The 57,671-nt window shown below is 69.5% G+C and carries 48 protein-coding genes and 4 tRNA genes (1 of these 52 running past the window's edge); 28 read left to right on the top strand and 24 right to left on the bottom strand.

Annotated elements, in window-relative coordinates; translation table 11 throughout:
* Positions 1-169: the beginning of a hypothetical protein gene (locus tag AB0B68_RS04360; protein WP_357193708.1), read on the bottom strand. It extends 770 nt beyond the left edge of the window; 169 of the gene's 939 nt are visible here — the first part of the coding sequence; it begins with the start codon at positions 167-169; its stop codon lies beyond the left edge, outside the window.
* A gap of 181 nt (positions 170-350) precedes the next feature.
* On the opposite strand from AB0B68_RS04360, the gene AB0B68_RS04355 reads away from it, so the two are divergent.
* The 5 genes from AB0B68_RS04355 (at position 351) to AB0B68_RS04335 (ending at position 4,858) form a co-directional block, all read left to right on the top strand.
* Positions 351-1,364, top strand: a complete 1,014-nt coding sequence (locus AB0B68_RS04355) for an aminoglycoside phosphotransferase family protein (protein ID WP_357257819.1) — start codon at positions 351-353, stop codon at positions 1,362-1,364.
* A gap of 111 nt (positions 1,365-1,475) precedes the next feature.
* The gene (locus AB0B68_RS04350; RefSeq protein ID WP_357257817.1) at positions 1,476-1,979 is read left to right on the top strand and encodes a hypothetical protein; all 504 of its coding nucleotides are present in this window, start codon (positions 1,476-1,478) and stop codon (positions 1,977-1,979) included.
* A gap of 73 nt (positions 1,980-2,052) precedes the next feature.
* A complete protein-coding gene (locus AB0B68_RS04345) occupies positions 2,053-2,745 on the top strand; it encodes a response regulator transcription factor (RefSeq protein WP_357257815.1) in 693 nt (230 codons plus the stop codon).
* Between the two features lie 28 nt (positions 2,746-2,773).
* Positions 2,774-4,201, top strand: coding sequence for a HAMP domain-containing sensor histidine kinase (locus tag AB0B68_RS04340; protein WP_357258031.1), 1,428 nt, complete (start codon positions 2,774-2,776; stop codon positions 4,199-4,201).
* 57 nt (positions 4,202-4,258) lie between these two features.
* Entirely contained in the window at positions 4,259-4,858 is a 600-nt protein-coding gene (locus AB0B68_RS04335) for a hypothetical protein (protein WP_357193720.1), read from the top strand.
* A 44-nt stretch (positions 4,859-4,902) separates the two neighbouring features.
* Here the strand turns inward: AB0B68_RS04335 and AB0B68_RS04330 are convergent, their stop codons facing one another.
* Both AB0B68_RS04330 and AB0B68_RS04325 read right to left on the bottom strand, forming a co-directional pair.
* A complete protein-coding gene (locus AB0B68_RS04330) occupies positions 4,903-6,507 on the bottom strand; it encodes a ricin-type beta-trefoil lectin domain protein (protein WP_357257813.1) in 1,605 nt (534 codons plus the stop codon).
* Positions 6,508-6,654: 147 nt separating this feature from the next.
* Positions 6,655-8,874, bottom strand: a complete 2,220-nt coding sequence (locus AB0B68_RS04325; RefSeq protein ID WP_357257811.1) for a glycosyltransferase family 39 protein — start codon at positions 8,872-8,874, stop codon at positions 6,655-6,657.
* A gap of 123 nt (positions 8,875-8,997) precedes the next feature.
* Between AB0B68_RS04325 and AB0B68_RS04320 the strand changes: the two genes are divergently transcribed.
* Positions 8,998-9,705 (top strand): glycosyltransferase family 2 protein, encoded by a 708-nt coding sequence (locus AB0B68_RS04320; protein ID WP_091397575.1) that lies wholly within the window; start codon positions 8,998-9,000, stop codon positions 9,703-9,705.
* On the opposite strand, the gene AB0B68_RS04315 is transcribed toward AB0B68_RS04320, so the two are convergent.
* Entirely contained in the window at positions 9,691-10,584 is an 894-nt protein-coding gene (locus AB0B68_RS04315; RefSeq protein ID WP_357258029.1) for a transketolase, read from the bottom strand. The genes AB0B68_RS04320 and AB0B68_RS04315 overlap by 15 nt on opposite strands.
* 5 nt (positions 10,585-10,589) lie before the next feature.
* Positions 10,590-11,285, bottom strand: coding sequence for a transketolase (locus tag AB0B68_RS04310; protein WP_357257809.1), 696 nt, complete (start codon positions 11,283-11,285; stop codon positions 10,590-10,592).
* A 47-nt stretch (positions 11,286-11,332) separates the two neighbouring features.
* On the opposite strand from AB0B68_RS04310, the gene soxR reads away from it, so the two are divergent.
* Positions 11,333-11,806 carry a redox-sensitive transcriptional activator SoxR gene (gene soxR, locus AB0B68_RS04305; protein WP_357257807.1) on the top strand — a complete coding sequence of 158 codons (474 nt, stop codon included), beginning with the start codon at positions 11,333-11,335 and terminating at the stop codon, positions 11,804-11,806.
* Here the strand turns inward: soxR and AB0B68_RS04300 are convergent.
* On the bottom strand, positions 11,799-12,797 hold the full coding sequence (locus tag AB0B68_RS04300; RefSeq protein ID WP_357257805.1) for an NAD(P)H-quinone oxidoreductase: 999 nt from the start codon (positions 12,795-12,797) through the stop codon (positions 11,799-11,801). The two genes, soxR and AB0B68_RS04300, sit on opposite strands and share 8 nt — an antisense overlap.
* Positions 12,798-12,958: 161 nt before the next feature.
* Between AB0B68_RS04300 and AB0B68_RS04295 the strand changes: the two genes are divergently transcribed.
* Positions 12,959-13,045 (top strand) — tRNA-Ser (locus tag AB0B68_RS04295).
* A gap of 107 nt (positions 13,046-13,152) precedes the next feature.
* On the opposite strand, the gene AB0B68_RS04290 is transcribed toward AB0B68_RS04295, so the two are convergent.
* Complete coding sequence (locus AB0B68_RS04290; protein WP_357257803.1) at positions 13,153-14,112, bottom strand: hypothetical protein; 960 nt, start codon at positions 14,110-14,112, stop codon at positions 13,153-13,155.
* 71 nt (positions 14,113-14,183) lie between these two features.
* Between AB0B68_RS04290 and AB0B68_RS04285 the strand changes: the two genes are divergently transcribed.
* Positions 14,184-14,263, top strand: a tRNA-Arg gene (locus AB0B68_RS04285).
* Positions 14,264-14,290: 27 nt separating this feature from the next.
* On the opposite strand, the gene AB0B68_RS04280 is transcribed toward AB0B68_RS04285, so the two are convergent.
* Positions 14,291-15,985, bottom strand: a complete 1,695-nt coding sequence (locus AB0B68_RS04280; protein WP_357257801.1) for a hypothetical protein — start codon at positions 15,983-15,985, stop codon at positions 14,291-14,293.
* A 587-nt stretch (positions 15,986-16,572) separates the two neighbouring features.
* On the opposite strand from AB0B68_RS04280, the gene AB0B68_RS04275 reads away from it, so the two are divergent.
* Positions 16,573-17,784, top strand: coding sequence for a helix-turn-helix transcriptional regulator (locus AB0B68_RS04275; RefSeq protein WP_357257799.1), 1,212 nt, complete (start codon positions 16,573-16,575; stop codon positions 17,782-17,784).
* A 491-nt stretch (positions 17,785-18,275) separates the two neighbouring features.
* Complete coding sequence (locus AB0B68_RS04270; RefSeq protein ID WP_355004431.1) at positions 18,276-18,416, top strand: hypothetical protein; 141 nt, start codon at positions 18,276-18,278, stop codon at positions 18,414-18,416.
* Between the two features lie 9 nt (positions 18,417-18,425).
* Here AB0B68_RS04270 and AB0B68_RS04265 read toward each other — a convergent pair whose 3' ends face one another.
* Both AB0B68_RS04265 and AB0B68_RS04260 read right to left on the bottom strand, forming a co-directional pair.
* Positions 18,426-19,610 (bottom strand): low temperature requirement protein A, encoded by a 1,185-nt coding sequence (locus AB0B68_RS04265; RefSeq protein WP_357257797.1) that lies wholly within the window; start codon positions 19,608-19,610, stop codon positions 18,426-18,428.
* Positions 19,611-19,661: 51 nt separating this feature from the next.
* Complete coding sequence (locus AB0B68_RS04260; RefSeq protein ID WP_357257795.1) at positions 19,662-19,850, bottom strand: hypothetical protein; 189 nt, start codon at positions 19,848-19,850, stop codon at positions 19,662-19,664.
* A gap of 110 nt (positions 19,851-19,960) precedes the next feature.
* Here AB0B68_RS04260 and AB0B68_RS04255 point away from each other — a divergent pair, with 110 nt between their 5' ends.
* Positions 19,961-20,503, top strand: coding sequence for a YbhB/YbcL family Raf kinase inhibitor-like protein (locus tag AB0B68_RS04255; RefSeq protein WP_357193753.1), 543 nt, complete (start codon positions 19,961-19,963; stop codon positions 20,501-20,503).
* Positions 20,504-20,642: 139 nt separating this feature from the next.
* Here AB0B68_RS04255 and AB0B68_RS04250 read toward each other — a convergent pair whose 3' ends face one another.
* The gene (locus AB0B68_RS04250) at positions 20,643-21,353 is read right to left on the bottom strand and encodes a class I SAM-dependent methyltransferase (protein ID WP_355004428.1); all 711 of its coding nucleotides are present in this window, start codon (positions 21,351-21,353) and stop codon (positions 20,643-20,645) included.
* Positions 21,354-21,667: 314 nt separating this feature from the next.
* Between AB0B68_RS04250 and AB0B68_RS04245 the strand changes: the two genes are divergently transcribed.
* A complete protein-coding gene (locus tag AB0B68_RS04245; RefSeq protein WP_357257793.1) occupies positions 21,668-23,401 on the top strand; it encodes a hypothetical protein in 1,734 nt (577 codons plus the stop codon).
* 21 nt (positions 23,402-23,422) lie between these two features.
* Here AB0B68_RS04245 and AB0B68_RS04240 read toward each other — a convergent pair whose 3' ends face one another.
* A complete protein-coding gene (locus AB0B68_RS04240) occupies positions 23,423-24,199 on the bottom strand; it encodes a hypothetical protein (RefSeq protein WP_357193762.1) in 777 nt (258 codons plus the stop codon).
* A gap of 327 nt (positions 24,200-24,526) precedes the next feature.
* On the opposite strand from AB0B68_RS04240, the gene AB0B68_RS04235 reads away from it, so the two are divergent.
* Positions 24,527-26,056, top strand: coding sequence for a peptide deformylase (locus AB0B68_RS04235; RefSeq protein ID WP_357257791.1), 1,530 nt, complete (start codon positions 24,527-24,529; stop codon positions 26,054-26,056).
* Positions 26,057-26,124: 68 nt separating this feature from the next.
* Here the strand turns inward: AB0B68_RS04235 and AB0B68_RS04230 are convergent, their stop codons facing one another.
* Complete coding sequence (locus tag AB0B68_RS04230; RefSeq protein ID WP_357193768.1) at positions 26,125-27,240, bottom strand: globin domain-containing protein; 1,116 nt, start codon at positions 27,238-27,240, stop codon at positions 26,125-26,127.
* Between the two features lie 144 nt (positions 27,241-27,384).
* Between AB0B68_RS04230 and AB0B68_RS04225 the strand changes: the two genes are divergently transcribed.
* Complete coding sequence (locus tag AB0B68_RS04225) at positions 27,385-28,155, top strand: CPBP family intramembrane glutamic endopeptidase (protein WP_357257788.1); 771 nt, start codon at positions 27,385-27,387, stop codon at positions 28,153-28,155.
* A gap of 4 nt (positions 28,156-28,159) precedes the next feature.
* On the opposite strand, the gene AB0B68_RS04220 is transcribed toward AB0B68_RS04225, so the two are convergent.
* The gene (locus tag AB0B68_RS04220; RefSeq protein WP_357257786.1) at positions 28,160-29,512 is read right to left on the bottom strand and encodes a hypothetical protein; all 1,353 of its coding nucleotides are present in this window, start codon (positions 29,510-29,512) and stop codon (positions 28,160-28,162) included.
* 239 nt (positions 29,513-29,751) lie between these two features.
* Between AB0B68_RS04220 and AB0B68_RS04215 the strand changes: the two genes are divergently transcribed.
* From AB0B68_RS04215 to AB0B68_RS04190, 6 genes are all read left to right on the top strand, one after another.
* Positions 29,752-29,842, top strand: a tRNA-Ser gene (locus tag AB0B68_RS04215).
* Between the two features lie 35 nt (positions 29,843-29,877).
* Positions 29,878-29,953 (top strand) — tRNA-Arg (locus AB0B68_RS04210).
* Positions 29,954-30,078: 125 nt separating this feature from the next.
* Positions 30,079-30,360 (top strand): hypothetical protein, encoded by a 282-nt coding sequence (locus tag AB0B68_RS04205; RefSeq protein WP_357229083.1) that lies wholly within the window; start codon positions 30,079-30,081, stop codon positions 30,358-30,360.
* A 602-nt stretch (positions 30,361-30,962) separates the two neighbouring features.
* Positions 30,963-32,078, top strand: coding sequence for a ricin-type beta-trefoil lectin domain protein (locus tag AB0B68_RS04200; protein ID WP_357193779.1), 1,116 nt, complete (start codon positions 30,963-30,965; stop codon positions 32,076-32,078).
* Positions 32,079-32,740: 662 nt separating this feature from the next.
* Positions 32,741-34,357, top strand: coding sequence for a serine/threonine-protein kinase (locus AB0B68_RS04195; protein WP_357193782.1), 1,617 nt, complete (start codon positions 32,741-32,743; stop codon positions 34,355-34,357).
* Positions 34,358-34,884: 527 nt separating this feature from the next.
* The gene (locus AB0B68_RS04190; RefSeq protein ID WP_357193785.1) at positions 34,885-36,429 is read left to right on the top strand and encodes a non-reducing end alpha-L-arabinofuranosidase family hydrolase; all 1,545 of its coding nucleotides are present in this window, start codon (positions 34,885-34,887) and stop codon (positions 36,427-36,429) included.
* A gap of 92 nt (positions 36,430-36,521) precedes the next feature.
* Here AB0B68_RS04190 and AB0B68_RS04185 read toward each other — a convergent pair whose 3' ends face one another.
* Positions 36,522-37,004 (bottom strand): class I SAM-dependent methyltransferase, encoded by a 483-nt coding sequence (locus AB0B68_RS04185; protein WP_357206628.1) that lies wholly within the window; start codon positions 37,002-37,004, stop codon positions 36,522-36,524.
* Positions 37,005-37,296: 292 nt separating this feature from the next.
* Positions 37,297-40,527, bottom strand: a complete 3,231-nt coding sequence (locus AB0B68_RS04180; RefSeq protein ID WP_357257783.1) for a S8 family serine peptidase — start codon at positions 40,525-40,527, stop codon at positions 37,297-37,299.
* A 181-nt stretch (positions 40,528-40,708) separates the two neighbouring features.
* Here AB0B68_RS04180 and AB0B68_RS04175 point away from each other — a divergent pair, with 181 nt between their 5' ends.
* Together AB0B68_RS04175 and AB0B68_RS04170 are read left to right on the top strand one after the other, a co-directional pair.
* A complete protein-coding gene (locus AB0B68_RS04175) occupies positions 40,709-41,209 on the top strand; it encodes a sigma-70 family RNA polymerase sigma factor (RefSeq protein WP_091396991.1) in 501 nt (166 codons plus the stop codon).
* A complete protein-coding gene (locus tag AB0B68_RS04170; RefSeq protein ID WP_357206632.1) occupies positions 41,202-41,897 on the top strand; it encodes a hypothetical protein in 696 nt (231 codons plus the stop codon). The genes AB0B68_RS04175 and AB0B68_RS04170 overlap by 8 nt, the downstream gene beginning before the upstream one ends.
* 32 nt (positions 41,898-41,929) lie before the next feature.
* Here AB0B68_RS04170 and AB0B68_RS04165 read toward each other — a convergent pair whose 3' ends face one another.
* Positions 41,930-44,464: a hypothetical protein gene (locus AB0B68_RS04165; RefSeq protein ID WP_357257781.1), complete on the bottom strand. Its 2,535-nt coding sequence runs from the start codon at positions 44,462-44,464 to the stop codon at positions 41,930-41,932.
* Between the two features lie 176 nt (positions 44,465-44,640).
* Entirely contained in the window at positions 44,641-45,303 is a 663-nt protein-coding gene (locus AB0B68_RS04160; RefSeq protein ID WP_357206636.1) for a hypothetical protein, read from the bottom strand.
* Positions 45,304-45,643: 340 nt separating this feature from the next.
* Between AB0B68_RS04160 and AB0B68_RS04155 the strand changes: the two genes are divergently transcribed.
* The 4 genes from AB0B68_RS04155 to AB0B68_RS04140 all read left to right on the top strand — a co-directional run bounded on the left by AB0B68_RS04155 (position 45,644) and on the right by AB0B68_RS04140 (position 51,119).
* Positions 45,644-46,702: a HupE/UreJ family protein gene (locus tag AB0B68_RS04155; protein WP_357257779.1), complete on the top strand. Its 1,059-nt coding sequence runs from the start codon at positions 45,644-45,646 to the stop codon at positions 46,700-46,702.
* Positions 46,703-46,846: 144 nt separating this feature from the next.
* Positions 46,847-48,826: a metallophosphoesterase family protein gene (locus AB0B68_RS04150; RefSeq protein WP_357206640.1), complete on the top strand. Its 1,980-nt coding sequence runs from the start codon at positions 46,847-46,849 to the stop codon at positions 48,824-48,826.
* An 89-nt stretch (positions 48,827-48,915) separates the two neighbouring features.
* Complete coding sequence (locus tag AB0B68_RS04145; protein ID WP_357207280.1) at positions 48,916-49,983, top strand: DUF916 domain-containing protein; 1,068 nt, start codon at positions 48,916-48,918, stop codon at positions 49,981-49,983.
* A gap of 164 nt (positions 49,984-50,147) precedes the next feature.
* Positions 50,148-51,119 (top strand): NADP-dependent oxidoreductase, encoded by a 972-nt coding sequence (locus tag AB0B68_RS04140; RefSeq protein WP_357257777.1) that lies wholly within the window; start codon positions 50,148-50,150, stop codon positions 51,117-51,119.
* Positions 51,120-51,123: 4 nt separating this feature from the next.
* On the opposite strand, the gene AB0B68_RS04135 is transcribed toward AB0B68_RS04140, so the two are convergent.
* The 6 genes from AB0B68_RS04135 to AB0B68_RS04110 all read right to left on the bottom strand — a co-directional run bounded on the left by AB0B68_RS04135 (position 51,124) and on the right by AB0B68_RS04110 (position 56,531).
* Positions 51,124-51,714 (bottom strand): HAD-IA family hydrolase, encoded by a 591-nt coding sequence (locus tag AB0B68_RS04135; protein WP_357207284.1) that lies wholly within the window; start codon positions 51,712-51,714, stop codon positions 51,124-51,126.
* 16 nt (positions 51,715-51,730) lie between these two features.
* On the bottom strand, positions 51,731-52,987 hold the full coding sequence (locus AB0B68_RS04130; protein WP_357207286.1) for a sigma-70 family RNA polymerase sigma factor: 1,257 nt from the start codon (positions 52,985-52,987) through the stop codon (positions 51,731-51,733).
* Between the two features lie 2 nt (positions 52,988-52,989).
* Entirely contained in the window at positions 52,990-53,337 is a 348-nt protein-coding gene (locus AB0B68_RS04125; protein ID WP_357207299.1) for a YciI family protein, read from the bottom strand.
* 86 nt (positions 53,338-53,423) lie between these two features.
* Entirely contained in the window at positions 53,424-54,620 is a 1,197-nt protein-coding gene (locus AB0B68_RS04120) for a low temperature requirement protein A (RefSeq protein ID WP_357207288.1), read from the bottom strand.
* Between the two features lie 110 nt (positions 54,621-54,730).
* Positions 54,731-55,789 (bottom strand): tryptophan--tRNA ligase, encoded by a 1,059-nt coding sequence (trpS, locus tag AB0B68_RS04115; protein WP_357257775.1) that lies wholly within the window; start codon positions 55,787-55,789, stop codon positions 54,731-54,733.
* 274 nt (positions 55,790-56,063) lie between these two features.
* Positions 56,064-56,531, bottom strand: coding sequence for a PRC-barrel domain-containing protein (locus tag AB0B68_RS04110; RefSeq protein ID WP_357207294.1), 468 nt, complete (start codon positions 56,529-56,531; stop codon positions 56,064-56,066).
* A gap of 175 nt (positions 56,532-56,706) precedes the next feature.
* Here AB0B68_RS04110 and AB0B68_RS04105 point away from each other — a divergent pair, with 175 nt between their 5' ends.
* Entirely contained in the window at positions 56,707-56,961 is a 255-nt protein-coding gene (locus AB0B68_RS04105; protein ID WP_357257773.1) for a hypothetical protein, read from the top strand.
* The last annotated feature ends 710 nt before the right edge of the window (positions 56,962-57,671 follow it).

The raw sequence follows: 57,671 nt of genomic DNA, 5'->3' as shown, positions 1-57,671 counted from the left end.
TGGCGACACTGTCACCGATGACCGAGTCGACGAACTCGTAGGACCAGAGCACGGCAAGCAGGACTCCGGCCGCCACGCTCACCGCGATGATGAGCCCGTTGCGGTGTGGACGCTCCGCGACGAAGGGTCTCGCGAAGTCTCGGGTGCCTGTGGTCGGCGTTTCCGTCATAGCTCTACTCCCCGGGCCGATTCGCGCGTGACTATGCGCAGCGATGATGTCGCTCAGGGTTGTCTCGGCGCATCTCGCAGAGTGCGCAATCGGCAGAGGTGCGGGCCTTCGGTGGGACGCCGCGACGTGCCGGCCGGAAAAGCGGTCCCCAACGTCGGGCAGACGGCCTAGGGTGCCCAGCGTGACGACGATCGCCGGTGAGCGTGCCCCCGACTGGTCCAGCGAGCAGTGGCAGGTGCGGGCCCGGTCCTGGGTCGACGCGCAGCTCAGCCGAGCCGGCCGACGGGTGACCGGGCCGGTGGAGCCGAGGCTGCGGCCGTGGTCGCTGGTGTGGCGGGTGCCCACCGACGACGGCCCGGTCTGGTTCAAGGCCAACAACCCGGGCACCGTGCACGAGGCGGTCCTGATCGCGGCGCTCGCCGAGTTGACGCCCGACCGGGTGCTCACGCCGATCGCGGTCGACCCGGCGCAGGGCTGGTCGCTGCTGCCCGACGGCGGCGAGTCGTTGCGCGACGTGCTGGCGCGCGACCCCGACCTGGCGCACTGGGAGCGGGCGCTGCCCGGGTACGCGGCGCTGCAACTGGCGAGCGCGTTGCACGCCGACGAGCTGGTCGCCTCGGGCGTGCCGGATCAGCGTCCGGAGGTGCTGGCCGGTCTCTTCGCCGAGCTGCTCGATGATCACGAGGCGCTGCTGATCGGCGCCGAGGGTGGGCTCCGTCCGGAAATGCACGAGCGGTTGCGGGCCGAGCTGCCGGCGTACGCGCAGCGGTGCCGTCGGCTCGCCGACCTCGGCATTCCGGCGACCGTGCAACACGACGACCTGCACGACGGCAACGTCTTCGCCGGCGCGGCTGGGTACCGGTACTTCGACTGGGGCGACGCCTCCGTGGCGCACCCGTTCGGCACGCTGCTGGTGACCCTGCGCACCGTCGGGCACGCCGGGAAGCTTGCCCCCGACGACGCCCAGCTGGTGCGGTTGCGCGACGCGTACCTGGAGGTGTGGACCGACCGGTACGACCGGCGGACCCTCGTGGAGGCCGCCGACCTCGCTATCGGCCTGGGTCCGGTGAGCCGGTCGCTGTCCTGGCGTCGGGCGCTGGACACCGCCGAGGAGTCCCGCGCCGAGTACGCCGACGCGGTCCCGGGGTGGCTGGAGGAGCTGTTCGCCGCCAGTCCACTTCAGCCGAACTCCTGACCATGATCCGTCCGAGTCGGAAGTCGGACAGGCAGTGCGACAGGCGGCGTGGAACTTCCAAAAATTCCGCGTGACCCACGTCACCCTGCTGGGGACGTCGTTGGGCAGGTCATGGACGTCTTCTCCCGAACGTTCCTTCCGGCCGCCGCTGAGGCTGGCCTGGCCGTGCAGACGGTGAGCCGGCACATGCCGGTCTTCCGGCGCTGCGTCGGCTCCGGTGACGCCACCATCCTGGTCACCCGTTGCAGCCGCCCCGACCGCCCGGTCACCGGCGACTACCTGTTGCTACTCACGCACCGCCGCCTGGTGGTGACCCAGCAGACCCGCCTCCTGCACCGACTGCGCCTGCACCTCAACACCGAGTTGCGCGAGCTGAGCAACGTCACCTGGAGCCCGGACCCGCGGCTGCAGTCGGTCGAGATGGCGGCCACCGCGATCGACGGGATCCGTGAGCGGTTCCTGATCCGGACCAGCCACCCGAAGCAGGTCTGGCAGCTCGACGCGTTGCTCAACCAGGCGTTCCGGACCCGCCTGCGGCCGCCCGGCGCGCGGGTCGTCGCCAGCATCGGTGACGCGCCGGCCGCCCGACCCGGGCTGTTCGCTCCATCCTGGTGAGCTGACCCCGCCTTTACCGAACTCGAACACACACCGATCGCGCCGAGCCTCCGCGGTCGGCAATCATGGGCCGGTGACCGTCGAACCACCGCATCGCGGGCTCGTCCTCGTCGTGGAGGACGAGCCGGCCATCGCCGACCTGGTCCGGCTCTACCTGACCCGGGACGGGTTCGGCGTCCACCTGGAACGTGACGGCGAGGCCGGTCTGACCGCGGCCCGCCGGATGCGCCCGGTGGCCTGCGTCCTGGACATCGCGCTGCCGGGTCTGCCCGGCACCGAGATCTGCCGCCGGCTGCGCGAGGCCGGCGACTGGACCCCTGTCATCTTCCTCACCGCCCGCGACGACGAGGTGGACCGGATCGTCGGCCTGGAGTTGGGTGCCGACGACTACGTCACCAAGCCGTTCAGCCCTCGGGAACTGGTTGCCCGCGTCCGCGCGGTGCTGCGCCGATCCGCCGGCGGCCCGGAGGGCGCGGACCGCCCACGTGTCGTCGGCCCGGTGACCCTCGACCCGGCCCGCCGCACTGTCACCGCCGCCGGTGCCCCGGTGCAGCTCACCTCCACCGAGTTCGACCTGCTGGCCCACCTGATGGCCCGGCCCGGCCGGGTCTTCACCCGGGAGGAGCTGCTGGCCGGAGTCTGGGGCTACGCGGCGCACGCCGGCACCCGGACGGTGGACGTGCACGTCGCCCAGGTGCGGGCGAAGCTCGGCCCGGCGAGCGTGATCCGGACCCATCGCGGCGTCGGGTACGCGGTAGATGCCTGACCGACCCCGGCACGTCGAGTCGCCGACCATGGCCCTGCCGGTGGTCGGCGCCCCACCCAACGCACCCCGACGAGGCCGACCCGGCCGTACGCTGACTGCCCGCGCGGTGCTCGTCACCTGCGCGGTGGCGCTGGTGTCGGTGCTGGTCACCGCCATCGTCGCGGTGCCGCTGGCGATCCGTGGCGCGGAGCGCAGCGAGCAGGAGGCGCTCGCCGCCCAGGCCCGACTCGCCGCCGAGGTGCTGCGGACCCGCCTCGACCGGGGGCGCAGCGCCGACGAGGAACGGCTCATCCAACAACTGCGCGACCAGGGCATCGATGCGTACCTGATCCGGCGTGGGGCGGTCGACCGGGCGGGTCTGCCACCCCGGGTGGTGCAGCGGATCGGGCAGGGCCGCAACGTGTCGGCCCGCCGCTCCGTCAACAATGAGCGGGCCCTGGTCGAGGGTCGGGCCCTGCCCGGCGGCAACGGGGTGGTGCTCTCCCGTCCGCTGGCCAACGGGCTGTGGGCCCGGGTGCTGCTCAGTCTCTGGTTGCCGCTGCTGGCCGGGTTGACCGCCGGTGTGGTGGCAGGGCTGCTGCTGGCCCGTCGGCTGGCCCGGCCGATCCGGGTCGCGGCCACCGCCGCCGCCCGGCTGCGCGCCGGTGACCGGGCCGTCCGGGTGCCGGTCGAGTCGCCGGACGAGGTAGCCGACCTGGCCGAGGCGTTGAACGGTCTGGCTGCCGCTCTGGCCACCAGCGAGGGCCGACAGCGGGAGTTCCTGCTCTCCGTCTCGCACGAGCTACGCACCCCGCTGACCGCGATCCGGGGGTACGCCGAGGCGCTCGCCGACGGGGTGCTCGGCGCCGACGACACGGTGGACACCGGTCGGACGATGCTGGCCGAGGCCCAGCACCTGGACCGGCTGATCGGCGACCTGTTGGCACTGGCCCGGCTGGAGGCCGCCGACTTTCCCCTGGAGCCGGTGCCGGTGGACCTGACTCAACTGGCAGTGGACGCGCAGCCGACCTGGGCCGGTCGGTGCGCGGCGGTGGGCGTGCCGTTCCGGGTGGAGACGCCCGGTCAGCCGGTGCCCGCGTACACCGATCCGGGGAGGATCCGGCAGGTCCTGGACGGGCTGCTGGAGAACGCGCTGCGGGTCGTACCCCCGGGGTCGCCGGTGGTGCTCGCGGTCCGGCCGGCCGGCGCGGACCCGGCGCACGGCGGCGTGTTCGAGGTCCGCGACGGCGGGCCCGGCTTCACCGACGACGACCTGGCGGTGGCCTTCGAACGCGGTGCGCTGCACGAGCGGTACCGGGGGGTGCGCAAGGTGGGCAGCGGGCTGGGGTTGGCGCTGGCCGCCGGGCTGGTCCGCCGGTTGGGCGGGGAGATCGCCGCCGGGCACGCGCCGGAGGGCGGTGCCGCCTTCACCGTCCGGCTGCCCGGTGATCCTTACCTGACTCGAACATCGTCCTGACGCTCCGCTCGTCGTTCCCGGCAAGGCTGAGGGCTCCACTGACCGAGAGGGAGAGTCATGCCACGTTGGGGTATCGCCACCGGCACCACGGCACTGCTCGCGGCGGTCGCGCTCGGCGTCAGCGGCTGCGGGGCGGCCGAGGTGGCCAGCCAGCCCGCCCGGGATGTCGCCGTCGAGGTCGCCGCCGCCATGGGAGTCGAGGGTCAGGCGCTGGCCGCGATGGGCTTCGACGCCGACGACCTGGACGTGCTGACCGTCGCCGCACCGGCCACGCCGACGCCGGGTTCGTCCCCCAGCGCGAAGGAGAAGGCCCGGGAGAAGCGCGGTGAGGAGTGGCGCAAGCGCCGCCAGGCCCGCGTGCTGCTGCGCAAGAACACCCTGCACGGTGAGGCGGTGGTGAAGACGAAGGACGGCGGTACGCAGACCGTCGCCGTGCAGCGCGGCGAGGTGACAGCGATCGACGGCGACTCGATGACCGTCAAGTCCACCGACGGCTTCACGATGACCTGGACCTTCGGCGACGACCTGCGGGTGGTCGAGCGGCGGGCCACGGTGCAGCCGAGCGAGGTGAAGGTCGGCGCGACGCTCGGCGTCGCCGGCGCGAAGGACGGCGACAAGGGCGTGGCCCGGCTCATCCTCATCCCCCGAGCCAAGTGAGCGAAAGGGGGCCCTGGCCGACGCCAGGGCCCCCTTTCCCGGTGTCAGTAGACGCGGGAGCCGATGAAGTCGTCGTGACCGTAGCCGACCGGGTTGGCGGCGGTACGTGCCTCGAACGACCACTGCTGCCTGGTGCTGGTGGAGCAGGTGGCCAACCGCAGCCGGGGAGCGCCCGACGACGGGCTGTCGAACGCCACGCAGAGGTTGCTCGCGGCGGCCGGCTTGATCTGGTTGCCGACGAAGGCGAACTGCTGGGCGGCAGTGCCGTTGCAGTCGTAGATGTTGACCGCGGTGCCGGCCGTCATCGACCCGCCGGCGACATCGAGGCAACGGTCGTGGGAAAGTTCCGAGTGCAGCGACCGCTTGGCCGAGTCGTACCAGAAGCCCTGGTTGCGCCCGCCGTGGCAGCCGTACGACTGTTGGGCGGTGCCGTTGCGGGAGTCGTACCCCTTACCGTCGACGCAGGTGCTGGTCCCCAGGTTGCGCAACTGCTTGAATTGCATCAGGCCGGAGTAGAGCACGCCGCTGCCGGTGCTGGCCGGGTCGACGCAGGTGGCCTGGTTCTGCCCGGAGTTCCAGAACTGGGTGATGCACTGGGCGAACATGCCGTGCCCGCGCGCGTTGGGGTGGAACGACTGCCGGGCGGCGTTCTCGTTCCAGATGCCGACCTCGATGAAGAGGCCGCGTACCGAGGTGTTGTCGGTGCACACCTCGTGGCCGTGGAAGAGCCGGCTGGCGTCCAGATAACGGGTGCCGGTCTGCGCGGCCGCCGCCCGCAGCGCCGACTCGAACAGCGGCACCGCCTTGTTCCGGGCGAACGCGGCGTCGGCCAGGTAGAGCAGGCAGCCGCCGGAGTACCAGCCGGGGAAGTTCGGGTTGTCCTCCACGTCCGGGCTGGCCGGGCTCGGGTACGACATGAGCACCAGTTCGTAGTCCGTGCGCAGGTAGCCGGCCCTGGTCATGGTCTGCCGGATGTCGGTGAGGGCGTCCGCAACCGCCCGGCGGCTGCCGTCGGTGCGGATCGTCCACTGGTCGGTGTAGTCGGGGTAGCAGTTGCCCTGGAGGAAGACCCGGCTGACAGCGCAGTCGGTGGCGACCGGGCCGAACTGGATGGTGCCGTCGCCGTTCGCGCCGACCACCACCCAGATCAGCTTCACGTGCGTGTTGCGCGCTTTGATCCCCAGGTAGTCGCCCTGGTTGAGCTCGTTGTGCTGGGTGGGGCCGCCGGCGATGAGGTTCCACGGGGTGGCACCGGAGCAGGCGATGTTGTAGCGCGCGTCCGACGGGATGCCGGTGCGGAACACCGCCTGGTCGTACGAGCGGTCGCACCAGTTGCCGTCCTGGTGGGTGCCGGGGACGTAGTTGCCGACGCCCTCACCGGAGATCTGACTGTCGCCCATGGTGATCAGCGCGGTACGCCGTTGTTCGATCGGACGGATCGCCGGGCTGCCGTAGAGGGCGGTCGCCTCGGCGGCCCGGATGGCTTCGAGGTTGGCGGGGAGTGGTTGGACGGTTGGTCGGTCGGCGGCGGTGGCGGGGGTGGCCGGTCCGGCGAGCATCGGTAGGACGAGAGCGGCGACGGCGACGGCGACGGTGATGGCCCGTCGTCGGGTCGCGCGTTCGGGCGGCCTGGCGGGGATTGCAGGCATCGACGCACTCCTTTCGGCTCAATCGCGGGACGTCGATTGAGTTACCAGACGGTAACGTGCGAATCAGCAGATGTGAATGCGCCTCAGATCCTTGCGCGCGGAATGCAGAACCGCTCGGATCGGACTATCCGACCCCCCACGGCGGCCTTAGCGGCCCGGCGGCAGGGCGTAGCCGACATAGCTGCGGAACTCCAGCCGCCAGCCGACCGGGACGAGTTTGGCGCAGGCGGCCTTGTTGCCGGTGCAGACGATCGCGTCGACCGAGGCGGGATCGGCCGGCGGTCGTTCCGGCAACACCGACTGCAACGCCACCAGGTCCGGTGAGCCGCCGTCGGGCTGCCGCAGCAGCAGCCACCACGGGTACTCCCAGTTGTCGTTCTGCTGCACCAGCCCGATCCGTCGCGCACCGCTGTCCTGGACCGATGTCGCCGCCCAGCGGAACTCGTCGGCCCACTGGGGGCGGCGCAGGAACCGGGTGTCCCAGTCCGAGGTGGTGAACACCGAGCCGGAACCGACCAGCCGGCGCGGGAAGCCGTACGACAGTGCGAGCACTCCGGCCAGCGCCGAGGTGGCCAGCACGGTGACGGCCGCCACGGTGGCAACAGTTCGACGCCCACCCGCGCGGTTGCGCAGGAGAGCGTCCAGCCAGAGGCCGGCGAGGGGCGTGGCGAGCACGACGGCGTAGAGCAGCAGCCGGTTGCCCCACGGCTGCCACTTGATCATCGCGGTGTGCAGCAGCACGGCGGTCAGCACCACCACGGCGTACGTCCGCAGCGACCCCGCCCGCTCGGAAGTGATCCGCCGTGGTCGGGCGAGCGCGATCACCGCACCGATCACCGCCAACGCCCCGGCCAGCGGGAACGCCACCCGGTCCTCGTCCGGATACCAGGCCGGCTCCGGGAACAGCTCCCGCCCGAAGGTGATCGCGCGGTCCTGCGGGTCGACCCCGATCGCCTCGGCGCCGCTGATGATCACCTCGGCTCCGGCCCAACGCAGCGGTGCAAGCGGCGTGTCGAATGCGGTGTGCCCGATCCGCAGCGCGTTGACCACTATCGACGCCGGGTCGTGCCGCTCCATGGGGATGGACTCGCGCAGCCGGGGCGGCCCCAGCGGGTGCCCGAACTCGGCGGTCACCCGGGCCAGGAAGGGGCCGACCACCACGGCAGCGACCACCAGGATCAGCACCGAACCGCCGACAGTGCGGGCCAACCCGCCGATCGGCCAGGCCCGCCGACCCCCGGCGGGCGCTGTCGGGCCTGCCAGCGCCGATCGATCGGCCCGGGCCAGCCTCAACTGGGCCAGGCCCCAGAGCACCAGCAGCGGGCCGACCGCGATCAGGCCGCTGGTCTTGGTCACCGCGGTCAACCCGGTGGCCGCCCCCAGCCCGAGCAGCGTGCCCCAGCCGGTCCGCCGACTCAGCCCGTCCAGCGTCAGGGTCGCCGCGCAGGCCACCCACGCCGCGCAGATCAGGTCGGTCTGCGTGCTGGTCGCCTGGAGCACGACCATCGGCGTGGTCGCCAGCACGAACGCGGTGAGCAACTGGGCCCGCCGGCCGCCGCCGAGCTGCGCGGTGATCCGTGCGGCCACCAGGAGGCAGACCACTCCGGCCGCCCACTGCACCAGGTTGTGCAGGTGGTCCCCGCCGGTGAGCAGGCGCAGGTGCAGCAGCAGGTACTCGGCTCCGGGCGGAATGGTCACCTGCCGGTGGATGGCGGTGGGCCAGAAGTCCAGGTCGCCCTGGGCCACCCAGTGCTCCACCTTCGGCAGGTGGTACGTCTGCGAGTCGAAGTTGTTCGGCTCGGCCAGCAGCGCGACCAGCAACTCCACCAGGACCAGCCCGCCGACCGTGCCGGCGAGGAGCCGCTCACCCGGCCGGGCCGTACGCCACGCCTCGACCGCTGCGGCACGAAGGTCAGCGAACCCCCGTGCGGCCCGGATCGGCGCGGGGCCGGGCTCACCGCGTTCGGCGGCCGGGACGGACACGTCGGGTCCGCCACCGGACACCACAGCGCCGACCGGGACCGGCTGCGGTGCGGTGCTGACTGCCGGCGCAGCGCTGACCGGCACCGGTGCGGCGGCGCTCGGCTGCCCGGGGCGGGTCGCCCGTCGCCAGCGCAGACCGACCGCCGCCGCGGCTGCGACCAGCAGAAGCAGCCAGGCGACTGTGAACGCGCCTCGGCTCAGCGCATGCGACGCGCCGAGCACCTCGACGACGAGCACCGCGTACGCCCCGCTGAGCAGAACGGCGCGCACCACGGCGAGCCGCAGCGGTGCCACCGCGCCAGCCTCTCGTGGCATCGCCGCGACGATGAGCAAAAGCACCGCGGCGGCAGGAATCACCGCGAGCAGGGAGCCGGCAGCCGACATGGCGGAAGTAAACACCATTGATCTGAGGCCGCCGCGTCGACTGCCCAGCGGTAGCGGTACGCGGTAAACAAACCAACCAGGTTAGGCTATGGCCGACGTGTTGCCGCCACCGTGGAGATCCCCGTGAAGCTCTCGATCCTCATGCCGGTCTACAACGAGGAAGAACGCATCGCGGATGCCCTCAAGCAGGCATTGGCGGTTGACTATCCGTGTGAGATCGAGTTGGTCGTCGTCGACGACGGCAGCCGCGACGGCACCGGCGAGGTCCTCGGTCGCGCCGACGACGCGCGCCTTCGGGTCATCACCCACCAGCGCAACGCCGGCAAGGGTGCCGCCATCAAGACGGCGGTCGACAGCGCGGAGGGTGACTACATGGTCATCCTCGACGCCGACCTGGAGTACGACCCGCAGGACATCCCCAAGCTGCTCGACCCGGTGCTCGACGGCCGGGCCACTGTGGTCTACGGCAATCGCACCTTCGGCAGCCACAGCGCCTACAGCTTCTGGTACGTGATGGGCAACAAGGGCGTCACGATGGCGGCCAACGTGCTGTTCAACTCGTACATCGGCGACCTGGAAACCTGCTTCAAGCTGATGCCGGTGGCGCTCTACCGGTCGCTCGGGGTGCGCTCGCGCGGCTTCGGCATGGAGGCCGAGGTGACCGGCAAGCTGCTGCGTCGCCGGATCCGGCCGTACGAGGTGCCGATCAGCTACCGGGCACGCGGCCGGGAAGAGGGCAAGAAGATCACCTGGAAGGACGGCGTCGAGGCGATCTGGATCCTCGGGCGCGAGCGCGCTCGCCGCCGCCCCGCCGTCTCAGCCGCCAACTGACCCCAGGAACGCGCTGATCGACCGCCGCAGGCCGTCGGCGTCCAGCCCGTGCCACCGGGCGTGGTCGGCCGGATCGCCGTACCGTCGCAGGTCGGTCTGACCCACCCCGAGGGCGAGCAGCCGGTGCGGCACGTCCGCCAGGGCCCGGCTGACGAGCGCGCTCGACGTTCCCGCCAGGTACGGCTCGACCAACACCACGTCGGTGTTGGCGAGCGCCCGCAGCCCGGGCGTGTCGAGCGGCCGGGGTGTGTGGGTGTACGCCACTGTCACGTCCATTCCCTCGGTCGCCGCCAGGGTGGGGTCGAGCATCGGTCCGACCGCCACCACGAGGGGCGCATTCGTCGGGCCCCGCCGGAGCACCCGTAGCCGGGTGGCGTCCGGGTACGCCTCGGCGTTGCGCTGCTCGCAGAGCCGCAGGTAGATCGGGTCGTCGGTGGTCGCGGCGTTGCGCAGCAGCGGCCCCACCTCGTCCGGGTGGCCGGGCACCCGGACGGTCCAGCCGTCACCGAGGGAGTCGAAGAGCGCCACGTCTCCGGGCGACTGATGGGTGCGACCCTCAGCCGACCCGTCGTACGACGCGCCGATGCTGACCAGGACGGCGCCCACGCCCTGGTGGTCCAGATCCAACTTGATCTGCTCGTACGCCCGGTCCACCAGGAACGTCGCGTACGAGTGCGCGATCGGACGCAGCCCGGTCAGGGCGAGCCCGCCGGCCACCCCGATCATCAGTTGCTCCCGGATCCCGACGTTGAGCACCCGGTCCGGGTGGCGGTGGCCGGCCGAGGCGAACTGGCTCGCCGAGATGTCGGCCAGCACCAGCGCGGTACGCGGGTCCTCGTCGAGAATCGCTGTGGCGGTGTCGATGAAGGCGGTACGCATGTCGGTCATCCCTTGCTCCCGATGCGGGCGACCACCAGGTGCGGGTGTCGTGGTCGGTGCCCGGTCAGTGCCGTATACAGGGCTTCGTGGTTCCGGCCGTCGACGGTGTCGGCGGTCCAACCGTTGACGGTGAACCGGCCGGCGATGCCACCGGCCCATCCGTGGCTGGCCGACGCGTTGTCGACCACGACAGCGGTGAGGCTGTCCAGGCCGGTCGCTCCGGCGTACGCGATCGCCTCGTGGTTGGACCCCTCGTCCAGTTCGGCGTCGCCGAGCAGCACGTACACCCGGGGTTTGCGTAGCCCCTGGGCGCGCAGGCCGAGCGCGGTGCCGACGGCCAGCCCGAGGCCGTGCCCGAGGGAGCCGGAGCCGATCTCGACCCCGGGCACCAGGAGTCGGTCCGGGTGGTGGCCGAGCCGGCTCTCCGGTCCGGCCAGGTCGTCGAGCCAGGCGTCCGGGATGAAGCCGTGCGCGGCGAGCACCGCGTAGTAGGCGGCCGGTCCGTGGCCCTTGGAGAGCAGGAACCGGTCCCGTTCCGGGTCGTCGGCGGTGTCGGGGGTGACCCGCAGCACCCGGTCGTAGAGCACTTGGAGCACGTCGACGGTGGAGTGCGCGCTCGGCGCGTGTTTCTCGTCGCCGGTCAGTCGTCGGATCAGCCCGGGCAGTCGGGCGCTGCTGTCGGTGGTCAGTGTGGTGGCCATGCCACTACTGTGTTAGTTGAAGTGGACTTCAACTCAAGGACCTGGGGATGCCGGATTCATTGACGATCGGTGAGCTGTCCGCCCGCTCCGGGGTGGCACCGTCGGCGCTGCGCTACTACGAGCGACTCGGGCTGATCCGCGCCGACCGCACCGGCGGCAACCAGCGCCGGTACGCCCGCGCCGAGCTGCGGCGGGTCGCCTTCATCCGGATCTCCCAGCAGGTCGGCGTCTCGCTCGACGAGATCCGGGAGGCACTCGACTCGCTCCCCGAGGCCCGCACGCCGAGCCCGCAGGACTGGGCGCGGCTGTCGGCGAGCTGGCGCAGCCGGCTGGACGAGCGGATCCGGCTGCTCACCAGGCTTCGCGACGACCTGGACGGCTGCATCGGCTGCGGCTGCCTGTCCCTGCAGCGCTGCACGTTGAACAACCCGGAGGACGCGCTGGCCGGCGAGGGCCCGGGCGCCCGACTGGTGCTGCCCCGACCGATCGTCGACCCGACGCCGGCCGGCTCGCTCAACTGACGGCCGACCCTCCGCCCGGCGGGCGGGTGAGCAGCACCTTGCCGAAGTGGTCGTTCGACTCGACGAGCCGGTGCGCCTGCGCCGCCTCGGTCATCGGCAGCCGCCGGTCCACGATCGGCCGGATCCGGCCCGCCTCGACCAACGGCCACACCTCGTCCCGTACGCCCTGGACGATCTCCGCCTTCTCAACGAGCGGACGGGACCGTAGCGACGTCGCGGTGACGCTGGCCCGCCTGGTCATCAGCGCGCCGAGATCCAACTCGGCCTTGCGCCCGCCCTGCATCCCGATCACCACGAGCCGACCGCCAGTGGCCAGCGTGGAGACGTTCCGCCCCAGGTAGGACCCACCCATGATGTCGAGGATGACGTCGACACCGCGTCCGTCGGTGATCCGCCGGACCTCCTCGACGAAGTCCTGCTCCCGGTAGTCGATGACGTGCGCCGCGCCCAGCTCACGCAGCCGGGTGTGCTTGGCCTCCCGCGCGGTGGTCAGCACTGTCACGCCGAGGGCCGCCCCGAACTGGATGGCGAAGGTGCCGATCCCGCTGCCGCCACCGTGCACCAGCAGCGTGTCGCCCCCGCCGAGCCGCGCCATCTGGACCAGGTTCGACCAGACCGTGCAGGCCACCTCGGGCAGCGCCGCCGCGTCGACCGGGTCGCAGGCCGGCACCGGCAGCAACTGCCCGGCGGGGACCGCGACCCGCTCCGCGTACCCGCCGCCGGCCAGCAGCGCGCAGACCTGCTGCCCGACCGCCCACCCGGCGACGTCCGCGCCAACCTCCGTGATCACCCCAGAGCATTCCAACCCGGGGTACGCGGGCACGCCGGGCGGCGGCGGGTAGTGCCCCTGCCGTTGCAGCAGGTCAGCCCTGTTCACCCCGCTGGCCCGCACATCCACGATCACCTCGTCCGGGCCCGGCTCCGGGTCGGGCACCTCGGCCCACACCAGCGCGTCAGGTCCACCGGGCTCCGGAATCGTGATGGCTCGCATGGGCCCAGTCTTCCCGATCTTCCCGGGTGCCGCAGGCGCACCGCTCAGCCCACAGTGGACACGGCAGACCGCCTGGCCGGCGTACCGGGGAGGGACGCCGGGCCGCCCGGAGCGAGCCGTGGCAGACTATGCGTGGCCGTACGCCCACGGGTGGCGGCCAAGGAGGGTTCGCCTAGTGGCCGATGGCGCTGGTCTTGAAAACCGGTAAGGCAGCGATGTCTTCGTGGGTTCGAATCCCACACCCTCCGCACCTCTGGACACCAAAACGCCCCCTGACCAGCGCGAACGCTGGCCGGGGGGCGCTTCTGTGGATGGCGAGTCAGTCTCACTTCGTCCCGTTCGGGGCCGCCGCGTCTCACTCGTCGCGGCAAATGGGCGGCAAAGTTTCGTCGGCCGGTCGCGCGCTCTCGTGCTGGTCAGGAGTGGCTAGGGCAGCCTCGATCCGCTTCCGTGCGGCCTCGTCCTGACCGTCGATGCATGAGGCGTAGACCTTGAGCAGGACGTGCACGCTGTGCCCTGCCCACTCGGCGACCTGGGTAGCCGGCACACCGGCGTTGAGCCAGAGCGACACGGCAGCGTGCCGCAGGTGGTAGGGCACCCGTGCCAGGACAGAGCGCTGCTGGACGGGGCTGAGCGCCGTCTCTCGTGCCTGTCGCCAGGCTCCCAGATAGGTGCCCTTCGTGACGGGGCCGGGCCATGATCCTGGCGCGTTGAACATCCGCCCACCCGGGTTGCCGTAGTGCTGCCGGTGGTGCCGCAGAATGCGGACAAGTTCCGGGCAGGCTGGCACGTCGCGCGTCGTCTTCTTCGCTCGGTGCTTCAACTCCCGGTCCTCGCGCATTTCGCCGCTGTCGCTCCAGTCCTCGCCGACGTCTTGCGTTGAGCCGCTGAGGTGAAGCCATCCCCAGCCCTCTTCGGGAAGGTCGCACTCATCGTCGCGCAGGTGCATCACTTCTGAGGGCCGGAGCGCCGCGAAGTACATGCACGCGAAGGATCCGTTTAGGGACGGATCTCGGCCACTCACTGTGGCCAGCAATAAACGCGCTTGCTGCGGATTCGCGACTACCTTTCGGTCAACCTTCTCCTCGTTCCTTGGTGCTCGCCACTGGACGAAGTCCATCGGGTGGGCGTCGAGGTATCGCAGCTCAACGGCGTATTTGAGCGCCCCATAGAGCACGGCTCGCTTACGGGCAACCGTGTTCGCAGCGGCCTTGCCGCCGTCCAGACGGGTCGCCAGCGTGTCGAGCGCCTTCCGAATAGTGGCCGCGTTCGCTAGTTCGGTCAGCGGCAGCGTATTGGCCTTACTGCGTCTCATGTTCGTGTCGGAACACTCCGTGCCACATCTGTGCCAAAGTTGCCCGCACCGCCGTCTGTTTGCCAGCGCCCGCCCAGGTCGGGCATGGGTCCGCCCGTTGCTTGCACCGCCCTCCGCAGGCGGGGGCGCAGGTTCGAATCCTGCCAGGGCACGGCCTAAGAGCCCCACCCCAACAGGACTATCCCCGCCGGGGGGAGGTGATTGACCTTCTACCCCGCCGCTCGGCGGCGTTCGAGACGCTAAGCGCCGCCCAAAAAGCGGGATGGATCATGAACCCGGTGGCTCGACGAAGATTCTCAATTGCGTCTGCGATGTCGGGATCATCTTGGCTAAAAACAGCTTCTTTCTGATTCGCAATGAAAGTCCCCAGAAATCCAATGTCATAGAGGAGCTTTACAAGGGGCTGATAGAGCTCCGCCCACTCATCCGAATCTCCAGAGTTCCAAAGCGGCGAAGTCAGTTCGGTCAACCATTTTATGCCGGTGAAGCTCACGTCTGCCATCAGGAAGGCCGAGTCGTCAAGGTACTTAGTCAGCATTTCAGGCGAGAGTGTGCCTGGAGCCTCATTGAAACAATGAAGCATTTTCTCTATCCCGGGATATGTGGGTTCCCACTCATCCCGCAAGGCCAGAAGCCGCCCGCGCGAATAGCGGACCTCAGCACGGTTAAGGACCTCCCAGGTAAGGCGCTCCTTGCCTTCCGCAAGCGACAGGCATTCATTGACATATGCGATCGCATCCCTGGGTCGCATTAGCGTTCTCCTTAGGATGTGAGCAAGAGGTTTGACCCGTGCGGTGTTGTTGGAGCCGGGCAAGATGTCCCTTACACTGTTTATATCTGGAAGGTTGTGCAGAGTGCCTGCCACACGCGCACGTTCATCGAGCAACGATTCAATCTCTCCCGGCGTCCATCGAACCCTCATCGTTAGCGCGCGGAACTTTTCACCCTGCCCACCTGACGTACTGAAGTCAAGAGCCTCGAATATGTTCGTGCGGAGAGCCACGATAACCTTTAGGTTCTGCACTCGCTTGAGATCGAAGACGACTTGAAAGAGGTTCCTGATCAGGTCATTTTTGACGCGATCCGAGGCCCAGTTCTTATCCAGATCATCGATCACTATATACGTGAAGTTCTGCGGTGAGTCCAGAATCTCATCGTTCAAAACCTGCATCATCGTGTTCAGCTTCGGTAGTTGAGTCTCGTTGACCACCCGCTGAAACCGCTGCGCTAGCTCGACTCTCTCTTCGCGGCTACTTATGCTCACATCCCCTGTACTAAAGTTAACATCGGCGGGTTTGACGCCGAACTTCGCCGCAGCTTCGCTTTTGAACTGATCCTCGATTTTATGCGTGATATCCCGCACTCTTTCGTCGGTCTCACACCAAAACTTTCCCTCGAATTCTTCGAGGTAGGCGAGGGCTGCCTTTTTCTTGGAGTCACCTCTGATCTTGTCTATTACAGAGCTCAAAAAACGCTGCTTAGCATCGGGGGAGTTTATGCTATAGCGGTGCTTCACGATTTCAATGAGGAGAACATGCTTCCACAGTGCGTTGTAGAGCGAGTCTAGATGCACCTCTAATGCACTGAGATACTGCACAACCCCTAAATCGGTAATATATGGAAGGGACAGGTCAATGGGATTTATCTCGATGACATGCGCCGGGTTCTCCTCTTTCAACCGAAGCAGCGTCGCAGACTTCCCACTACCGGTGCGTCCCACGACGAAGCAGCGACGATCGTCCTTCGAGCGCAACGCGCGGTAGAGCGAAGAATCGAAGAAGGCGTCGTTGAGCAAACCGTCTGCCTCGGCGATCTCACCTCCCAGGCTAAATTCGCCACGGAGCCTGCGAACGATCCCCTTTGCTTTCGCCACTATGCCTCCCGGTATGCGCTCGGTTTCATGCCCCCTAAGGAAGGGGCATTGAAGCTACCGATCCAACCTGTTAGTGCTCCTCCGCTGCGTCTGCTGTCGTACTTCCGACTCAAGAAGCCCGGGGGTAATGCCTTACGGCGGCGGAGGCAGGGCTGGCCGCTCTTGCGGGCTGGTGGTGTCCGATGGCGTGAGCGCCCGACGAGGGGATGTGAGGCGCGTCCCGATCACCGGCAGCGGTAAATGCCCGGCAAGGCAAGCCTGCGGTTTAGTGTGTTGCCAGGTCATGCGCTTGCAGCGGTTGGTCTTGAAAGGTAAGGCAGCGATGTCTTCGTGGGTTCGGATCCCACACCCTCCGCCACCCTTGATCCACTCGGCTTTCTGGTAGTCGGGGCGTCTTAGGCCCAGCGATGCCCCGTCATCACTGATCACGAGTTGATCATTTGAATCGAGGCTTGGTCGCCGCGAGTTGCCGACTTTGACCGGGCGAGACGTGCAACGTTGCTCGACGGACGGCACGGGCATCGACGAGCGCCTCGTTGCGGCGTACGGTCGGGGTACGCGATGTACCCAATACGGCGAGGTGCCTCATGGCGGATCAGCAACCCACCCCTGGCCAACGCGTCGAGCGGCTTCGTCGAGCCGCCGGCCTCTCCCGAGAACAACTCGCCGGCCTTGCCGGACTCTCGCCAACCACCATCAAGTTCGTAGAGAACGGACGTCGGAGCCTGACGTTGCGGGCTGCTCAGCAGGTCGCTCCACACCTCGGCGTACGTGATCTCGGTGATCTGTTCGGGCCGCAGGTGACCCTGTCTCTGGATGGGCGTCCCAGTCACCCCGCCATCGGCGACGTCCGTCGTGCGCTGACCGCCTGGCATATCTCCGTGTCTGGCGAAGCGGAGTCCCCCGACTACCTGCGCGGCGCTGTTGATTCCGCGTGGCAGACCTGGCACACCTCCCGGCATCAACGCACTGAGGTGAGCGTCATCCTTCCCGGGCTACTCGAAGCCACTCAGCGAGCTGCCCGACTGCACACCGGGGAGGACCGGCGTGCCAGCCTCGCTCTGCTCGCCCAGGCCCATCACCTCGCGCAGGCTTACCTTGCCTGGCACGGTGACCGCGAACTGTGTTGGCTGACCGTCGACCGCGGCATGGCCGCGGCCCTCGATGCCGACGACCCTCTCGCCATCGCCCAGTCCACCTGGTACGCGGCGCACCTGCTGCGAGCGGTCGGTCGCGGCGACGAAGCGTTGGAGCGGTTACAGGAGGCTCGCGGTCTGATCGAGCCCCGAGTCGCCGATGGTGGGAGTGAGTGGGCCGAGATGCTGGCCGACCTGCACCTGTGCACCGCGCTTACCCGGGCCCGTACCGGTGACCAGGGCGCGTGGTCGGACTGGGACGCCGCTCGCCGGGTGGTCGAGCGGGCCCTGCCGGCTGGTTTCGTCGGTGTCCGCACCCGGGTTTCGCGGCCCTTGGTCGACGTGTATGCGGTGATGTGCGCCGTCGACCTGGGAGATCCTGACGAGGCGCAGCGGCGAGCGCATTCGCTCGACCCGGCGTCGATCCCGTCGACCGAACGTCGGGGTCGGCACTACGTCGAGCTTGCCCGCTCTGCCGACCTGGAAGGGGCGAGGGAGGCGACGCTTCACCTGTTGGGCCTGGCGGAATCCACCTCTCCCGAGACGGTCCGATACTCACCAGCGGCTCAGGAGTTGGCAGGCCGGCTGGCCCGGGAGGCTCCGGCGGCCATCCGAGCCGAGGCGATCCAGTTGGAGAGCCGGATCGCGGTGCCAGAGCTGTAGGGGTACCTCCTGTCGCTGGGTACGTCGCGTACCCCTTGCTCCCATCGTTGCTGCATAGCGTGTTCTCACCACTGCATTCAGTGCGCGGGGTCGTCCGGATTGACGCGACGGCCGCCGCACCTGAGACGGGAGAGCACCGCGATGATGTGGCCGTTCAACCTGCTCCGTCGGCAAGCTAGGCGACTGGCGGTTTCTGCACCGCCGGGTGCCACCGGTCCGGCAATCCAACGAGCGGAGCAGGAAGCTGCCAGGGCCCGGCTGTTGGCTCAAGCCCGTTGCCGATCAACCGAGTATCGCAACGGCAGTGTTGGCCGGTGATGGGTGAAGTCCCCACCACCGCCAGGGCGGCTGTGCAAGCCCGAGCGACACAGGGTCAACGGGCAGCCGCTGTCTTGCCGAGCCGCCTCGCTGACCAGCACATCCCGCGACGACCCGAATGGGTCTGCGGTAGTTGCGAGCAAGACACTCCGTGGCCCTGCGCTCCAGCCCGGGTGCGCCTGTCCGAGGCGTACGGCCGGGATCGGATCGGGCTGTCCATGTACCTGGGCAGTCTGCACGCGGTCGTCGTCATGGAGTTGCCCGCCATCCCCGCTGGTGAACTGTTCGAGCGTTTCGTGAGCTGGGCGCGTTGAACAGCACCGTCAGGCGCTGGTAGATGCGGATCGCCTGGTCCATGCCTCGTAGCTGAGCAGGATGACGAGGAACCCGGTGAGCAGGCCCAGAGCGGCCAGGCCGGGCAGGTAGCGGCCGACGGGAAGTAGCAGCAGCGCCACAGCGGGGGCGAGGAACTGCTCGGGTCGTACGCACCGGACGCTGAGTGCCAGGAACGTCGCCCGGCCCGCAAGGTACAGGGCGGCCCCGCCGAACAGCGCGACAGCCGGGATCCAGTGCAGGGTTTCGTGCGACTTCCCGTGCGCCATGCCGGCGAGCACCTCTTCGACTCCCAGCGCCACGTAGATGGTTCCGGCGAGCAGCGGGAGGTGGGCGACGCTGTAGGCGTTGCCGGCCACGAAGCCCCGGTGCAGTCCGGAGTCGGTCGTCAGTGCGTTGCCGGCGCTTGACGCACTGGGGAAGTACAGCCAGTACAGGCAACCAGTGACGGTGAGCGTGAGCAGCGCCGCCAGCAGCGTCGGCCAGTGGATCATCTGAGTTCCGACGCCGGCGCCGACCGAGATCAGGGACTCTCCGAGCGCGATGATCACCACCAGGCCGTGCCGCTCCGCGAAGTGGCCGGGGCTGCGTACCGGCCACCCGCCCACCAGCAGGGCGAGCACCCCACCGCCCATGTCGATGATGAGCGCCGCCGCCCAGAGCAGGATCTGTGCGGTGCCACCGAACACCGCGCCGAGGACGAGCGGGATCCAGGACAACGCTGTGGTGAGGGCGTAGAGCCGAACGGTTTTGAGTCGCCGGGGGTCGTCCACCGACACCCAGTAGAAGAGAACGAACTGGGTCGACCGCACCACCAGGTACGCCAGCACCAGGATCAGCCGGGGTGTCCTCGTACCCCTGCCGGTTTCCCAGGCTTCGGGGAGGACCAACGCGATGAGGAAGACCGCTGCCATCGCCACGGCGATGCCGACCCGGATCAACCCGACGTCGAGCCGGACGTAGTTGCCCAGCCAGGCGTAGACGAGCCAGGAGTTCCACAGCAGCATGAGGACGAGCAGGCCCTGCACCAGGGTCACCGACGACTGTCGCTCGCTCATGAACGTGGTGACCCGGATGAGCCCGAAGACGAGCACCAGGTCGAAGAAGACCTCGAACAGCGTCGGTCGGTGATTCTCCGCGGTGACCACCGGCCGGGACCGGAAGATCCGCCACATCAGATCATCGTGTCTGTTCGTCCCGGAGGGTTCCGGCGTCCGGCCTCCCGGTCACTCCGGCGGGTCGACGGTTCGCCGCTCCCGGCGGATCGTCTCCTCGGCCAGTCGCTCGACAGCGCGTCGGCGGTCGTCGGCGATGGCTCGTTCGTCCCGGCGGCGGAACGCGGTGAGGACGGCTACCGCGAAGTCCCGCCAGATGCCGGCCACGATGTCCCCCTGCGGAACGTTGCCCGAACTCAACCGTAGCTCTGCGAAACCACAGTCGGTCAGCGCGTGCTTCCGGTCGTCGGAAGGGTCGCGGCGGGGTAAGAAGGGGCTGGTATCTCCGCACATCGGAAGGACGCGTCCCCATGACCCTGGAACGACCGATCGCCCCGGACCCGTACGAGCTGCTGCCGACGCTGCCCTCGTTCACGCTGACGAGCGACGACGTGCAGAACGGCGAGCCGATGGACGCCCGGCACGCGCATGGCAGCACCGGGGGTGAGAACGTCTCGCCGCAGCTGGCCTGGTCGGACTTTCCCGCCGAGACGAAGAGCTTCACGGTGACCTGCTACGACCCGGATGCGCCGACGGGCAGCGGTTTCTGGCACTGGGTGCTGGTGAACGTGCCGGTCAACGTCACCCAGTTGCCCACCGGGGCTGGAGGCGCGGCGGGTACCGACCTCGGCGGGGCGTTCTCGGTCCGCAACGACTACGGCGAGCAGGGGTACGGCGGGGCGGCTCCGCCGGCCGGCGACCGCCCGCACCGGTACGTCTTCGCGGTGCACGCCCTGGACGTCGACCGCCTGGACCTGACCCCGGACGCCACCCCCGCCTACGTCGGCTTCAACCTGACGTTCCACACCCTGGCCCGAGCGGTGATCCGCCCGACGTACCAGATCAAGGACTGACCCGGCCCCTCCCAGCTCCCGCGATCTTGCACTTTCTGTCCCGTCATTCCTGACATACCAGGCACAACGACGACAGGAAGTGCAAGATCGCCGGGGCCGGGGCCGGGGCCGGGGCCGGGGCCGGGGCCGGGGGTGTGGGTCAGGCTGGGACGCGGGCTACGGCGAAGACGGACTGGCCGAACGGCGGGAGGACGAGCTGCTCGGCGGCCTTGGTGGCGGGCAGGACGAGGGTGTCGTACACCTTGACCATCGGGCCCTCCTTCGGCATCAGCCGGAAGACCTTGGTGGCCATGAAGTAGCCGATCAGCCCGAGCGCGTTGGCGTAGTGCATCTTCTCGATGGTCAGACCGGCCTCGGTCATCGCCGCCCCGAGCGTCTTCTTCGTGTAGCGGCGGACGTGCCCGGTGGCGATGTCGGCCGGGCCCATAGCGAACTGGAACGCGGGCACGATGATGATCACGGCACCGCCGGGTCGGACCAGGTCGCGCATGCTCTGTAGCGCGCCCACGTGGTCCTCGATGTGCTCCAGGACGTTGTACGAGACGGCCGCGCTGTAGTCGCCCCGGTCGTTGTGCGGCAGCAGCATCTGCCGGACGTCGACGTTCGGACGGTCGGCGAGGCGCTCCTTGAGCTGCAGCAGCCGGTCCGGGTCGGCCTCGGTGGCGGTGAACCGTGGCAGCCGCTCGGACCATTCCAGCGCGTAGTCACCGAGACCGCTGCCGATCTCGATCGGGTCGTCGCCGAGGTACGGCACGGCCAGTTCGATGAACCAGCGACGGTGGTTGACAGCGGTTGCCAGGCCTTCCAGCACCTCGGACTGCACGCGCTGGTCCCCAGTGATTTCTGCCATGCGTCGATTCCTCACGGTATGAACTCGACCCGTGCCTGGACCGACAGAGTGAATCATCCGCTGGGACGGCGAAAGAATCGGGGCATCGGGGTGGCCGAATTGTGGTCGGGGGGTGGGTTCGTGATCGGCGGTCGGCGAACCCGGCACATAGTACGGCAGTACCCCGAAACATGTCACGGCGCTGCCAGGCGCTGACTACCCTATGAATTGTCATGACTACTCCTGAACCGGACGTGCCCAGCGGCAACCGCAGCCCGGCCGCCGCGCCGTCGGCGGAGGGGGCTTCCGGTGCCGATCGGCCTTCCCGTAGGGGGATGTGGGCCGATCTGACCGCCGTGCTGAGCTTCGTGGTGCTCGGCTTCTGGGTCACCTGTCGACTCTGGCTGGACCCGGACAGCGATGTGCGGGACAACCAGTCGGATCAGTCGCAGTTTGAATGGATGATGGCGCACGGTGCGCGAGTAGTCACGCACTTTGCGTATCCGTTCCATTCCAATCAGATGAACGTGCCCGACGGCGTCAATCTGATGGCCAATACGTCCGTATTATCCATTTCATTGCCAATGACGCCGATCACCCTGCTGTTCGGGCCGCGAGCGTCATTTCTGATCTTTCTGACCGCCGGCATGATTGCCACCGCCACGGCCTGGTATTTCCTGCTCTCCCGGGTCCTGATCGGCAGCCGGGGGCCGGCGTGGCTTGCCGCCGGCTTCTGCGCGTTCGCGCCGGCCATGGTGTCCCACGCCAATGGGCACCCGAACATCGTGTCGCAGTTCGTCGTCCCGTTGATCATTTGGCGCACGCTACGACTCGGTGAACCGGGCCGCTGGCTGCGCAACGGGATCCTTCTCGCGCTGGTCATCGTCTGGCAGGCGTTCCTCAACCTGGAAATCCTGCTGATGACCGCGATCGGGCTCGGCGTGGTCATCGGCGTGCTCGCCCTCGGCCGCGCGGATCTACGGCCTCGGGCCCGATCCTTCCTCGCCGGGCTGGCCGTCGCCGCCGGGGTCGCCGGGCTCCTGCTCGCGTACCCCCTGTATGTCCAGTTCTTCGGGCCGGGCGCGTACTCCGGGCTGTCCCGCCTGATCCGCGGCTACTCCAGCGACGTGGCCTCGTTCCTCGCGTACTCCCGGGAGTCGCTGGCCGGTAGCGCGCGCACCGCTGCGGGCCTGGCCAAGAACCCGACCGAGGAGAACAGCTTCTTCGGGTGGGGCCTTGTGGTGCTGGTGATCGCCCTGGTCTGGTGGCTGCGCCGGTCGATCGTGGTGCTCGCGCTGGCCGCGCTCGGGTTGCTCTTCGCGGTGCTGTCGCTGGGGCGGGAGGTCCGCTTCGACAACCGGGGTACGGGTGTGCCCGGCCCCTGGGCGGCGCTGGAGAACCTGCCCATCCTGCACTCGGTGGTGCCGACACGCTGGGCGTTGGCGATCACCCCGATCATCGGGCTGCTGCTCGCCTACGGCGCCGAACGTGCCCGCGAGTTGGCCCACGCGCACCCGGCCGCTCGGGGGCAGATCCGCTTCGTCACCGCCACAGTGCTCACGATGGCCCTGTTGCCGATCGTCCCCACCCCGCTGCCCGTGGCCCGCCCCGATCCGGTCCCCAGCTTCGTGACCAGTGGGGCGTGGCGGCCGTACGTGGCCGGTGGGCGCAGTGTGGTGACCCTGCCGCTGCCGGACACCACCTACGCCGAGCCGCTGCGCTGGTCCGCGACGACCCGGCTGGACATGCCGTTGGCCCGTGGTTACTTCCTCGGCCCGGACACCCGTCCGGACGCCGATCCGCCGAAGGTCGCGTTGTTCGGTGCGACCCCCCGCCCCACCAGCAGCTTCTTCACCACCATCCGGCGCACCGGGGCGGTGCCGCCGATCACGCCGCAGAGCCGGGTCCGAGCGGTCGACGACCTGCGCTACTGGCGGGCCGGGGTGGTCATCCTCGGGCCACACGAGCACGAGACCGCGCTGCGCCGGGGCATGACCGAGTTGACTGGGATCGAACCGGTCTTTACCGGCGGCGTGTGGGTGTGGGATGTCCGGCCGTTGACCGACTGAGCGATACCGCCCCGGTCTGGCCTAGCGGACGCAGCAGCCCTGGCAGACCTTCGGGCGGGGCAGGGTGAAGGCGAGGCAGCAGGTGCGGCGCTGCACTGTCGGCTCACCGGTCGGCCCCGGCACCAGCTCGATCAGGTCGGCCAGGTCGAGTGCGCCGAGCAGGGTGTCGATGCTCTGGACCGTGGAGCCGGGCAGGGCGTCCGCAGCCCGCAGGATGCCGTGCGCGATGCCGGAGGCGACCGAGCCGAGCAGCGTCCGGGTGCCCACCCGGACCTCGGACTGGATCGCCGTGATGAGCGGTGCCAGGTGAGCGTCGAGCAGGGACGCGCGCAGCGCGGCCAGCAGCTCCGCCTCGTCGGCGACGACCCGCACCTCCGGCAGGCCGGTCAGCGCCAGCGGGTCGTTCGGCAGCACCGCCACCGTGGTGCCCCGGCGCAGGCCCATGGTGAGCAGCTGCCGATGGTCCTCGAAATGGATCAGCAGGTCGGCCGGGTCGAGCAGTGGCACCCGCCGGGCGGAGGCCCAGCCGAGCACGACCGGCAGGGCCGCCCAGTAGCTGTAGGACTTCCAGGCGAGCGCCGCGCAGGCGTGCGGGGTGCCCCCCCAGCGGACGGCCGCGCCGTTCAGCAACTCCGGCAGTCGGCTGCCATCGATCAGGGTGGTGGCGGGCGCCCAGCCGAGCTCGTCGTCGACCAGCAGGCCCCGGGCGAGGCCGGGGAGGTCGTCGGTGCCGAACATGGCCCGGAGCGCAGCGGTGACGGGGGCGAGCGGCGTGGTGGCGGCCTCGCGCCGTGGCATCACCGCTGTCACCTGAGTCGTCCCCTGTCTGTCTGACCGAGGAGTGCGCCCCGGCGGACGAACCAGTGCCGTCCTGAGCTAAGGCTAGCCTAACCAGGCCCGTGGCCGTAAGGGAAGCCTCACCTTGGTCACATCCCGGACGCCCAGGTCACCCCCGCATTCGGCGGAGTAGTGCTCCGCCTACTACCCGGAGTCGGTGCTGGGAAACGCCGTCGCACAATCGACGGCCATCGGTGAATTGTCAAGCAGTGTGTCGAAAACATGCCACTTGCGTGTGTGCTCGCGCACGGAACGTGAAAACTTATAGCCCCGGCCACGAGGAAGCTGATGACTACCTCACCCCTCGAACGGGCTGCCGACTCCTTCGCGGCCGAACTCGCCCGGCAACGGACCGGGCGCGGGCTGTCCAAGAAGCAACTGGCCGTCCTGATGGGGTTCGACCCGTCCTACGTGAGCCACGTCGAGGGGCGCCGGCACCGCCCGACCGAGGACTTCGCCCGCCGCGCGGAGGCCGTCCTGGAGGCGAGCGGCGCGATCTGGCAGCGCTTCCGGGAGTACGACGACCTTCGGCACGCCCGGGCGGGTCATCCGCACCGCGAGTCGTACCTGCCAGGCCAGTGGCTGCCACCGGGCACCGGGCTGGTCGTGGAACGGGAGCTGGCCACCCTCACCCACACCGACGACGGCTACCGGTGCGTCATCCACCGTGAGCTCTACAACGCCGGCACCGAGCCGGTCACCCGCTACCTGGTCCGGGTCGCCGTCGACCGCTACCCGAACGACCCCGGCCGCTCCAATCGGCACCACCGGGAGCACCCCCTCACCTTCGCCGAGCTGCAGATACAGGCCCGTCGAGACGACGGCGGCGGAGACCCGGAGCCGATGCACTGGCGAGCCAAGCACGATCGGGACGCGTTCAAGGAGATCTGGCTGCTCTTCGAGAACGGGGAGCGACGCTTCCCCCTCTACCCGGGCGACCGGGCCACCATCGAGTACGCGTACAGCGTCGGCCACGAGAAGTGGGGCCCCTGGTTCCAGCGGGCCGTCCGACTGCCCACCCGGCAACTCGCCGTACGCCTGGATCTGCCCGCCGCCCTCGACCCGCAGGTCTGGGGCGTGGAAACCTCGCTCAGCGCGGAGGAAGGCCCGCTGCGGACGGCACCGCATCGTCACGACGAGGGCGACCGGGTGATCTACGACTGGCAGACCGACGACCCCCCGTTGAACGCCCGCTACCGGATGCAGTGGCGGTTCCGTGCCCGCCCGGACACCGAACCGGACATCGGCCCCGGCGCCGCCCGGGTCCGACCCAGCGACCGGATGCGCGGCCTCGGCATCGTGCAACGCGGAGACGACCTGCTCCGCCAGCGGGCCCGCCCGTTCGACCTGCCCGCTGAGGAACATGTCGCCCGGGACGTGGTCGACCGGCTCGTCATGGCCCTGGCCCGGCTCGACGAGCTGCACCCGTTCAGCAAGGGCGTTGGTGTCGCCGCTCCGCAGTTCGGCATCGGCCGCGCGGCGGCCGTGGTGCGGCCGCCCGACCGGTCGGCGGAGCCGGTCGTGCTGCTCAACCCGCGGGTGGTCGACGCCGACCCGGAGACCGACGAGCAGTACGAGGGCTGCCTATCCTTCTTCGACCACCGAGGTCTGGTGCCCCGGCCGCTACGCCTGGACGTGGAACACGCCCAGTGGGACGGCAGCCGGATCATCACGTCGTTCGAATTCGGCATGGCCCGTCTGGTCGCACACGAGATCGACCACCTGGAAGGCCGGCTCTACGTCGACCGGATGGCGCCGGGCGTGCCCCTGGTGCCGGTGGAGGAGTACCGCGAGGCCGGGCGCCCCTGGCGCTACTGACCAGGAAGGGACCGGGGCGCGTGCCCCAGGGGGCAGGGGCACGCGCCCCGGTGTGGGGGGAGGAACGTCTAGAGGTCACCGAAGGTGTCGTAGCGGATGTTTGGCGGCGGCACGTTGTCGGCGGCCAGCACCCGCAGGGTGGACCGGACCATCCGGGCGGCACCGGAGACGAAGCAGTCGTGCGTGGTCCACGGGCCGTACCGGGCCACCACCTCCGGGATCTCACCCTGCTCGCCGTCGAAGTCCGGATCCTCACTGCACGCCGCGGTGACCGACAACCACGGGTGGGCGGCCACCAACTCCTGCAACCCGTCCAGGCCGTACAGGTCGGCCGCCTGCCGGGCACCGTAAAAGACATGCACCCAGCGGGTCCGGTTGAAGGTGGCCAACTCCTCCACCAGCGCCTTGATCGGCGCCAGCCCGACGCCGCCGGCCACGCAGAGAATGTCCCGTTCCGAGGCGCGGTCCAGTGTCATCGACCCCATCGGTGCCGCCAGGCGGAGCAGGTCACCCGGCCGCACCCGCCGCACCAGGGCACCGGACACCCAGCCGGCCCCCGGAGACCGCACGTGGAACTCCAGCACGTTGTCGTCGTTCGGGGCGTTCGCCACCGAGTAGTTGCGCCACACCCGGGGGTGGTAGCGCGGCACCTCCAGGCTCACGTACTGCCCCGCCTGCCAGCGCAGCGGATGCTGCAACGCCCGGCAGGTCAGCACGGCGGTGTCTGGGCCGTACCGCTCGTGGGTCAGCACCTCGGCGTGCCAGAACGGCGGGTCGTCGTCGGAGGCGGCACCGGCCACCATCAGGGCGGCGATCGCCGCGTACGCCTCCCGCCACGCCTGGTCGTACTCCAGGTTCCAGCCGTCGCCGGCGGTGCTGCGCAGCGCGTCCAGCAGCGCGACCCCCATCGTGGCGTAGTGCCGCTCGTCGACGTGGTACTTGCGGTGGTCGCGGCCCAGCGCCCGGAGGAACTCATCGAAGCTCTCCGGGTCGTCCACAGTGTGGATCGCCGTGATGATCGCTTCGAGCAGGCGGTCGCCCTGGCCGGTCATCTGCACCGGGAAGAGTTGCCGCAGGGCGGGGTCGAGCAGGAACAGCCGAGCGTAGAAGTGACCGCTCAGCCGGACCCGGTCGTCCTCGACCAGGGCCCAGCTCTCCTTCAGCAACCGCGCGAGGTTGTCCACTGACGCTCCTTCTCCAGACGGCAACGGATCGGGCGCTCATAGAATCTCCACGGAGCGTGTCGACTGGTCGCACAGAATGTGCGATCGGCTCACGGTGGCCGGTCGGCCATGTCACCTGTGCCGTACGTCGGGCAGAGTGGTGCGGTGACCGTTGAGTTGACCCGCCCGGTGTCCCGCCGACTGCTGGGCACCGAGACGCTGCTGGTCCTCGGCCTTTCCCTCGGCCAGTCCGCGATCTACGCGGTGGTCTCGATCATCGCGAAGTTGACCGCCGACGGTCCGCTCTCCAAGCAGACCGCGTCGCTGAACACCTCGGCGTCGGCCCGCCCCTGGCTGGACCTCACCTACCAGCTGCTCGGCATCGTGTTCGCGCTGCTGCCGGTGCTTCTCGCCGTACACCTGCTCGCCCGTGACCCCGGCGACCCGGCGCGGACCCTCGGCCTGGACGCCCGGCGGCCCGGCCAGGACGTGGCGCGCGGCGCCGGCCTGGCGGCGCTCATCGGCCTACCCGGGTTGGCGCTGTTCTGGGTGGCGGCCCACCTGGGTCTCAACGCCACGCTGGTGCCGGCCGCGCTGCCGGACATCTGGTGGACGGTTCCGGTGCTGATCCTCGCCGCCGTGCAGAACGCCGTGCTGGAAGAGGTGATCGTGGTCGGTTACCTGGTCACCCGGCTGCGTCAGCTCCAGTGGCGGCTGGCCGCGATCATCGCGGCCAGCGCGCTGCTGCGCGGCTCCTACCACCTCTACCAGGGCTTCGGCGCGTTCGTCGGCAACGCGATCATGGGCGTCGTGTTCAGCCTCTTCTACCTGCGCACCCGGCGGGTGATGCCGCTGATCATCGCGCACACACTGCTCGACGTGTTCGCCTTCGTCGGCTACGCGCTGCTGCCCCGGGAGTGGTTCGACTGGCTCTGACCCGTCAGCGCCGGTCGGGTCGGTAGACGGCCACCGTCCGGGCCGCGAGCCGGTCGGCCGCCGCCGCGTCACCCAAGGCCGCCGCGAGCACCGCAGCGCCCGGCAGCAACCGGGCCACCAGCCGCAACGCCACCCAACCACCGGCCTGCGCCGTGAGCGGCGCGGCCAACCGCCAGGCCGCCTCCGCCGCCCTCGGCCACGCCCCCTCGACCGGGTCACCAGCGCTCTCGGCGGCGGCCAGAGCTGCCGCCGCGCTCGCCCGATCCGGGTGCACCTGGGTCAGCACCAGCAGGTCGACCGCCCGGTCGGGATGCGTCGGATCCTTGCCGTACGCCGCGGCCAGGTGCAGCACCAGCTCCGAGTGCGTCCACAGCACCGCCGCCAATTCGGCCAGCGGCGCGAAGAAGCCGGCCAGCGCGGCGGTCGCCCCACCGGCACCCGCCGAGCGGACGAACCGCCGGGTCGCCAACCGGGCCAGGCCGTCCGCCGAGGCGTCCGGGTACCTGTCGCGCAACCCAGCGGCCCACCCGGCCGCGCCGGGCCCGAACGTCCGCACCGCGGCAAGAGCCAACAGCTCCGGTGCGAAGCCGGGGTGGTCGAGCACGCGCGCGGCGACCGCGCGCAGCTCCGATTCCGGGGTACGCCCCAGAGCCGGCTCAACCTGCCGCACGGCGGGGTCTGCCGGGGTCAGCTGCTGCTCGGCGGGTGCCGTCCGCGGCCTGACCACGGGTTCGGGGACGGGCTTTGTCGGCGGGGTGCTCTTGGTCGGCGGGGTGCTCTTTCGTGGGGTGGCCGCGCGCCTGGTGGTCTTTGCGGTTTTGGCCGGGGCCGCTGGCGTGATGGTGCTCGCCTCGCCGGTGGTGCTCGCGGCCGTGCTGGTCTGCGCATCGGTGGAGGTCTGCGGTTCGGTGGTGCTCGCGGTCTTGATGGTGCTCGCGGTCTTGGTGGTGCTCGCAGCCTTGGTGGGTTTTGCGGTGCGCTTGCGGGGCGTCGGCGTGGCCGGGGTCACCTCGGCGGGCGTGTCGGCTGCCTGCCGATGGTCAGCCCTGCGAACAGGGGCGGTCCGAGCCTTCGGCGGTGTCGATGCGAGGCCGGTTGCTGGGCTCGGTTGGTCGCCGGTCGGCTGCTCCGAGTGCTCCGAGTGCTCCGAGTGCTCCGGCTGCTCCGGCTGCTCGGCGTTGGTGGTCAGTTCGGCCGGCGCTCGCCGAGGCTGTCGAGGCAGGGGGCGATCCGGCTCTGGTGGTTGGAAGAGCACCGCCGGGGCGGCCTTGGCCCGTCGAGGACGCTGGCTCGCCGGAGTCGCGGCCGGCGGCGCCGCCGACTCGGGCCCCACCGTCTCGGTGGGCTCCTCTGCCACGACCGGCGGCGTGAACGTGGCCCGTGGAGAGCGCCGACGCGCTCGTTCAGCAGGCTCTCGACGGGTCGACTCGCTGGGCGGCTGCTCCTGCATATCGATGGAGCGTAGTCCCGATCACGCCCGCGCACAGCGTGGAAACACGGGGGCAGACGGACCCCGGTGGGCATACCCCGGAAGTCGTTTTGCTCCCGGTGGGTGGTGACCTGTATCCTCGGGCGCGGTGGTCTGAGGATCACCGGGGAGACTTCGCCTAGTCTGGTCTATGGCGCCGCACTGCTAATGCGGTTGGGGTCTTAAAGCCCCTCCCGGGTTCGAATCCCGGAGTCTCCGCGCGAAAGCCAGGTGTGTATGCTGGCTGAGCACGAGCGCCCGTAGCTCAATGGATAGAGCATCTGACTACGGATCAGAAGGTTAGGGGTTCGAGTCCCTTCGGGCGCACCACTTGAGCAGGGAATATAGCCAACAGGCTATATTCCCTGCTTTCGTATGGGCGAATCGTGACGCCCGGCGCGAGATGAGTACGCGTGCGCATGGCAGGCGCTGCCGCAGCGACCAGAATTCCCTCCATGCGAACGCGAATCATGATCGCTCTGGCCGCAGTCGGCCTGGGTGGGCTGATGGCCACCACCGGTTGCTCGTTCCGGGAGGACATCTGCGCTGGTGGCGAGTATCCGGCGATCGCGGTGGGCGGGCAGGGCGGCAGCGCCTGCTTCCCGGATGGGCAGGAGCCGACCCCGCCGTACGTCCGCTATCCGGAGGGCAAGATCCCGCAGCACGTCGACGACGAGTGGGACGTCTATTGGCGCAGCCACGGCATCGACGAGAACAACAACATCATCGATACCTGAACCGGGCACGCGGAGGGTCGTCGCCCGACAGGGGAGCGCCGGTGCGAGTCCCCGCGGACGGCACCGGTCCCGCAGCAGGTCCGATCTTCCTGATCGAACCTGTGCGGGACCGGATTGCCCATCTCGTACTACCCGACTGCCGGGGTGATCGGATGATCAGCCGAAGCAGTTGGGCACCGGCGGTGAGCTGGGGGTGCAGTTCGTGGGCCGGTTGCCGCTGATGGCGGATCTTCTGGTCCACGGTGACCTGGCCGCCGTCGTTGAAGATGCCGCCGCCCCCGTTGGCCGGCTTCGTCGTGGTGGACCTTGCCGTGCCTGAGGTCCCCGACCCGATCAGTCGCTTGGTTCTTCGCGACCAGGGCGGCAAGCGGCGCGACAGCGAGTGGCAGCCGGCGACGCAGGGCGCAGGCCGCCGTCGCGCCGGCCAGGGCGCGCGGTTTTCTGACGCTTGACGTGGGCCGGATCAGCGACAAGAATTTACATGAATCGCTGTTAGCGTTAACAAACCGTCCCAGTGCTGCGGCGGCATCGTCATGTCGATGCGGCGACTGTCGCGACGGCTTGACCCCTCGGTCAGCACTGCCAGTGCAGGGGAGAAATCTATGCGAACCAGGGCAAGATGGCTCGCGGCGACCGCGGCGCTCGGTGTCGTCCTCGCCGGGGTGCTGACCTCGACCGGCCCGGCCAACGCCGAATCCAACGGCGGGGTGCGGGTGATGCCTCTCGGCGACTCCATCACCGAGGGCACGCAGGTGCCGGGCGGGTACCGCATCGGGCTCTGGCAGCGACTCGCCAACGGGCGTTACACAGTGGACTTCGTCGGGTCGCAGTTCAACGGGCCTGCCAGCCTGGGTGACCACGACCACCAAGGGCATCCCGGCTGGCGCATCGACCAGATCGACGCGAACATCGTCGGCTGGCTGAACACCCAGCGGCCGCAGACAGTTCTGCTGCACATCGGCACCAACGACATCCTCCAGAACTACAACGTGAGCACCGCGCCGAACCGGCTCTCCACCCTGATCGACCGGATCACCAGCACAGCTCCCAACGCGGAAGTGTTCGTCGCGCAGATCATTCCGCTCTCCAACAGCAACCAGAATGCGGCTGCCCGCACCTTCAACGCGGCGATCCCGGGCATCGTGCAGAGCAAGGTGAACGCCGGCAAGCGGGTACGCCTGGTCGACATGTACAGCGCACTCACCACCGCCGACCTGATCGACGGCGTCCACCCCACGGCCGGCGGTTACGACAAGATGGCCGCCCGCTGGTACAGCGCGCTTCAGGCGGTGCCCGGCAGCATCGGCGACCCGGGAAGCGGCGGCGGGCAGCAGACCACTGCGATCGTGGGTGCCCTGTCCGGCCGCTGCGTCGACGTCCCCGGCTCTTCCACCACCAACGGCACCCAGGTGCAGTTGTGGGACTGTCACGGCCGCACCAACCAGCAGTGGACCTACACGAGCAGCAAGACGCTGACCGTGTACGGCAACAAGTGCCTCGACGCCGCCGGCTACGGCACCTCGCCGGGCACCCTGGTCACCATCTACGACTGCCATGGCGGAACGAACCAGCAGTGGAACGTCAACGCCAACGGCACCATCACCGGGGTGCAGTCCGGCCTCTGCCTCGACCCGTACAACGTGGGTACGGGCAACGGCACCAAGCTCGTCCTCTGGACCTGCACCGGCCAGGCCAACCAGCAGTGGAGCCGCCGATAGCTCGTACGGTCGCAGCGGATGGTGGTCGGATCGCGGGTGATCCGACCACCGTCGCCTGCGCTGCCTCCTGGCCGTGCGGAGGGCAGCGCCCGAACGACCGTGATGTCCGTGAGTCATATTGATGACTCACAGACATCACGCTCGCCGTCGAGGGTCGTAGTACTCGGTGTCGATGGCGGTGCCCGCCCAGGTCCACCACGCGGCCAGCAGCAGGATGACGCTCTGTCCCAGTCCGCCCCAGGGGAATTCGTGGCCAACTGCATCGACAGTTGCGCGAACACGGCGACGTAGAAGACGTCGAAGAACAGCTCCAGTAGCGTCGCCCGAGCCGACGAGTCGGGGTTGCGTCGTGGGGCATCGGTGCCGGAGGCCCAGTTGTTCGGTACCGGCGGCAGCGTCCATCACTTCAAGGGCCCGAGCTGGCAGTCCGAGCGTGACGGCTCACTGATCACGGCGAAGAAGACTGCGGAGAGCCCAGGGCCTCGAAGCGGTAGGGGGCCCAGCCGCGACGAGGCGGCAGCCCCGGTGGTGGCCGACTGATGGACAGCATCGACGGGATTCGGTGGGCGGACGATAGGCTGCGGCCGGCGTCGGAGTGACCTAGGGGGACGGGTGATGGGCGGATCGGTTCGCGCTGTGGTCGCGGTCTGCGGGCATCCGGCGTGAGCGGCGGGCTCCGTCCCGGTGACCCGGCACGCCTCGGTGGGTACGAGGTGCTCGACCGGCTCGGTGACGGGGGCATGGGCAGTGTCTTCCTGGCCCGGTCGCCGCAAGGACGGCGGGTGGCGGTCAAGGTCGTCCGTGCGGACCTCTCGCACGACGAGGAGTTCCGGGGTCGGTTCCGTAGTGAGGTGAACCGCGCCCGCCAGGTTCCACCGTTCTGCACGGCCGAGGTTCTGGACGCCGACCCGGACCATGACCCGCCCTACCTGGTGGTGGAGTACGTCGAGGGCCCCAGTCTGGCCCAGGTGGTCCGGGAGCAGGGCCCGCTGGGAGGGGCGCACCTGCACGGCATCGCGGTCGGGGTGGCCACCGCGCTCACCGCCATCCACGGCGCCGGGGTGATCCATCGCGACCTCAAGCCGGCGAACGTCCTGGTCGCACCGGGTGGGATCAAGGTCATCGACTTCGGCATCGCCCGAGCCTTCGAGGCGACGAGCCAGCACACCCGGACCAACCAGATGGTCGGGACCGTCTCGTACATGGCTCCGGAGCGGTTCGACACGGCTTCCGGCCGTCCGGCCGGCCCGGCCGCGGACATCTTCGCCTGGGGGGCCCTGGTCGCCTACGCCGCAACCGGCCGCAGCCCGTTCGGGGGCGACTCCCCTACCGCGACCGCAATGCGGATCCTCACTCAACCACCGGACCTGACCGGGCTCGGTGGGCCGCTGCGGGACCTGGTCTCCCGCGCATTGGAGAAGGACCCAGCTGCCCGGCCCACGTCCCGGGAGTTGCTCGACGGGCTGTTGACCGCCGCGTCTCCGGTGGGTGCCGGCGATCCGGCCCAACTCCTGGGCGCGACGCCGCCACGTGTGTCGCCCGCTGCCGGTGGTGGTGATCAAGGCGCGCGGTCGACGCCATCTGGTCTGGCCAAGGCCGGCCGCGCGGACCCACGCCGGCGTGGCTGGCTCACCGCGTTGGGGGCGACCGCCGCGGTGGTCGCGGTGCTGGTGCCCGCTTTCCTGTTCGGTCCGCAACTGTTGAGTTGGCAGTCCAAACAGGACCGGAGCGGCTCGTCGCCGAACGGTAGCCCGGCGACGACCGGGCCGGCGGCGACGACGTCCACGCCCGCGTCGGGCAAGCCGTCCGCCTCACCGTCGGCCAGCGTGGACCCGGCCCAGGCCATGCTGGCTGGTCAGCGGCGAGTCCTGCTGCACGTGGTGGAGATCGACCGTGACCTGTCGCTGCCGTCCCACGGCGAGGTCGAGGTCGGCAACGGAACCGGCAAGGATGCGCTCTTCGTACTCGAACCAGTCGGTGTCGACTACATGATCAAATCGGTCAACCCGGAGATCGCCCACCGACCGTGCCTCGGGGTCAAGGTCGATTCGGAGGGGTACTCGGCGCTGGTCGGGGCCGACTGTCGGCCGAGCAAGGCAACGTTGTTCACGTTGTACCGTGACGGCAAGGACGACAAGGGGCGCCCCGCCTACGGCATCATCAACGACGAGTACGGCCCGGTGCAGTGGAGCCCGACCAAGAGCGAGATCTTCGTCGAGTTTCTCGGCGACGCCCCGCTGAACACGACGTTCAGCCTGGTCGATCGAGGCGCGGTCTGACTCGGGGGTGTTCCCGGCCCCCGCGGACCGGCCCACCCGGTGGGCTTTGGCTCGCATGGCGATCGGTCCTTACCGTCGCCGCGCCATCGCTCCTGCCGGCCGACCCGTCAGGCTGCATTCACCGGCACCGTCAGTGAGCCATCAGCAATGGGCAGCCGTCGATGTTAACGCGCTCGCAGGGCCTCCTCAAGGGCCTGGCGGTGGTCCTGGCCGGGGATCTGGGGCGATGCCTGCGGGAATGGGGTTCAAGTCGTCTCACCTCAAGATCCGCAGGTCGACAACGGTAGATGTTCCCAGCACGTTACGTCTTGACGAACGGCATGTTATCGCTCACAGTCGATGCCTAAGGACGACGACACCTCGGCTTTCCGGGCAAGCCTTGCTTCGTCGACCTCGAATCAGGCGTGCGCTACTGCTTGCCGGCGTCTTGTTAACGCTAACTCTCTGACGCCTGCGTGCTCGGCCACGCGTCGCGGTACGCCCACCCTCGGGCAGGCCGTTCGGCTCTTGGTCACTGGAGGAGGATCATGTCTGCCCTCGATAGGTCTCCATCGATCGCAACGCCTTCGCGGCGGCGACGTTGGTGGTTGCCCCGCATCCTCGCCGCCAGCGCGGCGGCGTTGATGGTCGGTGGTGCCGCCGTAACGGTGGTGTCGTCACCCGCCGCTGCGGCGACTGTCGACACGAACGCGTGGTACGTGTTGGTCAACCGCAACAGCGGCAAGGCCTTGGACGTCTACAACCTGGCCACGAACGACGGGGCCCGGATCACCCAGTGGACCCGCAACAACGGCAACCAGCAGCAGTGGCAGTTCGTCGACTCCGGTGGTGGGTACTACCGGGTGAAGTCGCGGCTGTCCAACAAGGTGCTGGATGTCTCGGGCTTCTCGACCGCCAACGGCGGCAGCATCGTGCAGTGGAGCGACAACAACAGCACCAACCAGCAGTTCCGGCTTGCCGACTCGGACAGCGGCTACGTCCGGTTGATCAACCGGAACAGCAACAAGGTGATGGAGGTGCAGGGCGCCTCGACCGCCGACGGTGGCAACATCGTGCAGTACGACGACTGGAACGGCACCAACCAGCAGTGGCAGTTCGTCCGCGTCGGCGGTGGGACCGACCCCACCACGCCGCCGCCGACGACCCCGCCGCCGGGCGGCACCTGCGACCTTCCCTCGACGTACCGCTGGTCCTCCACCGGAGTGTTGGCGAACCCGAGGTCGGGTTGGGTGTCGCTGAAGGACTTCACCGTCGCCCCCTACAACGGCCAGCAACTGGTCTACGCCACCACGCACGACTTCGGGTCCAGCTGGGGTTCGATGAACTTCAGCCTGTTCTCGAACTACTCGCAGATGGGCTCGGCCAGCCAGAACGCGATGAACTCCGGCACTGTCGCGCCGTCGCTGTTCTACTTCGCGCCGCGCAACATCTGGGTGCTCGCCTACCAGTGGGGTGGGGCGGCGTTCTCGTACCGGACCTCGACCGACCCGACCAACCCGAACGGTTGGTCGGCGGCGCAGACGCTGTTCAGCGGCAGCATCACCGGCTCCGGCACCGGCCCGATCGACCAGGCGGTCATCGGTGACGGCACGAACATGTACCTGTTCTTCGCCGGTGACAACGGCAAGATCTACCGGGCCAGCATGCCGATCGGGAACTTCCCGGGCAGCTTCGGCTCGAACTACACGACCATCATGAGTGACACCACGAACAACCTGTTCGAGGCCGTGCAGGTCTACAAGCTCCAGGGCCTGAACAAGTACCTCATGATCGTCGAGGCGATCGGCTCGACGGGCCGCTACTTCCGCTCGTTCACGGCCACCAGCCTGGGTGGTACGTGGACGCCGCAGGCCGCGTCCCAGAGCAACCCGTTCGCCGGCAAGGTCAACAGCGGTGCCACCTGGACCAACGACATCAGCCACGGTGAGCTGCTGCGCACCAACGCCGACCAGACGATGACCGTTGACGCCTGCAACCTGCAACTGCTCTACCAGGGTCGTTCCCCCAGCTCCGACGGCGTCGACTACGGCCTCCTGCCGTACCGGCCGGGTCTGCTGACCCTGCAGCGCTGACCAGTCTGATCAAGCTCGACTGACCGGAACGGGCGGGCTCGGCGTCACGCCGAGCCCGCCCGGCTCATGTCAACGCTGCGATCAGCCCAGGCTCACCGGATCGGTGTGCCGGTGACACAGGTGAGCACCTGACCCTGACCACGGGTGGCGCTCGACGTGGTCGTGGCGAAACCGTGGGCTTGGAGCAGTGCTTCGGTCGCGGTGACGTTCGCGGTGGCGTGCGCTTCGGTGGGTCGCTCGCCGAAGACGTAGAGCCGTCCTCCCGACGCCAGCAGGCTGCGTATCCGAGCGATCTGCTGCGCCGCGTCGCCCAACCAGAAAAGGCTGACGTTCACCGCGAAGATCTTGGTGAAGTGGCCGGTTGGTAGGTCGGCCGACTCGAACCCTGCTCGCCGGATCTCGGCCCTACCAGCGTCGATGTGGCCCAAGTTCCGTTCGGTAGCGAGCCGCACCATCGTCGCGGCGCGGTCGATGGCGACGATCCGGCCGGTGGTGAGTTGGCCGGCGACCAGGGAGACGGCTGCTCCCCGACCGCAACCGATCTCCAGCACCTGGTCGTCGGGCGTGACGGCCATTGTCTGCACCGCCCAGCGCTGCCGATGGGCGGGCGTCACCCGACTCGGTTCGTCCGCCGCGGGCGTCGTGCCGCCGCTGGACGAACCCGGATCGCGGGTCGAAAGAGTGGACCTCACGACGTCACTCGCCGGTGCCTTCTGCTCACACCTCTGATTCCACCCTGTCAGCGGAGTCGGTGCACCGTGTCCTCTGTCACCGCAGCGGAACGACAGCCGCGACAAGCGATCAGTGCAGGTGATGAAGGTCCGGGGCGGCGGCTCCAGGTGCCGCCACCCCGGACGGGGCAATGCGTCAGGCGATCCGGTAGGCCCGCTGGATCGTCTGGGTGACCGTGTTGCCGGCGGTGTCGGTGGCGGTCAGCCGCAGCGAGACGAAACCGGCCCGTCGTGGGTGACTGATCAGCGCGACGTTCCGGATCACCGGGAGGGCGACCCACGTCCGGCCGTCGTCGAACGACGCGGACACGCCGAGCGTGCGGTTCGGCGCCGCCTTCGAACCGGCTTGCCGGTCCAGCGCCACCGGGATCGGCATGATCCGGCCGGTCCGTGCCGTGTTGGTGTCGTCGAGCACTGGCGTCGGGCGGGCCGTGGTCAGAGGCAGCCGCTCCGGCGACGTGGTGTGCGCCGAGGTGAAGGTCCAGGCCGCCGAGACCGACGTCGACAGGGTGTCCGGTGCGCCTCGGGTGGCGGTCGCCTCCAGCCGGTAGGTGGCCTTTCCGGCGGGCACCGCGAAGTCGGCCCACGCGCTGTCCGAGGTGCCGATCTCCTTACCGTCGCGCAGCAGCCGGAACCGCACCGGCTGGTCGTCGCGGCTCGCGGGGCGACCGGTCGCGTCGCCGAACAGGGGCACCGACGCGATCGAGATGGTGTCGCCGTCGCGGCCCGCGTATCCCAGGGGTGACAGGGTCGGTGCCTGGGTCACGGAGGGCCCGAAGGGTGCCGCGTTCCAGGTCTGGCTGTACGTACGCCCCGGCCTGAAGGTCGAATCCTGCGTCGTGGAGTTGTCCCCCTCGACGAACGTGGACGTCCAGACGATGCCGCCGTCGGTGTTGTAGTACTCGGTGCCCTTGAACGGCAGGTCGATAGGCGTGTTCGACCCGATCGGGCCCGAGCCTCCGGGGGCCGACGCGCGGTGGAAACGGATGGCCGTCGCCGCCGTGGACTGGCTGCGGTAGGTCGCCCTGACCGTGGCGAGGTTCTTCGGTGACAGCTTCCTGGTCAGGCCGGTGAACATGTCGCCCCTGCCGACGTACGCCAGGTCGTAGGTGTAGGGGCTGTTGCGGAAGGTGCCGTCCCTGCCCGGTCGGGCGAGCCCGACGCCCAGCGTCGAGGTGAACTCGGGTGCCGCGACGGCGGGCCCGAGCCGGCCGAAGAAGACGTCAGTGAGGGAGACTCCGCTGAGTTGGACGCCGGGGTAGCGCATGCCGTCGTCCCAGTTGGCGCTCACGTTGATCGAGATCGGCGCGGCGTCGTGCTGCGGCACTGTCAACGCGACGGGCTTGGCGTTGCGGGCGTCGACCGCCTCGGTGATCGGGCCGCGTACGTCCAGGACCGGCTGCGCGAGCAGTGTCGACACGGCACCCTCGTGGATGGTGCTGTACAACGCGTACCGCCCCTTGGGCAGCCGCAGGACGCCGCCGCCCGGTGTCGCGGGGAGGGTGCTGAACTCGCCGGTGGTCAGGTTCGCCGCCACTGTCGTGTACTCGGTGGCCGGTCTGCCGTCGCGTCCGGTGTGGTTGAGCCGTACGTCGTAGCTCTCGATCTCACGGTTCAACACGAAGGGCGTCCGTACCCGCAGGTCGCCGGCACCGGTCGCGGTCAGCGCGCCCTGGTAGACGCCGTCCGGGGCGTCCACGCGGGTGTCCACCATGATCGACGCCTCGGCCCGGCCACCGGCCGGCACCACCAGCGTGGCCGGGCTGACGGTGAGCATGCCGGCCGGTGCCGGCGCGATGGCCAGCGTCAGGGTGACCGGTGCGGTGCCCGTGTTGCGGTAGCCGACGACCTGGGTGATCGGGCTGTCGTCGGCGTGCGGCCAGCGCTGCACCGGAAAGTCGATGGCGGCGATGTCGGCGGCGACCGGCTGGGCGACCGCGCGGGCGATGTCCACCCGGCCGGCGCCCTGCTCGTAGATGGTGTCCTCGCCGGTCGGCTTGGCCGAGTCCATCAGGGCGGCCTTGAGCTGCGGCCCGGTCCAGTCCGGGTGCTGGCCGGCGAGAATCGCGGCGGTGCCGGCGACGTGCGGGGTCGCCATCGACGTACCCGACATGGTGGCGTAGTCGCCACCGGGGGCGGCGGCCACGATGTCGACGCCCGGAGCGCTGATCTCGGGCTTGATGTGGTTGTCGCCGACGCGCGGGCCCCGGCTGGAGAAGTAGGCCCGCTGGTCGTCGGCGTCCACGGCGGCGACGGCGAGAGCGTCGTCGGCGGAGGCCGGCGAGGAGACCGACTTTGGCTTCCCCTCGTTGCCGGCCGCGACCACGAACAGGGTGCCGTACCGGTTGCTCAGCTCCTGGACCGCGGTCTCCAGCGGGTCGAGGCCGGGTGCGTCGTCGCCGCCCACGCTCAGGTTGACCACCCGGGTCTGCGGCGCGAGCCACTGCATGCCGGTGATGATGTCCGAGTCCTGGCATTCGGTGGTGGCGCAGACCTTGCCGACGAGCAGCTTCGCCCCCGGTGCGACCCCGCGGTACCTCCCGCCGGAGGCGGCGCCGCTGCCGACGATGGTTGATGCCACGTGGGTGCCGTGGCCGACCGAGTCGCCGGGGTCGTTGCCGCCGGTGAAGTCCCGAACCTCGGCGAGGTGGCCGGCGAAGTCGGGGTGGCTGGCGTCGATCCCGGTGTCCAGCACGCCGACGGTGACGCCGGTGCCGTCGAAACCTGCCTGCCACGCCGCCGGGGCACCGATCTGCGGCACGCTGCGGTCGAGGGAGACCTTGCGCTTGCCGTCCAGCCAGATGTGGGTGATTCCGGTGGTGAGGGTGCGCGCGGACGGCGTACCACTGGTCAGCGACGTCCAGAGCTTCACCCGGTCGTCAGGGTCCGCGCGGACCACGAGCGCGTGCGCGGCCGGGAGATCGGCCCGCACCCGGCCGGCACCCCCGGTGGTCGCGGTCCGTGCCCGCGCCGCCATGTTCTCGGGGTACGCGACCAGCAGCGGCAATTCGGCTGCACGGTCGTCGTAGCCGAACTCGCCGAGCGTGCTCAGGTCGAACAGGCGTCGATCGAGCCGCCCGTCCCGCACCAGCGGCATCGCGTCCACCGGGATGACGTACTGGTGACCGTCCTCCCGGCTGCTCACGAACCGCATGCCGGCCCGACCCGGCCCGCGCTGGATCTGCGGACGCCCCGCCGCGTCCAGCGAAACCCGGTCACCGGTGATCAGGGTGAAGGTTCCGTGGGTGCCGGGGGCCGTGGCCGTCGGCGTCTCCTGCGCGTTCGCCGGTTGGGCGATCAGGCCCGCCGCAACCAGCGCGGTCGCGAGTACGCCGGCTGTCAGGGCGCGTCGTTGCCGTCGTCGCACATCGTCCTCTCCGACACGGGCGTCTCCCGGGTCGGCACGATGACGCCTGACCAGGTCGTCAGGTTGATCACCATGGTGTGACACAGGCCACAATCGCGCCCCGCGCCGACCTGACCGGTCCACCAGTGCGAGTTCCATGCGGCGGTGACCAGGGGACGAGGCAGGGGAGGGCACCGGTCGGATGCGTGACGCCGAAGAGTTCGACGCCCTCTACGCGGCCTGTGCGGGTCGGGTCGTGGGTCACGTGTACGCGCTCACCGGCAATCGCGCCGAGGCCGAGGACGCCGTCGCCGAGGCGTTCATGCGGGCCTGGCAGCGGTGGGCGACGGTGCGGGAGACGGACAGTCCGGAGGCGTGGGTCCGCCGGGTGGCCTCCCGGATCGCGGTGAGCAGTTGGCGCAAGGCGTTCAACCGGGTACGCGCACACCGCCGGGCCGCTGTCGACCAGGGCGTGCCCGGACTGAACGAGGACCACGTCGCGCTGTTGCAGGCGCTGCAACGACTGAGCGCCAACGAGCGCCGGGCCGTCGTGCTGCACCACCTCAACGACCTCAGCGTCGCGGAGGTGGCAGCCGAGATGCAGGCCCCCGTCGGAACCGTGAAGACGTACCTCGCCCGTGGTCGGAGAGCGATGGCCGGGTTGCTGACCGATGCGCACCAGGAGGAGACCTCCCATGGCTGATCCGCGCGACGATCTCACCGCGATCGTGGACGAGGTCCGGCGAGTCACCACCATGCCGGGGGCACAGGCGTTGCGGCACCGCAGCGACCGGCGTCGGCGACGTCGGACGGCCGTCGGCGCAGCGGGGCTGGCCGTGGTGGCCCTCGCCGCCGGCACCGCACTGGTGCAGGTGCGCGACACCGTCGAGACGCCCGGCGTCGGCCCGGCCACCCAGGCCGCACCGCCGGTGGTCCCGTCGGCGACCGCCTCGGCGGGACCGCAGGAGATCCTCGGTGGCCGGCGGCAGGTCCAGATCGTGCTGCCCGGCATGCGCGGGGCCACGTTGGCGATCGACCGCGACGGCGATCAGATCCGGGCCACCACCGAACAGGGCATCGACGATCGGGCGCTGTGGGTGCTGCGCCCCGAGGGCGACAGGTATCGGATCCTGCTGGCCGCCGGTGCCGAGCCGATCTGCATGACCGTCGTGCACGACGCCGCGCCGGGCAGCGTACGCGGGCGGGCGTGTGATGCCGCCGCCTCGACGCAGCTCTTCCGGATCGACCAGGTGCCGGACGGCAGCTACTCGGTCTTCCAGGGCAAGCGCTACGTCCAGGTGGTCGACGGCACCAACGCCCTGGTTCCCGACCTGCCTGAGGGCCTGACCACCACGTACGAGTTCGAGGACGAAGGGCCGGCCCCGCGCTGAGCGCGAGGCCGGCCCTGTCGCGTCCGTTCCGGTCAGGTCGGGAGACGACGCGGGTTCGACCCCGTCGCGTCCGGGTCGAATTTCGGCGGGCGTGGGTTGAGTTTCGACGGGCGCGGAAGCCAGACCATCCTGTCGACCACGACGGCGGCCGAGGTGACGGTGGTCGAGGTGTAAGTGTCCCGGCTGGCTGTGACAGTGACCGTCAGCCGCTGCCCTAGCAGCGCCACAGGGATCGTGAAGGTCGAGCCGTTCGCGTTCCCGATCTTGACGCCGTTCGCAGACCACTGGTACGAGTAGCGCTGCGCGCTGGGCGTCCATTCGCCCGGGTCCACCGTGACGGTGCCATGGACCGCCATCGTGCCGCTGATGGTGGGTGGCCGGACCGACTGCATCGGCGGGGGCGGGGGTGGGCCGATCGTGAACGCGTTGGCCAGGACCAGCGGCTTGAGCGTCCCGTACGGGTGCAGGGTCAGGGTGGCCGGACCGAGCACTGCGCCGCTGAGATCCACCTCGGCGGTGAGCGTCCGGCGGTCCGCCGAGACCCTCTTCACCCAGGCCCGGATCGGCACCGTGCGGTAGGGGCTTACCTCGACCTTGTCGTCTTGGTGTAACTGGGTCCCGTGGATGGTGATCGTCCTCAGGTCACCGGAGGGCACGGTGCCCGGAGCGACGGACGCGACAGTGGTGACAGCGTTGGCGACCGCGAACCGGTGGTCCTTGAACGTTCGGGACCAAACGCCGTCGGCTCTGAGCCGGATGACCCGCAGACGGTGGGCGCCCTCGGCCGTCGGCGTCCAGGTCACCTGCGCGGTGCGGTCGGCGCGGGCCGGGATGGTCACGTCCGGCCCGCTGTTCATCGAGTAGCGGTAGCCGACGGTGTCGGGCAGGTACGAGCTGAAGGTGAAGGTGCCGGTGGCGAGTCGGCCGCTGCCGTTCTCCGGGAAGTCGACGGAACTGACCTGGGGCTCGTCCGTCGTCGTCCAGACCTGGGTGCCCCTCTCCGTCGGTACGCCGGCGGCGTTACGGGCGATGACGCTCACGTAGTTGTGGCCGATCACCATCGTGCTGAAGCTGAAGGTGACCTTGCCGTTGGCGGACGGACGGAGAACCTGTTTCGTGCTGTCGTCGTCGTTCAGCGTCGCCACGTAATCGACGATGTCGGCCATCGAGCTGTGCGCGGTGAAGGTGGACGAGGTGCCGGCCGCGGTGCTGCCGGTGCGGGTCACGGTCGGTGCCGCACCGTCGACCGTGACGTTCAACCAGCGAGGGGTGGACAGGGTGCCGTCCGTGCTCCGGCTCTGGATCCGCAGGCCGTCGAGGCGGGTCTCGGTGGCGGTCCAGACGAGGTCGGCGCTGCCGTCCGGACGGGCCGCCAACGTGCTCTTCACCACCGGCCGCTCGTCCAGGCCCGGGTACTCCGGCCAGTACAGGTACTCCACCACCCGCGGCGCGCGCGGGGTGAGGTGGATGGTGAGCGAGGAACCGATCGTCACCTCCCCACCCGTGTCACCGGTGAGAACCGGGGCGTCGTCCACCGCGAACGCGTAGGCGCGCGGAACGTGGGCGGTGCCGTCGTGCATGACGCTGTGGACGTACAGGGTCTGCCGGCCGCCACGGGTCGGGGCGATCATCGCCGTCGCCTTCCCGCTGGCATCCGCCGCAACGGTGCCGGACGGCCCGCCTTCGTCGATCTGCCACGCGAAGGAAGCCGTGCCGGCAACCGTGGCCCGGAACTCGAACGCACCCGGTACGCCGACGTTGTAATCCTGGTTCGGTGTCGACTCCGGGTATGCGGCGGAGAAGACCTCCGGTCGGGTCTCCTTGACGTGGAACGTGTGAACCGCCCGTTCGGACCTGTTTCCCGCGCGGTCGACGGCATGGACCGTCAGTGAGTGGAGAGAGGCTGCCTCGGGCGTGAACGTGACGACCGCCGGCCCTCCGAGACCATCAGCGTCGACAGTGGATTCCTGGTACTCGTCAGGCAGTTCGCCGGAGTAGAACTCGTAGAGGTAGCTGACGGTGTCGGCGGAGGCCGAGGTCAGGGTGAACGTGCCGGGAACACCGATCGCGCCGCTGCCGGCCCAACCGCTGGCCGGGTAATCGGTCGAGGTGACAGTTGGTGCCTCGCCTCCGCTGCGGTCGACGGTGAAGTGGCACGTGTTGCTCCACGGCGACGCGTCCTCGCCGTCGAGGACACGCACCCGCCAGGCGTACGTGACCCCGTCGAGCTGCCGCGACTCGTCCTCGAGTTGGACGTAGACGGTGTTGCTCTCCTCGCCTATCTCGACGAGCCACTGCTGCGGTCGTGCCGGGTCGGTCACGTCCCACACCTGGAAGTCCGCCTGCCGTCCGCCCCGCGGCGTACCGCTGTGGGTGCCCTGTAGCGAGACGGCCTCGGCGCTGCCGAAGCGTTTCGGGTTCAGGTACGGCCCCGGGGCGGCGCTGGCGCAGGGACTACCGGCGGTCTTGAGGTCGGTCGGTGCGCTCGCCGCCGCGGTGGCGGTGGCGGAGGTGAGCCCCACCGCCGCGCCGCAGACGAGCGTCACGGCGACGCCCAGCGACACCATCCGTCGGTGAATGCGCGAAGCGGTACCCAAACCCTGCCTCCACTACCGGTCCCGATCATGATCAATCGGTAGAGGATCGCACGCCGGGCCGATCCACGGCAGCCCGTCTTTCCGGCCCGAGAATCAGCCGAACGGATGCGGCGACCGGGATACCAGCGTGGGAGCCCTCCGGTGTGTCAGAGCCAGACCACGATCCCGGTCAGGTCGTTGAGGACCGCGGCCACGCCCGCGCGGATGGCCGAGGCGCACCGGTCCGCGGTGAACGAGTTCGGGTCGTACGTGGAGGACATCCCGAGCCCCTCGCCACGGAACGACGCGCCGTCCCAGTCGACAGCCGTGACGTTGTGGGTGGGCTCGGCGAGTTCCGCGCCGACCACGAGGAACTTCTCGTCCAGGTGGTTCGGGGTGACCAGCGCGAGCCCGTCGATGAGGTCGTTGCCCGCGCTGACGATGAGGTCCGGGCCCATCTCCATCGCCTTGGCGATGCTGGGAACGGTGTCGTGCGCACTGCCGACGACGATGGTCCTCAGGTCGACGTGCTCGTCGTCGGCCCACTCCTCGACCGCCGTCACGAGTGCCTTGGTCGGGTTGTCCGTACCGCTGGTCAACAGGACGACCCGGTAGTCCTTCGGCGGGTGGACGTCGGCCCACGAGCCGGGCTGCGGGGTGATCGTCGCCTCCGGCGCGGGCTTCGTGGAGGGGTCGACGAAACCCGGGCCGAGAGTGCCGAGGGCGCTGGGCGCCGGACGTGGCTCGGACCAGTCGTCGTTGGAGTTGCAGGCGGAGACCAGCGCGGCGGTCGCGGCCAGCATGGCGACGGCCCGAAGCGGGGGGCGCAAGGTGATCGTCCTCCGGGTGGTGGCGGAAAGTGCGCGTACTTCTTCGTATTCCTATCTCAAATCCGTTCACCGGTAATCGGTGGGCGGTCGTTCGGGGAAGTTGTTCTCCGGCGGTTCGTCGGTGCGCGGGTTGGCGTTCACCCGCGACATGCAACGTGCACTGGCCAACCGAGGGAGTCGAATGTCAGGCCGCATCCGCCGTACCGTTATCGTCGCCGCTGTCGGATTCGCCGCAGCGGTGGTTCCGTTTCTGGGCGCCGAACCGGCGTCCGCGCACGGCTTCTCGTCGACTGTGTACGCGAAAATTGCAGCGGGAGATGAGGGTCACATTCGGACCGGTGTGGAGCTCGAATACGACCTCCTCGTCGTGTCCGCTGCGGATGCCGGCGACGACGACCCGCTCTTCCAGGCGGGAACCGCCGCGTTCGAGGCGGGCGACACCGCTGCCCAGGCCGCCGCGCTGAAGGGTCACGCGCCGGCGGTTCTCCGGTACGTGTCCGACCGGTTCGCTGTGACGTCCCGGGGTGCGGACTGCCGGCCTGCCCAGGTGGGCGACGCGACGATCGGCGAGCGCGAGGGCGTGCCGTACGCCGACCTGCTGCTCGACTGGACCTGCCCGGAGCGGGTCGACGAGCACGTGGTGCGCAGCGGCCTCTTCCCGGATGGTGAGGGCTACGTCAAAGGCACGAAGACGATCGTCACGTACGAGATCGACGGCCGCTCGGGCAGTGCCGCGCTCGATGCCGCCAACCCGTCCTTCTCGACGGCGCAGACCTGGTACGAGCGGTTCGGCGAGTTCTTCCTCCTGGGCGCCGAGCACCTGCTGACCGGGATCGACCACATCCTGTTCCTGCTGGCGCTCATCGCCGGGTCCCGGCGGCTTCGGGAGATCGTGCTCGCGGCCACCAGCTTCACGCTGGCGCACTCGGTGACGTTCATGCTCGCCGCGCTCGGCCTGGTCGAGGTGCCGGCGGTGATCGTGGAGCCGATCATCGCGCTGTCGATCGCCGTCGTCGCCGGTTGGCACCTGTGGGGGATCTGGCGGCGTGGTGAGCACGCGGCTGACCTGGAGACGGCCGGGCGCGGTCACTTCAGCCTGGATCGGGCCGGCTGGATCCGCCTCGGCGTGGTGTTCTGCTTCGGCCTCGTGCACGGCCTCGGCTTCGCGGGCGCCCTGGGTATCGACGAGGCGTGGTCGTGGACCCTGTTGTGGTCGCTGCTGGTGTTCAACGTCGGCATCGAGGTCGTTCAGTTGACAATTATCGCTGTCGTCTTCCCGCTGCTGTTCGTGCTGCGCCGTCGTGCGCCGAAAGCCGGCCTCTGGGCGACCGGAGTCGTTTCTGCGGGCGTGTCCATTATGGGGCTGATCTGGTTTTTGCAGCGCGTTTCTGGATCATGAGCAGGGCTAAGTAGTTCGTGAAGTGCAGTCTTTCGCAAGATCACGTTCATGATCGGTTCATCGGGCGGCGAAAGCGTGGAATTGCTTCCCCAGCGTCGGGTGAAGGCACAATCCATTTCTCTATTTGAAAAGGGAACAATGTCGATGACATTGAGCACCTCGACACGGGCCTCCGCGCTCGTGCGGCGGCGCCTGGTCGCCGGGGTCGCAGCCGGGTTCCTCGGTCTGGGCGCGGCCCTCGGTAGTGGCCTGATGGCCACCGCGAGCGCGGCCGAGTCCACCACGATCAGCAGCGTGATCCTCGGCGTCGGCGCCAACGAGACCCAGCGCATCGTGACCTGGTACTCCTCCGCCGACACCGCGCAGAAGATCCAGCTCGCCCCGACCGCCGAGATCGTCAACGGCGAGTTCCCGGCCGGCGCGGTCAGCTTCGACGCCGTCGGCGCGGCGAACACCTCCACCACCGGGTTCAACCGGCACGCCACGATCAGCAACCTGCGCGAGAAGACCGCGTACTCGTACCGGGTCGGCGCCGAGGGCAGCTGGTCCCCGACGTACGCCTTCAAGACGCAGGACTTCGAGGGCGACTACGACTTCCTCTTCTTCGGTGACCCGCAGATCGGCTCGTCCGGCGACCGGCTCAAGGACCAGGCCGGCTGGGAGGACACCCTGAAGGTCGCCACCGCGGCCAACCCGAACGCGGAACTGCTGGTCTCCGGCGGCGACCACGTCGAGTCCGCCAACGACGAGGGTCAGTGGACCTCGTTCATGGCCCCCGACCAGCTGCGTCAGTACCCAGTGGTCGCCACCATCGGTAACCACGACGTCGGCGGCAAGTCCTACGAGCAGCACCACTTCACCCCGAACACCGACCGCACGGCCCCGTACTACGACAACGGGAACCCGGCAGGCACCAAGTCCGGTGGGGACTACTGGTTCGTCTACAAGGACGTGCTGTTCATCGACATCAACAGCAACAGCTACAAGCTGCCGACCGACGGCAGCAACGCCGGCGACGCCGCGCACGTCTCGTACATCACCGACGTGGTGAACAAGCACGGCTCCGAGGCCAAGTGGAAGGTGCTGGTCTACCACCACTCCATCTACTCGCCGGCCAGCCACTCGACCGACACCGACAACAAGCAGCGTCGGGAAGACTTCACCACTGCCTTCTCGAACCTCGGCATCGACATGGTGCTCCAGGGTCACGACCACAGCTACTCGCGCAGCTACTCCATCAAGAACGGCCAGAAGGAGAACCCGGCCGAGAAGCCGGGTGCCGCCGATGTCTTCCCCGGCCCGGGCGGCGTCATCTACGTGACCGCCAACTCGGCCTCGGGCTCGAAGTACTACGACATCAAGAAGCCGGACGCCACCGGCACCGGCATCAAGGGCAACGGTCCGGACCCGCTGGACCCGGCCAAGTTCTGGTACAACTCCGTGCAGAACCAGGAGCACGTCCGCAGCTACGTCAAGGTGCAGGTGCGCGGCGACAAGCTGGTCCTGGCGAACGTCCGCAGCGGCACCTGCGCGGCACCGAACGCGTCGGTCGAGGCCGGCCTCTCCTGCGTCAACACCCCCGAGGGCCAGCCGGTCGGCTCGATCGTCGACAACGTGACGGTGCACCCGTTCCACGGTGACGGTCAGGCCATCCAGGTCAACGTGCCGAACCCGGCCCCGGGCGAGTTCGGCTGGACGATCGACGGCTACAACGGTCTGGTCGACCTGGGTACCGCGCAGGAGCGCAACGGCACCTACTTCCAGGCCAACGGCAAGATCAACCCGATCCTCGTGTCGGACAGCCGCCGGTCGCTCGCCCCGTGGTCGATCTCGGCCAACGTCGGCGACTTCTCGGACGCCGACAAGACGTTCTCCGGCTCCTACCTCGGTTGGAACCCGTACGTGCTCGACGCCGGCGCGGGTGCCGAGGCCGGTGCCCCGGTCCTGTCGTCGCTCGACGACCAGGGCAAGGGCCTCTCGGTCTCCAGCGCGCTCGCCGCGGCCGCGCAGGGTCACCCGCGTGGCGGCGCCAAGCTCGGCGCTGACCTGGATCTGAAGATCCCGGACAGCATCGCGAAGGGCAGCTACCGCACCACCCTCACGATCACTGCGCTGAGCAGCTGACCGAACGGATCCATGCGGCGGGGTAGGCACCTTCGGGGCCTACCCCGCCACCCATTGCACCCCTCCCAAGATCACCTCAAGGAACTGACATGTACCCGCCCGTAACGCGCTGGAAGACACGCTTCCGTACGACAGCACTGTCCCTGCTCGCCGTCGTCGCGGCCGTCGGTGTCGGTGCCGGTCCCGCCCTGGCGGCGGACGGTAACGTCGCCTGGACGGTCCGGACGGCCTCCAACGGCTACGGCGAGGCCAGGTCCAGCTACAGCTACAACGTCAACCCGGGCGGTGCCGTCGAGGACGCCATGGTCGTGGCCAACCGCGGCCCGGCGCCGCTCACCCTCACCGTGTACGCGGCCGACGGCTTCACCACCGACGCCGGCCAGCTCGACCTGCTCACCAGGGACAAGAAGTCGATCGCGATCGGCGCCTGGGTGAAGCCGAACGCCGGCAGCGTCGTGATCCAGCCCGGAAAGACCGCCCAGGTCCCCTTCACTGTCGACGTCCCGCAGAACGCCACGCCCGGGGACTACGTCGGCGGCATCCTCACGACGCTGACCCAGGCCGACCAGGCTGAGGGGATCAACGTCGACCGGCGCCTCGGCATCCGGATCAAGTTGCGGGTGGGTGGCGAGCTGAAGCCGAACCTCACGATCGAGAACCTCCACGTCACGTACGCCGGACCGACCAACCCGTTCAGCAAGGGTGACGCCACCATCACCTACCAGGTCCACAACGTCGGCAACGCGGCCCTGTCCGGGAAGCAGGCGGTTACCGTCTCGGGCCCGTTCGGCCTGCTGCGGGTGCGGGCCGAGGATGTCGCCGCGCCGCCGGAGCTGCTTCCGGGTGAGAGCTGGGACGTGTCGGTGCCCGTACACGGGGTGGCTCCCGCCATCTCGCTGGCCGCTACAGCGACAGTGACACCCCTGCTCACCGACGCCTCGGGCTCCACCACCTCGCTCAAGCCGGTCCAGGTCACCGCGCACGGCTGGGCCCTGCCCTGGATGCTGGTGCTGGTGCTCGTCGTGCTGATCGCCGTGCTCGTCGGGGCGTACCTGTACCGACGCCGCAACCGGGCGCGGAGCAAGGCGCGCGAGGACGCCCGCGTACGCGACGCCGTCGAGCAGGCGCTTCGGGGCCCGGAGCCGCAGACCTCCTGATCACGGCACCGGTCACCTCGGCTGCGTCGGCCGGCGACGGTTCTCGCCCGCTGGCCGGGGCGTGGGCGTTCGTCCTTGTGGGTGAACGGCGCTCAGCTCCGGGCCACGCCTGTTCCCCAGCCGGCATGCTGCGACGGTGACGCCGCCACGGAGAGGGAATCCACATGGTTGACGGGGATCTGCCAGAGCGGATGCAGGCAGCGGCCTTCGACGAGTTCGGCGGGCCGGAGGTGATCACCCTGCGGAAGCTGCCTATCCCGCAGGTCGCCGACGACGAGGTGCTGATCAAGGTCTTGAGTGCCGGTGTCGGGGTGTGGGACGCATACGAGCGGCAGGGCATGCTGGTGCCGGAGGGCTCGGCGCTCCCGATCGTGCCCGGCTCCGACGGCGCCGGAACCGTCGTCGCTGCCGGCAGCAAGGTGACCGGCCTGGCTGCGGGCGACCTGGTCTACGTCTCCGCCACCACGCGGCCGAAGGGCGGCCTCTACGCCGAGTACGCGTCGGTCAAGGCGGAGTACGTGGCGAAGGTGCCCGACGGCGTGCCTGCCCAGCACGCGGGTGCCATGCCCACCGACGCGCTGACCGCGCTGGCCGGACTCGACGCGATCAGCCTGTCGGCCGGTGACTGGCTGCTGATCTTCGGTGCGAGCGGCGGTCAGGGCCACCTGGCAGTGCAGTTGGCGAAGCGGCAGGGGCTGAACGTGATCGCGGTGGCGTCCGGGGCGGACGGCGTCGCGCTGGTCACCCGGCTCGGCGCCGACGTGTCCCTCGACGGCCACGGCGACATGACCGACGTGCTGGCCCGGATCCGGGACGCCGCCCCGGGCGGGGTGAACGCCATCCTGGCGATGGCCGGCGGCGCGACGCTGGACCAGCTCACCGAGGCGCTGGCCGACGGCGGGGTGGTCGCGTTCGCCCACGGGGTGCGGCCGGAGCCGCAGGAACGGCCGGGCGTCATGGTCCGCGCGTACGACGGCGAATCGAGCCCTCGACAGTTGCAGCGCCTCAACGAACTCATCGAGGCGGGGCCGTTCGTGGTGCACGTCGCGGAGAAGTTCCCGCTGGGCAAGGTACGCGACGCGCACCAGCGCCTACAGACGTCGTACGCCGGCAAGCTCCTGCTGACGGTGGCCTGAGGCGTCAGGGCGTGCGCTGTTGCGGCACGCGTACCGAAGCCATGCCGGCCGCCGTCGCGGCCTGGATGCCCAGGTCGGTGTCCTCGAAGACCAGGCAGGACTCCGGGGGTACGCCGAGCTGCTCCGCCGCGAGCAGGAACGCCTCCGGGTCGGGCTTGGCCCGGGTGTAGTCGTCGGCGCAGACCAGCACGTCGAACCGGTCCAGCAGACCGAGCGCGTCCAGGGAGGCGGTGACCGACGCGCGGGTGCTGCCGGAGACGACGGCGAACGGGACCCGCCGGTGCGCGTCGTGGATGTGCGCCACCACCTCGGGCACGGCGGCGAGCTGCGGCAGCAACTCCTGGTAGTAGCTCTCCCGGCGCTCGACGACGGCCTCCACCGGCATGCTGAGACCCTGCTGCTCGTTCAGAGCGACGATGATGTCCGCGGTGGGCCGCCCACCCCAGGCGTAGAAGAGGTCCTCGGGGAACTCGCAGCCCCACTCCTCAAGGGCCCGCTGCCAGGCCAGGTAGTGCAGCGGCATCGAGTCGACGATGGTGCCGTCGCAGTCGAACAGGTACGCGGCGAACGGCCCGGGGGGCAGAGGCAGACTCACCCGGGAAGGGTACAGCTCACTCGTTCGTGACGGCTCTCAGCTGGCTGAGCAGGTACGCGCGCTCCGGTTCGGTGCCGACCAGCGTCAACGCGCTGCGGTACGCGGCCGCGGCCTCGTCGTACCGGCCGAGCCGGCGCAGCAGGTCGGCCCGCGCCGCCGGATAGGGGTGGTAGCCGCGCAGCCGAGGCTCGTCGGCCAACTCGTCGAGCAGCGCGAGCCCCGCCGCCGGCCCGTCCCGCATGGCGACTGCCGCGGCCCGGTTGAGCGCCACGATCGGTGAGGGCACCAGGCCGAGCAACACGTCGTAGAGGGCCACCACCTGCGGCCAGTCGGTGCTGGCCACGTCGGCGGCCTCGTCGTGCAGCGCGGCGATGGCGGCCTGCACGCCGTACGGGCCGGGCGCTCGGCCGGTCAGCGCGACCACCACCAGGCCCTGCCCCTCCTCGATCATCTGACCGTCCCAGCGTCCACGGTCCTGGTCGTCGAGAAGGATCATGGTGCCGTCCGGTCCGGTACGCGCGTCCCGGCGGGCGTGGACCAGCAGCATCAGACCGAGCAGCCCGGCGACCTCCCGTTCGGCCGGCAGCAGCCGACGCAGGATCCGGCCCAGCCGGATGGCCTCCTCGGCCAGGTCGATCCGTTGCAGATCCGGGCCGGAGCTGGCCGCGTACCCCTCGGTGAAGACCGAGTAGACGGCCTGGAGCACGGTGGGCAGACGGCCGGGCAGCTCGTCGGGGCCCGGCACCCGGAACGGGATGCGCGCGTCGCGGATCTTCCGTTTGGCGCGGACGAGTCGTTGGGCCATGGTGGCCGGCGGCACCAGAAAGGCCCGCGCGACCTCGGTGGTCGTGAGGCCGGCCAGGAACCGCAGGGTGAGCGCGCCGCGATCCTGCGCGGCCAGCGCCGGGTGCGCACAGGTGAAGAAGAGCGCCAACCGGTCGTCGGGCAGGTCGCGGTCCGCGTCGGCGGGCGGCGCGGGATCGGCCCGCTCGGCCTCCGCCTGGAGTACGGCGAGCCGGGTCGCCAACACCCGGTCGCGACGCAGCCGGTCCACCGCCCGACGCCGTGCCGTGGTGAGCAGCCACGCACCCGGCCGGCTCGGGACGCCGTCGGTCGGCCAGTGCGTCAGCGCCGCCTCGATGGCCTCGGAGGTGACCTCCTCGGCCAGGTCGAGGTCACCGAAGCGGCGCACGAGCGAGGCGAGCAGCCGGCCGCGTTCCTCCCGGAACACCGCCTCCACCGACGACCCGACGGCTGCCCCCTCACCCGGCACTGTCACACCTGCATGTCGATCTCGAAGATCGGACGGACCTGGACCGATCCGGTGCCGACGGCTCCGGGACTCCGGGCCGCCCACTCCAGCGCGGCGTCGAGGTCCGGCACGTCGATGACGTCGTACCCGCCGAGCAGCTCTCGGGTCTCGGCGAACGGCCCGTCGGTGATCGTGCGCTCGCCGTCCGGCTTGACCTGCACTGTGGTGCAGGTGGTCAGGTCCTGGAGGGGATGCCCGGAGACCCAGACCCCGGCGTCCTTCATCTCCCGGTCGTAGCGGATCCAGTCCTCGAAGCTGCACCCGTTGTCGACGACCTCCCCGTCAACCATGGGGCTCATGAACAGCAGCATGTACTTCACGTTTCGGCTCCTCTCGGTGCGGCGGGTCGCCGTACAGCATGACGACGAACGTGGGACGGGGATATCGACACGGCGCATCAGCTTTTTCGTGCGCGTTCGTCGCGACGGTCCATCCGACGCTCGAACCAGGTCACAGCGATCAGGAAGGCGGTGAGCAGGGCGAGTGCCGCGAGTGGCGGGAGGGACCGGCCGATCGGCAGCAGGGCCAGCGGCAGCAGCGCGGCGACGACCTGCGGCGGGTACACCACGCCAACGGTCAGCCGGCGGAAGACCAACCTGCTGAGCAGGTAGAGGGCAGCACCGCCGTAGAGCGCGGTCGCGGCCTCCCAGCCGAGCCGGTCGGGGTGCGCGGACTCCTCGGTGAGCTGGGCGATCACCTCCTCGATGCCGAGCGCGACGTAGATGGCGCCGATGATCAGCGTGGAGTGCCCGAGGCCGTACGCGTCGCCGGCGACGCGGGCCCGTCGCTCATCCGGCACGGTGCCGACCGCCTCCCGGGCGGCGGACGCCAGCCGATCGAAGTAGAGCCACCACAGGCAGACCGTGCTGGTGAGGCCGAGCAGAGCGGCCAGTAGGGCGGAGCCGACCGGTGCCATCGCCCTCGGGCCTGCTCCGGCGGAGATCAGTGACTCACCCAGCGCGATGATGAGCACCAGACCGAACCGCTCGCTGAAGTGGTCCACGCTGCGCAGTTGCCACGGCCGGAAGGTGGACGCGAGCCGGGCACCCCCGATGTTCAGCAGGAACGCGACCGTCCAGAGCGCGGTCTGGGCCGCACCGCCGAGCAGGGCGCCGACGATCAGCGGTATCCAGCCCAGCACCACGGGCACGGCGAAGAACCGCAGCGTCGAGCGCAGTGGAGGGTTCGTCGCGCTCGCCAGGAATATGATCACGAGCTGCATGGCCCGGCCGAGCACGTAGGCCAGGGCGAGCGTCAGCGGCGCGTCGAACAGCTCCGGACTCTGCTGCCACGCGTCTGGCAACACCAGCGCGGCCACGAAGATCGCCGCCATCGCGACGAGGGTGAGGGCCCGCACCGGACCGACGTCCGGTCGGACCAGATTCCCCACCCAGATGTACGGCGACCAGGAGTAGATCAGCAGCAGCAGGAGGAGCAGCCCCTGGGCCAGGGTGAGCGCGCTCGGTGAGGACGCCATGAACGTGATGGCCCGGGTGAGCGCGAAGACGAAGACCAGGTCGAAGAAGATCTCGAACATCGTGGTCCGGTGCGTCAGCCCCGCCGGCACCGGACGAATGTCGAGAATCCTCCTCACCCTCGCATTCTGCGCCCTGGACCTGGCTGACGTCCGGATCCGCTGAGACCCCGATGGTGTCGCAGCGGACCCGGCGCCCGGCGCCACGCCGCCTACCGAACGCCCCGGTCTCAGGTCGAGGCGTCCGCCCGGCGTCGGCTCCGCTCAGCTCGCCGCCGCACCTGCTGGTACGCGCCGGTCAGCCCCATCGCCCGGCGTACCTCGAGCACCGTCTGGCGTACCTCCTGGCGGGTCCGTTCCGTACCCTCGACGATCAGTCGGTCGACCAGGCCCCGGTCGGCTTCGATCTCGGCCCGCCGCTGCCGGATCGGCGCCAGGAACCCCTCCAGCGCGACGATCAGCCGTTCCTTGACCTCCACGTCGCCCACCCGCCCGGCCCGGTAACGCCGGGCCAGGTCGGCCACCTCGTCGCGGTCCGGATTGAAAACCTCGTGGTACGCGAAGACCGGGTTCCCTTCCACAGTGCCCGGCACGTCGGCCCGCACCCGGTTCGGGTCGGTGTACATGCCGAGCACCTTGCGACGCACCGTCGCCGCGTCGTCGGAGAGCGCGATCGAGTTGCCCCGGCTCTTGCTCATCTTGGCGGCGCCATCGGTCCCCACCAGGCTCGGTGTGTCCGCCGGGATCAACTCGGGCACCGGGAAGACGGGGCCGTACAGGTGGTTGAACCGCCGGGCGATCTCCCTGGTCACCTCGACGTGTGCGGCGTTGTCCCGGCCGACCGGAACCACCTCCCCCTTCACGCAGAGGATGTCCGCGGCCTGGAGCACCGGATAACCCAGCAGCCCGTACGGCATCTCCTCCTTGCCGGCGTCGCGGGCCATGTCCTTGAGCGAGGGCACCCGTTCCAGCCGGGGAACTGTCACCAGGTTCTGGAGGAGGGTGTTGAGGTCGCCGACTTCGGGGATGGCCGACTGGAGGTAGAAGGTGGCCCGGTCCGGGTCGACGCCGGCGGCGAGGATGTCGGTCACCATCTCGCGGGCGTTGGCGGCGACCTGGTCGATGTCCTCGCGGCGGTTGCGGGTGGTGAGCATGTGCAGGTCGGCGATGATGAAGAAACTCTCGTAGCGCCGGTGCAGCCGTACCCGGTTGGCGATGCTGCCGACGTAGTGGCCGAGGTGCAGGCGGCCGGTGGGCCGGTCCCCGGTGAGCATTCGTGCGATGGACATGGTGGTGCCTCTCGTATCCGAAGGTGGGTCACGCGTGGGCGCGCGCCGAGCAGGGCTGGCTCAGCCCTGCTCGGTCAGCGGGATCGACTCAGCGAGTCGCCCGCCATCGCGCACCGGCGCGAAACCGCAGACCACCGGCACGGAGGACGTTCAGAAGTTGCTCACGGCCATCGCCGGAGCTGGTCGGGATCTCGGACACGGCACCGAGAGAGCGGCCGTCGACCAGGTCGACCGCCTCGGATGCGCAGTTGGCCGTCCGGACCACGGCCTCAGATTACCCGCGCGGGATGGCGCCGGGAGGCGGAAGGTAGCTGTCGGCGTAGTAGGCGCCGACGCGTTCCCGGTACTCCTGGTCGGCCGCTGCCGGATCGAACGGTGGCGCGTCCTTGATCTGCTGGCGGGTCCGGTCGACGTGCACGACGCGTTCCTGGTGATCCACCCGGTCGACCGTTCCGGCCGGCAGCAGCACCTTCTGGCCGAAGATCCACGGCCCGGTGTCCACCACCAGATGCCCGGCGTCCGCCTCGTCGCTCGTCTCGTCGATGGTGCCGATGCGTCCGTCGCTCGCCTGCACCTGATAACCCACCAGGTCGACGGGCGTACCCGGGCCGGGGGCGTCCGGGCCGTCGTGTCCACCCTCCTGACCCTTAGGAGGGGTGACCGAGGGAGTGGTCTGCGTGTACCCGCCGGCCAGGGCGGACGGATCACGCCAGGCCCAGGGGTTGAAGATCGAGGTTTGCATGGGGCACCTCCGAAGGACGGTCCTCAGCTGTCCCCCTTCGCAGTGCCCATCCCGCTGACGCCGGAAACAGCCGGCACTCAACGCGGGGGTGCTCCTGGCCAGGTGCGGCAGAGCGCCTGCGTCCGCGTCCGCGTGGCCGGCCCGCTGAGCAGGTGCGCTGGCATACTCGGCTGCCATGGTGCTGTCGCGAGGGTGGAGTCTCTTCCTGGTCGGAGTCGGCGTCTGGACCTGGGTGATCTGGCCGAGGTTCGCGGTGGCCATCTGGCAGGACCCGCGGTCCTGGGCCTCCGGCACGGTGGCCGAGGGTGCGGCCACCAGCTTCCTGTGGGTGCACGCGCTGCTGATCGCCGCATCCCTGGCTATCGGCACCACCGTCGGTGTTCTCGGCGTCCGGGCCTGGCTCGCCGCTCGGCGGCGGCGGCCGTCCTGATCGCTGCTCCCCGGCGGCCGTCCTGATCGCTGCCGCTCCTGCGGATCAGGCCGCGCGACGCCCCCACTACGGGTGGTCGCCGAGCCCTGGTTTCTGCGGAGCGGGTCTGAACTGGGAAAACTCCTCAGACGAACGAATGTGACGCGCGCCGCTACCCGTGGATTTGACGATCAAACCCGCAGACGCGTAACTTTCTCTCTGCCAGCGCGGAACGGGGCAAACGGGACGAAGGTCCTAGAGCGCCGAAACGGGATGGCAACCGGGTCAAGCAGGGGTTCGCTCCTGCGAGACGCGGTCCGGGCGGGGCTCGCCGGATCGGCCGCGAGGCGGATTTGGTGCGGCGAAGCCGACCGGGTAAGGTTCACGACCGGCAGGGAACCGGGCGAGACTGCGGGAAACCGCAGCGGCCGGTCTGCCGAATCCGACGACCTGACGCAGCGGTTCGCTGCTGCGTGAGTGCGCCGGCGCCGACCCGTACGAAGCATGACAGACCGGGACACACGGTTTGACACGGCGAAGACGGTGAGGTAACGTAGTAAAAGTGCCCGGCGCGAGAGCGGCGGGGACACGGTACGAAAAGCCCCGGTTGGGGTTCCACTGAGGTGGGGCTTCTGGTCGGTGTGTGGTTGTTCTTTGAGAACTCAACAGGGTGCTTGTAAAGCCAGTGCCAATTATGATTTATACCCCGGACTGGTCAGTTTTTGCTGGCT

It is taken from the genome of Micromonospora sp. NPDC049049, from assembly GCF_040649115.1.
Taxonomy (GTDB): Bacteria; Actinomycetota; Actinomycetes; order Mycobacteriales; family Micromonosporaceae; genus Micromonospora.
Note: the sequence above shows the minus strand (reverse complement) of the source record. Positions and strands in the feature narration are given on the sequence as shown.

Bases quoted from the DNA above. Each gene is read 5' to 3' on its own strand.
- AB0B68_RS04105 (WP_357257773.1), top strand. From the start codon at position 56,707: ATGGTGCTGTCGCGAGGGTGGAGTCTCTTCCTGGTCGGAGTCGGCGTC.
- AB0B68_RS04255 (WP_357193753.1), top strand. From the start codon at position 19,961: ATGACCCTGGAACGACCGATCGCCCCGGACCCGTACGAGCTGCTGCCG.
- AB0B68_RS04300 (WP_357257805.1), bottom strand. From the start codon at position 12,797: ATGCGAGCCATCACGATTCCGGAGCCCGGTGGACCTGACGCGCTGGTG.
- AB0B68_RS04150 (WP_357206640.1), top strand. From the start codon at position 46,847: ATGACATTGAGCACCTCGACACGGGCCTCCGCGCTCGTGCGGCGGCGC.
- AB0B68_RS04235 (WP_357257791.1), top strand. From the start codon at position 24,527: ATGACTACCTCACCCCTCGAACGGGCTGCCGACTCCTTCGCGGCCGAA.
- AB0B68_RS04165 (WP_357257781.1), bottom strand. From the start codon at position 44,464: ATGGTGTCGCTGGGCGTCGCCGTGACGCTCGTCTGCGGCGCGGCGGTG.
- AB0B68_RS04330 (WP_357257813.1), bottom strand. From the start codon at position 6,507: ATGCCTGCAATCCCCGCCAGGCCGCCCGAACGCGCGACCCGACGACGG.
- AB0B68_RS04140 (WP_357257777.1), top strand. From the start codon at position 50,148: ATGGTTGACGGGGATCTGCCAGAGCGGATGCAGGCAGCGGCCTTCGAC.
- AB0B68_RS04265 (WP_357257797.1), bottom strand. From the start codon at position 19,610: ATGTGGCGGATCTTCCGGTCCCGGCCGGTGGTCACCGCGGAGAATCAC.
- AB0B68_RS04175 (WP_091396991.1), top strand. From the start codon at position 40,709: ATGCGTGACGCCGAAGAGTTCGACGCCCTCTACGCGGCCTGTGCGGGT.
- AB0B68_RS04190 (WP_357193785.1), top strand. From the start codon at position 34,885: ATGTCTGCCCTCGATAGGTCTCCATCGATCGCAACGCCTTCGCGGCGG.
- AB0B68_RS04170 (WP_357206632.1), top strand. From the start codon at position 41,202: ATGGCTGATCCGCGCGACGATCTCACCGCGATCGTGGACGAGGTCCGG.
- AB0B68_RS04290 (WP_357257803.1), bottom strand. From the start codon at position 14,112: ATGAGACGCAGTAAGGCCAATACGCTGCCGCTGACCGAACTAGCGAAC.
- AB0B68_RS04325 (WP_357257811.1), bottom strand. From the start codon at position 8,874: ATGTCGGCTGCCGGCTCCCTGCTCGCGGTGATTCCTGCCGCCGCGGTG.
- AB0B68_RS04245 (WP_357257793.1), top strand. From the start codon at position 21,668: ATGTGGGCCGATCTGACCGCCGTGCTGAGCTTCGTGGTGCTCGGCTTC.
- AB0B68_RS04110 (WP_357207294.1), bottom strand. From the start codon at position 56,531: ATGCAAACCTCGATCTTCAACCCCTGGGCCTGGCGTGATCCGTCCGCC.
- AB0B68_RS04340 (WP_357258031.1), top strand. From the start codon at position 2,774: ATGGCCCTGCCGGTGGTCGGCGCCCCACCCAACGCACCCCGACGAGGC.
- AB0B68_RS04275 (WP_357257799.1), top strand. From the start codon at position 16,573: ATGGCGGATCAGCAACCCACCCCTGGCCAACGCGTCGAGCGGCTTCGT.
- AB0B68_RS04205 (WP_357229083.1), top strand. From the start codon at position 30,079: ATGCGAACGCGAATCATGATCGCTCTGGCCGCAGTCGGCCTGGGTGGG.
- AB0B68_RS04200 (WP_357193779.1), top strand. From the start codon at position 30,963: ATGCGAACCAGGGCAAGATGGCTCGCGGCGACCGCGGCGCTCGGTGTC.
- AB0B68_RS04125 (WP_357207299.1), bottom strand. From the start codon at position 53,337: ATGCTGCTGTTCATGAGCCCCATGGTTGACGGGGAGGTCGTCGACAAC.
- AB0B68_RS04250 (WP_355004428.1), bottom strand. From the start codon at position 21,353: ATGGCAGAAATCACTGGGGACCAGCGCGTGCAGTCCGAGGTGCTGGAA.
- AB0B68_RS04335 (WP_357193720.1), top strand. From the start codon at position 4,259: ATGCCACGTTGGGGTATCGCCACCGGCACCACGGCACTGCTCGCGGCG.
- AB0B68_RS04310 (WP_357257809.1), bottom strand. From the start codon at position 11,285: ATGGCCACCACACTGACCACCGACAGCAGCGCCCGACTGCCCGGGCTG.
- AB0B68_RS04350 (WP_357257817.1), top strand. From the start codon at position 1,476: ATGGACGTCTTCTCCCGAACGTTCCTTCCGGCCGCCGCTGAGGCTGGC.
- AB0B68_RS04240 (WP_357193762.1), bottom strand. From the start codon at position 24,199: ATGCCACGGCGCGAGGCCGCCACCACGCCGCTCGCCCCCGTCACCGCT.
- AB0B68_RS04315 (WP_357258029.1), bottom strand. From the start codon at position 10,584: ATGCGTACCGCCTTCATCGACACCGCCACAGCGATTCTCGACGAGGAC.
- trpS (WP_357257775.1), bottom strand. From the start codon at position 55,789: ATGTCCATCGCACGAATGCTCACCGGGGACCGGCCCACCGGCCGCCTG.
- AB0B68_RS04185 (WP_357206628.1), bottom strand. From the start codon at position 37,004: ATGGCCGTCACGCCCGACGACCAGGTGCTGGAGATCGGTTGCGGTCGG.
- soxR (WP_357257807.1), top strand. From the start codon at position 11,333: ATGCCGGATTCATTGACGATCGGTGAGCTGTCCGCCCGCTCCGGGGTG.
- AB0B68_RS04145 (WP_357207280.1), top strand. From the start codon at position 48,916: ATGTACCCGCCCGTAACGCGCTGGAAGACACGCTTCCGTACGACAGCA.